The sequence below is a fragment of the Sinimarinibacterium arenosum genome, from assembly GCF_005047655.1.
Classification (GTDB): Bacteria; Pseudomonadota; Gammaproteobacteria; order Nevskiales; family Nevskiaceae; genus Solimonas.
Genome location: NZ_SUKF01000010.1, coordinates 172,224 through 229,894, shown reverse-complemented (window position 1 = coordinate 229,894; position 57,671 = coordinate 172,224). Strand labels below are relative to the sequence as shown.

The 57,671-nt window shown below is 62.5% G+C and carries 49 protein-coding genes and 1 tRNA gene (2 of these 50 cut by a window edge); 37 read left to right on the top strand and 13 right to left on the bottom strand.

Annotated features, from left to right (window positions below; all coding sequences use genetic code 11):
- The 8 genes from E4T66_RS19650 to lnt all read left to right on the top strand — a co-directional run.
- Positions 1–849, top strand: the 3' portion of a protein-coding gene (locus tag E4T66_RS19650; protein ID WP_136851499.1) for an MFS transporter. 327 nt of this gene lie to the left of the window's left edge; only the last 849 of its 1,176 coding nucleotides appear in the window; the start codon falls outside the window, past its left edge; the stop codon is at positions 847–849.
- Positions 850–864: 15 nt separating this feature from the next.
- Positions 865–1,344, top strand: coding sequence for a single-stranded DNA-binding protein (gene ssb, locus E4T66_RS19645; RefSeq protein ID WP_136851497.1), 480 nt, complete (start codon positions 865–867; stop codon positions 1,342–1,344).
- A 103-nt stretch (positions 1,345–1,447) separates the two neighbouring features.
- The gene (locus E4T66_RS19640) at positions 1,448–1,882 is read left to right on the top strand and encodes a low molecular weight protein-tyrosine-phosphatase (protein WP_136851495.1); all 435 of its coding nucleotides are present in this window, start codon (positions 1,448–1,450) and stop codon (positions 1,880–1,882) included.
- Positions 1,883–1,986: 104 nt separating this feature from the next.
- Positions 1,987–3,330, top strand: a complete 1,344-nt coding sequence (gene miaB, locus E4T66_RS19635; RefSeq protein ID WP_136851493.1) for a tRNA (N6-isopentenyl adenosine(37)-C2)-methylthiotransferase MiaB — start codon at positions 1,987–1,989, stop codon at positions 3,328–3,330.
- A complete protein-coding gene (locus E4T66_RS19630) occupies positions 3,327–4,331 on the top strand; it encodes a PhoH family protein (protein ID WP_136851491.1) in 1,005 nt (334 codons plus the stop codon). Before miaB ends, E4T66_RS19630 begins: the two co-directional genes overlap by 4 nt.
- Positions 4,328–4,762, top strand: a complete 435-nt coding sequence (ybeY, locus tag E4T66_RS19625; RefSeq protein WP_136851489.1) for an rRNA maturation RNase YbeY — start codon at positions 4,328–4,330, stop codon at positions 4,760–4,762. The genes E4T66_RS19630 and ybeY overlap by 4 nt, the downstream gene beginning before the upstream one ends.
- Positions 4,759–5,622 (top strand): HlyC/CorC family transporter, encoded by an 864-nt coding sequence (locus E4T66_RS19620; protein WP_136851487.1) that lies wholly within the window; start codon positions 4,759–4,761, stop codon positions 5,620–5,622. The genes ybeY and E4T66_RS19620 overlap by 4 nt, the downstream gene beginning before the upstream one ends.
- Positions 5,623–5,715: 93 nt before the next feature.
- Positions 5,716–7,230, top strand: coding sequence for an apolipoprotein N-acyltransferase (gene lnt / locus E4T66_RS19615; protein ID WP_136851485.1), 1,515 nt, complete (start codon positions 5,716–5,718; stop codon positions 7,228–7,230).
- Here the strand turns inward: lnt and E4T66_RS19610 are convergent.
- Positions 7,218–7,982, bottom strand: coding sequence for a class II aldolase/adducin family protein (locus E4T66_RS19610; RefSeq protein WP_136851483.1), 765 nt, complete (start codon positions 7,980–7,982; stop codon positions 7,218–7,220). The two genes, lnt and E4T66_RS19610, sit on opposite strands and share 13 nt — an antisense overlap.
- A gap of 95 nt (positions 7,983–8,077) precedes the next feature.
- Between E4T66_RS19610 and E4T66_RS19605 the strand changes: the two genes are divergently transcribed.
- From E4T66_RS19605 to E4T66_RS19545, 13 genes are all read left to right on the top strand, one after another.
- Positions 8,078–8,704 carry a Maf family protein gene (locus E4T66_RS19605; protein ID WP_248679812.1) on the top strand — a complete coding sequence of 209 codons (627 nt, stop codon included), beginning with the start codon at positions 8,078–8,080 and terminating at the stop codon, positions 8,702–8,704.
- A gap of 66 nt (positions 8,705–8,770) precedes the next feature.
- Positions 8,771–10,225: a ribonuclease G gene (gene rng, locus E4T66_RS19600; RefSeq protein ID WP_136851481.1), complete on the top strand. Its 1,455-nt coding sequence runs from the start codon at positions 8,771–8,773 to the stop codon at positions 10,223–10,225.
- Positions 10,226–10,350: 125 nt separating this feature from the next.
- Entirely contained in the window at positions 10,351–14,157 is a 3,807-nt protein-coding gene (locus tag E4T66_RS19595; protein WP_136851479.1) for a YhdP family protein, read from the top strand.
- A gap of 20 nt (positions 14,158–14,177) precedes the next feature.
- A complete protein-coding gene (locus E4T66_RS19590) occupies positions 14,178–15,005 on the top strand; it encodes a carbon-nitrogen hydrolase family protein (protein ID WP_136851477.1) in 828 nt (275 codons plus the stop codon).
- Between the two features lie 34 nt (positions 15,006–15,039).
- Positions 15,040–16,485 (top strand): metalloprotease TldD, encoded by a 1,446-nt coding sequence (gene tldD / locus E4T66_RS19585; protein ID WP_136851475.1) that lies wholly within the window; start codon positions 15,040–15,042, stop codon positions 16,483–16,485.
- 116 nt (positions 16,486–16,601) lie between these two features.
- Positions 16,602–17,183, top strand: a complete 582-nt coding sequence (gene rsmD, locus E4T66_RS19580) for a 16S rRNA (guanine(966)-N(2))-methyltransferase RsmD (RefSeq protein ID WP_136851473.1) — start codon at positions 16,602–16,604, stop codon at positions 17,181–17,183.
- Positions 17,184–17,219: 36 nt separating this feature from the next.
- Entirely contained in the window at positions 17,220–17,702 is a 483-nt protein-coding gene (gene coaD / locus E4T66_RS19575; RefSeq protein WP_136851471.1) for a pantetheine-phosphate adenylyltransferase, read from the top strand.
- Positions 17,703–17,721: 19 nt separating this feature from the next.
- Positions 17,722–17,976 (top strand): YfhL family 4Fe-4S dicluster ferredoxin, encoded by a 255-nt coding sequence (locus tag E4T66_RS19570; RefSeq protein WP_136851469.1) that lies wholly within the window; start codon positions 17,722–17,724, stop codon positions 17,974–17,976.
- Complete coding sequence (gene ggt, locus E4T66_RS19565; protein WP_248679810.1) at positions 17,976–19,670, top strand: gamma-glutamyltransferase; 1,695 nt, start codon at positions 17,976–17,978, stop codon at positions 19,668–19,670. Before E4T66_RS19570 ends, ggt begins: the two co-directional genes overlap by 1 nt.
- Before the next feature lie 2 nt (positions 19,671–19,672).
- Positions 19,673–20,305 (top strand): MotA/TolQ/ExbB proton channel family protein, encoded by a 633-nt coding sequence (locus E4T66_RS19560; protein WP_136851467.1) that lies wholly within the window; start codon positions 19,673–19,675, stop codon positions 20,303–20,305.
- A 25-nt stretch (positions 20,306–20,330) separates the two neighbouring features.
- Positions 20,331–20,684, top strand: a complete 354-nt coding sequence (locus E4T66_RS19555; protein ID WP_169577734.1) for an ExbD/TolR family protein — start codon at positions 20,331–20,333, stop codon at positions 20,682–20,684.
- Entirely contained in the window at positions 20,681–21,085 is a 405-nt protein-coding gene (locus E4T66_RS19550) for an ExbD/TolR family protein (RefSeq protein WP_136851463.1), read from the top strand. The genes E4T66_RS19555 and E4T66_RS19550 overlap by 4 nt, the downstream gene beginning before the upstream one ends.
- On the top strand, positions 21,082–21,666 hold the full coding sequence (locus tag E4T66_RS19545; protein ID WP_136851461.1) for a TonB family protein: 585 nt from the start codon (positions 21,082–21,084) through the stop codon (positions 21,664–21,666). The genes E4T66_RS19550 and E4T66_RS19545 overlap by 4 nt, the downstream gene beginning before the upstream one ends.
- Positions 21,667–21,676: 10 nt before the next feature.
- Here E4T66_RS19545 and xth read toward each other — a convergent pair whose 3' ends face one another.
- Positions 21,677–22,453: an exodeoxyribonuclease III gene (gene xth / locus E4T66_RS19540; protein ID WP_136851459.1), complete on the bottom strand. Its 777-nt coding sequence runs from the start codon at positions 22,451–22,453 to the stop codon at positions 21,677–21,679.
- Between the two features lie 312 nt (positions 22,454–22,765).
- On the opposite strand from xth, the gene E4T66_RS19535 reads away from it, so the two are divergent.
- The 3 genes from E4T66_RS19535 to E4T66_RS19525 are packed head-to-tail and all read left to right on the top strand — an operon-like array spanning position 22,766 to position 27,463.
- Entirely contained in the window at positions 22,766–24,688 is a 1,923-nt protein-coding gene (locus E4T66_RS19535) for a PrkA family serine protein kinase (protein ID WP_136851457.1), read from the top strand.
- Between the two features lie 34 nt (positions 24,689–24,722).
- Positions 24,723–25,952 (top strand): YeaH/YhbH family protein, encoded by a 1,230-nt coding sequence (locus E4T66_RS19530; protein WP_136851455.1) that lies wholly within the window; start codon positions 24,723–24,725, stop codon positions 25,950–25,952.
- On the top strand, positions 25,949–27,463 hold the full coding sequence (locus E4T66_RS19525; RefSeq protein ID WP_136851453.1) for a SpoVR family protein: 1,515 nt from the start codon (positions 25,949–25,951) through the stop codon (positions 27,461–27,463). The genes E4T66_RS19530 and E4T66_RS19525 overlap by 4 nt, the downstream gene beginning before the upstream one ends.
- Before the next feature lie 66 nt (positions 27,464–27,529).
- Here E4T66_RS19525 and E4T66_RS19520 read toward each other — a convergent pair whose 3' ends face one another.
- From E4T66_RS19520 to E4T66_RS19510, 3 genes are all read right to left on the bottom strand, one after another.
- A complete protein-coding gene (locus tag E4T66_RS19520; protein ID WP_136851451.1) occupies positions 27,530–29,584 on the bottom strand; it encodes a M3 family metallopeptidase in 2,055 nt (684 codons plus the stop codon).
- A 175-nt stretch (positions 29,585–29,759) separates the two neighbouring features.
- Positions 29,760–30,710, bottom strand: a complete 951-nt coding sequence (locus E4T66_RS19515; protein WP_136851449.1) for a GIDE domain-containing protein — start codon at positions 30,708–30,710, stop codon at positions 29,760–29,762.
- Between the two features lie 27 nt (positions 30,711–30,737).
- Positions 30,738–31,310 (bottom strand): LemA family protein, encoded by a 573-nt coding sequence (locus tag E4T66_RS19510; protein WP_136851447.1) that lies wholly within the window; start codon positions 31,308–31,310, stop codon positions 30,738–30,740.
- Between the two features lie 96 nt (positions 31,311–31,406).
- On the opposite strand from E4T66_RS19510, the gene E4T66_RS19505 reads away from it, so the two are divergent.
- The 7 genes from E4T66_RS19505 to E4T66_RS19475 all read left to right on the top strand — a co-directional run bounded on the left by E4T66_RS19505 (position 31,407) and on the right by E4T66_RS19475 (position 41,135).
- Positions 31,407–32,720 carry an alpha/beta hydrolase gene (locus E4T66_RS19505; protein WP_136851445.1) on the top strand — a complete coding sequence of 438 codons (1,314 nt, stop codon included), beginning with the start codon at positions 31,407–31,409 and terminating at the stop codon, positions 32,718–32,720.
- Entirely contained in the window at positions 32,717–33,253 is a 537-nt protein-coding gene (locus E4T66_RS19500) for a gamma carbonic anhydrase family protein (RefSeq protein WP_136851443.1), read from the top strand. Before E4T66_RS19505 ends, E4T66_RS19500 begins: the two co-directional genes overlap by 4 nt.
- Complete coding sequence (locus E4T66_RS19495) at positions 33,246–34,178, top strand: hydroxymethylglutaryl-CoA lyase (RefSeq protein ID WP_282707015.1); 933 nt, start codon at positions 33,246–33,248, stop codon at positions 34,176–34,178. The genes E4T66_RS19500 and E4T66_RS19495 overlap by 8 nt, the downstream gene beginning before the upstream one ends.
- Positions 34,175–36,133, top strand: a complete 1,959-nt coding sequence (locus tag E4T66_RS19490; protein ID WP_136851441.1) for an acetoacetate--CoA ligase — start codon at positions 34,175–34,177, stop codon at positions 36,131–36,133. Before E4T66_RS19495 ends, E4T66_RS19490 begins: the two co-directional genes overlap by 4 nt.
- A 36-nt stretch (positions 36,134–36,169) precedes the next feature.
- Positions 36,170–36,922: a 2,3-diphosphoglycerate-dependent phosphoglycerate mutase gene (gene gpmA / locus E4T66_RS19485; RefSeq protein ID WP_136851439.1), complete on the top strand. Its 753-nt coding sequence runs from the start codon at positions 36,170–36,172 to the stop codon at positions 36,920–36,922.
- A 174-nt stretch (positions 36,923–37,096) separates the two neighbouring features.
- On the top strand, positions 37,097–39,430 hold the full coding sequence (locus tag E4T66_RS19480; RefSeq protein ID WP_169577733.1) for an efflux RND transporter permease subunit: 2,334 nt from the start codon (positions 37,097–37,099) through the stop codon (positions 39,428–39,430).
- 58 nt (positions 39,431–39,488) lie between these two features.
- Positions 39,489–41,135: an isovaleryl-CoA dehydrogenase gene (locus E4T66_RS19475; protein ID WP_136851435.1), complete on the top strand. Its 1,647-nt coding sequence runs from the start codon at positions 39,489–39,491 to the stop codon at positions 41,133–41,135.
- Between the two features lie 221 nt (positions 41,136–41,356).
- Here the strand turns inward: E4T66_RS19475 and E4T66_RS19470 are convergent.
- The 8 genes from E4T66_RS19470 to infC all read right to left on the bottom strand — a co-directional run bounded on the left by E4T66_RS19470 (position 41,357) and on the right by infC (position 46,995).
- A tRNA-Pro gene (locus E4T66_RS19470) sits at positions 41,357–41,433 on the bottom strand.
- Between the two features lie 82 nt (positions 41,434–41,515).
- Positions 41,516–41,914 carry a MerR family transcriptional regulator gene (locus E4T66_RS19465; RefSeq protein ID WP_136851433.1) on the bottom strand — a complete coding sequence of 133 codons (399 nt, stop codon included), beginning with the start codon at positions 41,912–41,914 and terminating at the stop codon, positions 41,516–41,518.
- Positions 41,898–42,194 (bottom strand): integration host factor subunit alpha, encoded by a 297-nt coding sequence (locus E4T66_RS19460; protein WP_136851431.1) that lies wholly within the window; start codon positions 42,192–42,194, stop codon positions 41,898–41,900. Before E4T66_RS19460 ends, E4T66_RS19465 begins: the two co-directional genes overlap by 17 nt.
- Before the next feature lie 19 nt (positions 42,195–42,213).
- Positions 42,214–44,583 (bottom strand): phenylalanine--tRNA ligase subunit beta, encoded by a 2,370-nt coding sequence (gene pheT, locus E4T66_RS19455; RefSeq protein WP_136851429.1) that lies wholly within the window; start codon positions 44,581–44,583, stop codon positions 42,214–42,216.
- Positions 44,584–44,630: 47 nt separating this feature from the next.
- A complete protein-coding gene (gene pheS, locus E4T66_RS19450; RefSeq protein ID WP_136851427.1) occupies positions 44,631–45,620 on the bottom strand; it encodes a phenylalanine--tRNA ligase subunit alpha in 990 nt (329 codons plus the stop codon).
- Between the two features lie 83 nt (positions 45,621–45,703).
- Positions 45,704–46,066: a 50S ribosomal protein L20 gene (rplT, locus tag E4T66_RS19445; protein ID WP_136851425.1), complete on the bottom strand. Its 363-nt coding sequence runs from the start codon at positions 46,064–46,066 to the stop codon at positions 45,704–45,706.
- A 19-nt stretch (positions 46,067–46,085) separates the two neighbouring features.
- The gene (gene rpmI / locus E4T66_RS19440) at positions 46,086–46,283 is read right to left on the bottom strand and encodes a 50S ribosomal protein L35 (RefSeq protein WP_136851423.1); all 198 of its coding nucleotides are present in this window, start codon (positions 46,281–46,283) and stop codon (positions 46,086–46,088) included.
- Positions 46,284–46,476: 193 nt separating this feature from the next.
- Entirely contained in the window at positions 46,477–46,995 is a 519-nt protein-coding gene (gene infC / locus E4T66_RS19435; RefSeq protein ID WP_136851421.1) for a translation initiation factor IF-3, read from the bottom strand.
- Between the two features lie 447 nt (positions 46,996–47,442).
- Between infC and E4T66_RS19430 the strand changes: the two genes are divergently transcribed.
- The 6 genes from E4T66_RS19430 to E4T66_RS19405 all read left to right on the top strand — a co-directional run.
- Positions 47,443–49,788 (top strand): DUF1302 domain-containing protein, encoded by a 2,346-nt coding sequence (locus E4T66_RS19430; RefSeq protein ID WP_136851419.1) that lies wholly within the window; start codon positions 47,443–47,445, stop codon positions 49,786–49,788.
- Between the two features lie 32 nt (positions 49,789–49,820).
- Positions 49,821–51,176, top strand: coding sequence for a DUF1329 domain-containing protein (locus tag E4T66_RS19425; protein ID WP_169577731.1), 1,356 nt, complete (start codon positions 49,821–49,823; stop codon positions 51,174–51,176).
- 106 nt (positions 51,177–51,282) lie between these two features.
- The gene (locus tag E4T66_RS19420) at positions 51,283–52,287 is read left to right on the top strand and encodes a YCF48-related protein (RefSeq protein ID WP_136851415.1); all 1,005 of its coding nucleotides are present in this window, start codon (positions 51,283–51,285) and stop codon (positions 52,285–52,287) included.
- A 43-nt stretch (positions 52,288–52,330) separates the two neighbouring features.
- The gene (locus E4T66_RS19415) at positions 52,331–54,904 is read left to right on the top strand and encodes an efflux RND transporter permease subunit (RefSeq protein ID WP_136851413.1); all 2,574 of its coding nucleotides are present in this window, start codon (positions 52,331–52,333) and stop codon (positions 54,902–54,904) included.
- Positions 54,905–55,104: 200 nt separating this feature from the next.
- On the top strand, positions 55,105–56,478 hold the full coding sequence (locus E4T66_RS19410) for a TolC family outer membrane protein (RefSeq protein WP_136851411.1): 1,374 nt from the start codon (positions 55,105–55,107) through the stop codon (positions 56,476–56,478).
- A 19-nt stretch (positions 56,479–56,497) separates the two neighbouring features.
- On the top strand, positions 56,498–57,671 hold the 5' portion of the coding sequence (locus tag E4T66_RS19405; protein WP_136851409.1) for an HlyD family secretion protein. It continues 1,157 nt past the right edge of the window; 1,174 of the gene's 2,331 nt are visible here — the first part of the coding sequence; its start codon is at positions 56,498–56,500; its stop codon lies off the right edge, out of view.

Sequence of the window (57,671 nt, the reverse complement as noted above, 5' to 3'; positions counted from 1 at the left end):
GGAGCAGTGTCCTCCGCGGTCGCCGCGTTGCTTGCCGATGTCACCCGCGACGTGGTCCGCACCACGGCCATGGCGATACTCGGTGCCGGCATGGGGCTGGCCTTCGTGCTGGCGCTGGTGATGGGGCCGCTGGTTTCGGGCTGGATCGGCGTTGACGGCATCTTCCAGCTGACCGGGGCACTGGCGCTGCTGACCTTGCCGGTACTGTTGTTTGCCGTCCCAACGCCAACCGAGCAACGCAGCAGTGCCGGGCGTCTGCGCGAAGTTCTGGCCAACGGCCAGCTGCTGCGGCTGGATGCGGGAATTTTCCTGCTGCATGCCTGCATGACCACGGTATTTACGGTCGCTCCGCTGGCGATTGTGGAAACCCTGGGGCTGCCCAGCGCGCAACATTGGAAGCTGTACCTGCCGGTGCTGCTGCTGAGCCTGATTCCGGTGTTCCCGCTGATTCGCATGGCCGAGCAGCGCGGGCGCTTCAAGCCCGCGTTCATCGGCGCGATCTGTGTGCTGGCGATGGCGCTGGCGCTGGCCGCCGCGGAGCATTCGTCGGCCATGTTGCTGGTGCTGGCGCTGTTCCTGTACTTCGTCGGCTTCAATTTCCTTGAAGGTGCGCTGCCGTCGCTGATTTCGCGCAAGGCGCCGCCGGAGCAGAAGGGCGCTGCGCTGGGGATCTATTCCAGTGCGCAGTTCCTGGGCGCATTCGCCGGAGGTACCCTTGGCGGGCTGGCCATGCAGCGCGGCGGAATCGGCGCAGCTTTCGCGCTGGCGGCAACCTTGCCCATAATCTGGCTTGGCGTCGCTGCCAAGCTCGCACCGCCCGCTGCGGTAGAACATTCACATTCCAATTAAGCAGGAGAGACGACCATGGCACGTGGCGTGAACAAGGTCATTCTGATCGGCAACCTCGGCAAAGATCCGGAGGTGCGTTACTTCCCCAATGGAGACGCGGTCTGCAACGTTACCGTGGCGACCTCCGACAGCTGGACCGACAAGCAGTCCGGGGAGAAAAAGGAGCGCACGGAATGGCATAACGTCGTATTCACGCGCAAGCTTGCCGAGATCGCTGGCCAGTACCTGAAGAAGGGTGCCAAGGTCTACGTTGAGGGCTCGCTGCGGACCCGCAAATGGGAGAAGGACGGGGTCGAGCGCTACACCACCGAAATCATGGTCAACGACATGCAGATGCTCGACGGTCGCAGCGGCGGCTCGGCGCCGATGTCCGGCGGCGGTGGCTACGAGTCGCAGTCCTCCTCGCGTCCGGCGCCATCGCGCGCGCCCGCCGCTGCGCCAGCGGCGTCGGCGGCTATGGATGCGCCGTTCGAGGACGACGATATTCCGTTCTAGTCCGGCTTTTGTCTGCCCCGGCTGCGCTCAGTGCGATATCTGAATGGGGCGGAGCTTGGGGCTGGCTGTCTCGCTGGGCCGGATCAACTTCGGACGGTTTGTGATGCTGAGTCGAATTCTCATCGTATGCACGGGCAACATCTGCCGCAGCCCGATGGCCGAGGCGCTGATGCGCGCGCGGGTCAAGGATCGGGCTGAGCAGGTGCAGTCGGCCGGGACCGGCGCCCTGGTTGGGCATCCGGCCGATCCGGATGCGGTGGCGGTGGCTGCCGAACACGGTCTGGATCTGTCCGCACACCGTGCGCAGCAGGCCAGCGCGCCGCTGCTGGCGGCGATGGATCTGATCCTGACGCTGGACCAAAGCCACAGCGACTGGCTCAACCGGCAGTATCCGCAGCTGCGTGGTCGAGTCCATAAGCTTTTGAAATGGCAGAATAATGCGGACATCATGGATCCGTACCGTCAGCCTCGCGCGGCATTTGTCAGGGCCTTCGAGGAAATCGAGCTCGGCGTCGAGGACTGGCTGGCGCGGTTGTAGCCGACCCGGTTGTACTTAAATCCACAGCAGAATCGGGAGCTTGGCGGTCCCGTCGTCTATAATGGTCCGCCATTACACGCGACGGCCGCTGTCGGCCGCACTCGATGTCCAAGAAGTTGTACCTGATTACCTACGGCTGCCAGATGAACGAGTACGACTCGTCCAAGATGGCCGATGTGTTGGCCGCGTCGCACGGCTATGAGCGCACGCAAAATCCCGACGAAGCCGATCTGCTGCTGCTGAATACCTGTTCGGTGCGCGAAAAAGCGCAGGAAAAGGTCTTTTCAGAGCTGGGCCGCTGGAAGGAATGGAAAAGCGCCGATCCTGATCGCATCATTGGCGTCGGCGGTTGCGTGGCGTCGCAGGAAGGTCAGGCGATCATCGAGCGTGCGCCCTATGTCGATCTGGTGTTTGGCCCGCAGACCCTGCATCGCCTGCCCGAGCTGCTGACATCCACCCGGCAGACCCGCAAGCACGCGGTCGACATCAGCTTCCCGGAAATCGAGAAATTCGACCGCCTTCCAGAGCCACGCGCGGAGGGTTGCACTGCATTTGTCAGCATCATGGAAGGCTGCTCCAAGTACTGCACCTTTTGTGTTGTGCCGTATACGCGCGGCGAGGAAGTCTCACGTCCGCTGGACGACGTCTTGACCGAAGTGGCCCAGCTGGCGGCGCAGGGCGTGCGGGAAATCACCTTGCTGGGCCAGAACGTCAACGCCTATCGCGGGCGCATGGGCGAAACCGCGGAGCGCTGTGATCTGGCGCTGCTGATCACCTATATCGCGCGCATTCCCGGTATCGATCGCATTCGTTACACGACCTCGCATCCGGCCGAATTCACTGACGCGCTGATCGACGCCTTCGCCGACGAGCCGAAGCTGGCGAGTTACTTGCACCTTCCGGTGCAGGCAGGGTCGGATCGTATCCTCGGCATGATGAAACGCGGCTATACGCGCGCGCAGTACCTGGACAAGATCCGCCGGATTCGCGCCGCGCGGCCGGATCTTTCATTGTCGACGGATTTCATCATCGGATTTCCGACCGAGTCCGAGGACGATTTCATCCAGACCATGGATCTGATCGCTGAGGCCGGCATCGATGGGGCTTATAGCTTCATCTACAGTCCGCGACCGGGTACCCCGGCGTCGAATCTGCGTGATGGGGTCCCCCTCGAGGAGAAACAGCGCCGTCTGAGCATACTGCAGGATCGCATTCGTGCGCAGGACGAAGCATTCAAGCGGGGCATGCTTGGTACCCGGCAGCGCGTGCTGGTTGAGCGCGCCGCGCGCAAGGGCGAGGGCTTCATCGCCGGGCGCACCTCGACCAATCGCATGGTCAATTTCGAAGGGCCGCAGTCGCTGATCGGGCGCTTCGTCGATGTCACCGTGACCGAGGCAACGCCGAACGCGCTGCGCGGACGCCTGCTTGATGCAGGTGCTGTGGCATGAGTGCGCGGCCATCTCAGGTCAGTGCCGAACTGCTGTTCGACGCCGATGAGTCACAGCGCTTGGTCAATATGAATGGCCCGTTCGACGCGCATCTGCGCCAGATCGAGCTGCGCTTGGGCATCGAGATTCGCAATCGCGGCAATCGCTATCAACTGCTGGGCAGCCGTCAAGATGTTCGGGTCGGCGAGGCGGTCTTGAATCAGCTGTTCAATCAGACGCTGGATGACGTCATCACCACCGAGCATGTGCATCTGGCGCTGACCGAGCACAGTGCCGACCTCTCGGGCGCTCCAGACAGCGCCGCCTCCGGTGGAGGTCACGACGAAGTGGTCGTTCGCACCAAGCGCGGGGTCGTGCGCGGTCGAGGGATGCAGCAGAAGGCCTATCTCAAGGCTATCGCAACCTATGATCTGAACTTCGGGGTTGGCCCGGCCGGCACGGGCAAGACCTATCTGGCGGTCGCCAGCGCCGTACAGGCACTGGAGCGTGACCGGGTCCGCCGCATCGTGCTGGTGCGGCCGGCGGTTGAAGCCGGCGAGAAGCTTGGGTTCCTGCCCGGCGACATGGCGGACAAGGTCAGCCCGTACTTGCGCCCTCTGTACGACGCCTTGTACGAGATGCTTGGCTTTGAGCGCGTCGAGCGGCTGGTGGAGAAGAGCGTGATCGAAGTAGCGCCGCTGGCGTTCATGCGCGGGCGTACTTTGAACGAGTCGTTCATCATTCTCGACGAAGCGCAGAACACTTCAGTTGAGCAGATGAAGATGTTTCTGACGCGCATCGGATTCGGCAGCGTCGCGGTCGTCACGGGTGACATGACCCAGATCGATCTGCCCAAGCATCAGGCTTCAGGCCTCAAACATGCCCTGTCGGTACTGGCCGGCGTCCCCGGAATCAGTACGACCCTGTTCCGCAAGGAGGACGTGGTGCGACACCCGCTGGTGCAGGCGATTGTGCAGGCCTACGAGGAACACGAGCTTGCTGATCAGGCGTCGCGGGCATGAGCGCCGAAGCAGGTCAGATCGTGATTCAACGTTGCGTATCGCCGGCGGGCATTCCGTCCGCAAGCAGCTTGCGGGCGTTCGCTCAGGCCGCGCTGCCGCGCCGCCACGGCGAGCTGACCATCCGCATTGTCGATGCTGACGAGAGCCGCACATTCAACCGTGAGTATCGGGGCAAGGACAAACCCACCAATGTCCTGTCCTTTGACGGTGATGGCGAGGTGCTGGGCGATCTGGTGATCTGCGCGCCTGTCGTTGCGCAGGAAGCGCTTGAACAGGGCAAGCCCGCGCGTGCGCACTGGGCACACATGGTCGTGCACGGCTGCCTGCATCTGCAAGGCTACGATCATGAGCACGACGCCGACGCGACGCGCATGGAAGCGCGCGAAATCCGTATTCTGAAAACTTTGGGCTTTAAAGACCCGTACCAATGAGCGACGACGAAAATCATAAACCGGGGGGCGACAACGCCCTGACTCAGTGGTGGCGGCGGGTCACCCACAGCCTCGCCGGTGGGCCACGCACGCGCGAAGACTTGATGAGCCTGCTGGGTGAGGCGCGCAGCGCCGAATTGATGGACGCCGATGCGCTGTCGATGTTCGAAGGTATCCTGGAAACGGCCGAAACCCAGGTCCGCGACGTCATGGTGCCGCGCGCGCAGATGGTCGTCGTCGAGCATGACTGGGCGCTGGATCAGGTAATCGGCGTGGTGGTGGAGTCCGGGCATTCGCGTTTTCCGGTGATCGGGGAATCCAAGGACGAGGTTGTCGGCATACTGCTGGCCAAAGACTTGCTGAAATTCAGCGCTACCGGCGATGGCGTCGCTGCATCAACTTTCGATCTGGAGCAGCTGATGCGGCCGGCCGTGTTCGTGCCGGAATCCAAGCGGCTGAATGTCTTGCTGAAGGATTTCAGGCGTGGGCGCAATCACATGGCGCTGGTCGTCGACGAGTACGGTGGCGTGGCCGGTCTGGTCACCATCGAGGACGTGCTGGAGCAGATCGTCGGCGATATCGATGACGAATACGACGAGGCCGAGAGCGCACCCATCCTCAAACAGGATGAACGCCGCTATCTGGTCAACGCACTGACGCCGATCGAGGACTTCAACGAATATTTCCGCACCACGTTTTCCGACGAAGAGTTCGATACCGTCGGCGGCATGGTCACGCACCGCTTCGGCCACATGCCGAAGCGTGGCGAAAGCGTGCGTATCGAGCGTTTCAACTTCAACGTGCAGCGCGCCGACAGCCGCCGCGTCTATCTGTTCCAGGTCACTGTTTCGCCGGCTTGAGCTGGGTCTCTCGAAGCCAGAGGTGACGATCACGTTGCTGCAAGCCAGGATCGCTAGACTGCACGTCGCCCGCGTCGAGAGTTCGAGCCGAACATGCTGAAGTCATTGCTGTCTGCTGTCGCCGCCAGCGTGCTTGGCGCAGTCATGACTTTGGCGTTCGCCCCGATGGCTTATCTGCCACTGATCCCGCTGTGCCTGGCCGCGTTGTTTCTGTTGGTGCGGTCCTGTTCTGCGCGCCGCGCCTGGCTGCTGGGCTGGCTGTTCGGGGTCGGCCATTTTCTCGGCGGTGTCTACTGGGTTTTCATCAGCACGCATACCTATGGCGGGGCGCCGGCCTGGGTCAGCGTTCTGATGCTGATGGCTCTGGTCGCCTATCTGGGGCTGTTTCCGGCATTCGTGTTGTATGCCGCCGCACGTCTGCGCTTGTGGCAGTCGTCGTGGGGCTGGGGGGGGCTGGCCGCGTTATGGCTGCTGTCTGAGCTGGCGCGCGGCTGGTTGCTGACCGGATTTCCCTGGCTCAGTCTGGGCTACGCCGCCACCGATGCGCCTCTGGCGCGGCTGGCGCCGCTGCTGGGTGTGCACGGGATCTCAGTGCTGCTGGTGTTATCGGCGGCGTTGATCGAGCGTGCGATGCCGCGCGTGATGCCGTTGTCACCCCCACGGCGTGCAGTGCTGCTGGTGTTGGCGGCGCTGCCGTGGTGGCTGCCGCCGTTGCTGCCGACGGCGTCGGCGTGGACCCGACCGAATGGCGCCGCGCTGAGTGTTGCAGTGGTTCAGGGCAACATTTCACAGGATCAGAAATGGGATCGAGACCTGGTGGGGCCGATCCTCGATCGCTACCTGCGCATGACCGAGTCGGCGCTGGGAGCCGATCTGGTGGTCTGGCCCGAGGTTGCCGTGACGCAGCCGTATCAGGCAATCCGTCTGCCCTATCTGGAGGCGTTGTCGGCACAGGCGCGACAGGCCGGTTCGGCGGTGTTGGCCGGAATGATCATTCACGCCGATGACGGCCGTGGATACTACAACGGCGTCGAAGTGCTGGGCCGTGGCAGTGGGCGTTACACCAAGCGCCACCTGGTGCCGTTCGGGGAATACTTTCCAATCCCGGATTTTCTGCGTCCGGTGATGGCCTGGATCGGCACCCCATATGACGACCTTTTGTCGGGCGGTGACGAGCAAGCCCCGATTGCGGTGCATGGCGAACGGTTGGGGCTGTCGATCTGCTTCGAAGATGCGTTTGGTCGCGAATTGCGGCATGGCGTCGGTTCGCAAAGTCTGCTGGTCAATCTGACCAACGATGCCTGGTTCGAGGGTTCGTCAGCGCCGGCGCAGCACCTGCAGATCGCGCGCATGCGTGCATTGGAGACCGGGCGCATGCTGGTGCGTGCGGCCAATACCGGCATCAGTGCGCTGATCGATGCCGACGGACGTGTGCTGGACAGCGCCGGCTGGAACCGCACTGAAATCCTCAAAGGCCAGATCCAACCGCGCGCCGGCCTGACGCCTTACGCGCGCTGGGGTGACTGGCCGCTGGCCGTCCTGGCACTGGGCTTGCTGGCGGCACTCGTCGTCGGCGCGCGCCGAAGACCCGACGCTCAGTCGCGGTAGCCCGGATCGAGCCGGTCCAGTCGGCGCAGCAGACCTGGCCAGGCCAGTGCGCCGCCGAGTCCGCGCGTGACCTGTTGTGCCTGTGCCTGGATGCCGTCGACCAGTGCTTGCGCAATCGGAATCGTCGGACCGCCGCCGCTCTGTGCGCGGACCTGGATCGTGCAGGCGGCTTCGAAGATGTACATCGCCAGAAATGCATCGGCCGCGGAGGCGCCGACCGTCAGCAGGCCGTGATTGCGCAGCATCAGGAAGCTGCGCTCCCCTAGATCGGCGACCAGCCGCGGTTTCTCGGCCTCGTTCAGTGCCACGCCTTCATAGGTGTGATAGCCCAGCGACGCCAGCACGAACAGCGACTGCTGTGACAGCGGCAGCAATCCGCCTTGCTGCGCCGAGACTGCGACGCCGTTGAGCGAGTGCGTGTGCATCACGCATTGCACGTCCGGTCGCGCGGCATGCACGGCGCTGTGAATCGTGAATCCCGCTGGATTGATCATGTGGGGCGAGTCCATGACCTTGTTGCCGTGGAGGTCGATCTTGACCAGCGAACTGGCGGTGATTTCCTCGAACAGGAAGCCGTAAGGATTGATCAGGAAGTGGTGGTCGCTGCCCGGCACGCGTGCCGAGATGTGCGTAAACACCAGATCGTCCCAGCCAAAGTCTGCGACCAGGCGATATGCGGCGGCAAGATCAACGCGTGCCTGCCATTCTTCGGGCGAAACCTGTTCACGTACGTTCACGTTAGTATCCGTCATGTCCGTCTCCTCGCGCGGATCTTGTCTGAAGGTGCACCCTAGCGCATTTTCGACAGCCAGCCGGGGACTTTGAGCAGAATTTATCCGGAGGATGTGTGGGGGAGAGTGCACGGAACGACGGCGCGCTGTTGCCGGCGCAGCTGGTGCTGGCGTCGCGCTCGCCGCGGCGGCGCGAGCTGTTGACGCAGTGCGGACTGCGCTTTGCCGTTGTCGACGTTGACGTTGAGGAATATCCGGGATCCGCTGAGTCGGCGGCTGACTACGCCTGCCGCGTGGCGCTGGACAAGGCGCGTGCCGGCGCCAGGCGGGTCGGTCGTGCGCTTCCGGTGCTGGGCGCGGATACCGATGTCGTACTCGACGGCGAGATTCTCGGCAAGCCGCGTGATCGGGAGCATGCGCTGGAGCTGCTGTCTCGGTTGTCCGGTCGCAGTCATCAAGTCTATTCCGCCGTTGCGGTGGCGTGCTCCGGACGCGAGGCAGTACGGCTGTCGGTGACCGATGTGTGCTTTGGACCCATTTCACCGCAGCGGGCTGTGGCCTACTGGGACAGCGGCGAACCGGCGGGTAAGGCCGGCGCTTATGCGATCCAGGGTTTTGGCGCGGTGTTTGTACGCGAGATTCGCGGCAGTTACAGCGGCGTCGTCGGATTGCCACTGTTCGAGACAGCCGAACTGCTGGCCGAATGCGGTATCGAAATACTGACTCCGCCTGCGCTGCGATGAAGCTGCTGCCAGGACGTCATACGAATTGCTGTTCATATTTTCTGCATCCAGGCGCGTCATTCCATCATGAGCACAGAGATACTGGTCAATATCGGTCCGCAGGAGACTCGCGTCGCGCTGGTCGAAGGGGGGGCGGCGCAGGAGGTCCACGTTCAGCGCGCTTCGCGCCATGGTCTCACCGGCAACATCTACAAGGGTTCGATTCAAAGGGTGCTGCCTGGCATGCAGGCGGCGTTCGTCGAAATCGGTCTGGAGCGCACCGCATTCCTGCATGTGGCAGACATGTTGCCGCTCAATGGCGATGCCGAGACACCAAGCATCACGCAGTTGTTGCACGAGGGTCAGCACGTGCTGGTGCAGGTGTTGAAAGATCCGATGGGGTCCAAAGGCGCACGTCTGTCATCGCTGTTGTCGGTACCGTCGCGTTATCTGGTGCTGCTGCCGCACGAGCGCCATGTTGGCGTGTCGGCGCGGATTGAGGACGAGGCGGAGCGTGAGCGGTTACGCGCGATCCTGGAAGGCGCGCATTCACTGCAGGCCCCGCAGTTCGGCCTGATTGCCCGCACCGCCGCTGAAGGCGTGGAAGCCGAGGCGCTGGAGGCCGATCTGACCTTTCTGCTGCGCCTGTGGAACTCGATCAGCAAACAGGCCGGTGAGGCCAAGCCGGGAACGCTGGTTCATGGCGATCTGCCGCTGTCGATGCGCATCCTGCGGGATCTGCTGGGCACCGACGTGGAGCGGGTACGCATTGACAGCGCGGAGGAGGCCCGCCGGGTCAAACAGTTCGCGCAGTTGTTCGTGCCGCGAGCGGCACCGCTGATCGAGGTCTACCAGGGTGCGGCACCGATCTTCGATCTGTACGGCGTCGAGGACGACATCAATCGTGCGCTGGATCGCCGGGTCGATCTGAAGTCCGGCGGACATCTGGTGATCGATCAGACCGAGGCGATGACCACGATCGACGTCAATACCGGTGGCTATACCGGGCACCGGAATCTCGAAGAAACCGTGCTCAAGACCAATCTGGAGGCCGCGCAGGCGATCGCGCGACAGCTCCGGCTGCGCAATCTTGGGGGCATCATCATTCTCGATTTCATCGACATGAAGTCCGAAGATCATCGTGCTCAGGTCCTGCGCGCACTGGAACGCGCGCTGGCAAGCGATCATGCGCGCACGCAGATTCATCCGTTCTCGCCACTGGGATTGATCGAGATGACGCGCAAGCGCACGCGCGAATCGCTCGGCCACATCCTGTGCGAGCCGTGCCCCACCTGTCAGGGGCGGGCGACCATCAAGACTGTGGAAACCGTGTGTCATGAGGTCACGCGTGAAGTCCAGCGTGCCGCGCGCCAGTTCGAAGCCAAGGGCTTCCTGGTGCTGGCCGCACCCAACGTGATTCAGCGCCTGGTTGAAGAGGAATCGATGGGCTTGGCCGATCTTGAGGCCAATCTGCGACGCCCGATCCGGCTGCAATCCGAGAGTGCCTATTCTCAGGAAAGCTACGACGTGGTGCCGCTGTAGTGTCGTGCAGGCGGTCTCAGCAACCGATACTGGACGCGGTATGCGCCGGCATCAGTGGCCGAGCGTCCGGTGTGGCGCGACAATAACCCTTCATCCTTACTGAACCTAGCCGTCTCCGATCATTCATGGAACGCGTCAAACGCCGCTGGTGGACCTGGGCGATTTCGCTGATCACCACCACGGTGCTGACCGGGGCGGTGTTGAGCGGGTTGTTCCAGCTCGCGGTGCTGGCCATTCCAAGCTACCGCGAGGAGCTCGCGAACTGGGTCAGTGACGCCACCGGCCGGCCGGTGCAGATCGGGGGCATCAGCCTGGCGTGGAGTGGATTGAGTCCGCGTTTTGATCTCACCGGCATCACGCTGTACAGCGACGACGGCGACGAACAGCTGCGCGTCGAGCGCCTGAGTATCGGCATCAGTGTGATGCGGCTGCTGACCGGCAATGTGGTGCCGACGCGACTGGTGCTTGCCGGGCTGCGCGTTTCTGCCGAAGTGGACGAGCAGCGGCGCATCCGCATCGCCGGTTTCGAGCCGGGCGATGGTGATCTGCCGCTCAGCGCGCGGCGTGAGCAATGGCTGCGCGACCTGGAGCGCTTCAAGCAGGTGCGACTGGAGGATTGCGAGCTGCGCGTGCTGCATCCCGCCTTTGCGGACAGCCCGCTGACGTTTGCCATCGAACATGCCGAACTGGCGGCGCGTGCCGGCGGGTTCGAACTGGATGCAGCGCTGCTGTTGCCGCCGGATCGTGGTGGCAAGGTGCAGCTTGAAGCCGAAATCGACGGCAGCGTCGCGCAGTTGCGCAGCTGGCAGGGGCGTTTCGATCTGGAGGTCGATGGCCTGGTTCCGCAGGGGTGGTTGCGTCCCTGGCTGCTGGCCGGTACCCAGATCGGTGTCGCGGATCTGCAGGGCGAGATCAGTGGTGATATCACCGAGGGGCGTATCACGCGTGCACGCATGGCGTTCGACTCCGGTCCGATGGTGCTGGCGCGCGCCGGGGTGCTGTCCAGCGCGCAGCAGACGCGGGCGGTCGTCGACTATCTGCGCGATCCGCGCGGTTGGCGCGTCGATGTGACCGACTTGAGTTTTGACGACGCGCTGCTGCTGCACGGCAGTCTGCGCCGCAGTGATCTGGACGGGGTCGCCGCCTATGACCTGGATGCCGATCGCCTGAATCTGACGCAGCTGTCGCCCTGGTTGGGGATCTGGCGCGACGCGCCGGCCTGGACCCAGACGGCCGGGCGCAGCAGCGGTCTGATCGAAGGTTTGGTCGCGCGTGTGCGGGTGCCGCCGAGCGCCGACCCGATGCAGCCCACCACGCCGCGCTACTCGGTACGGGCGCAACTGAATGATGCCGGCCTTCGCGCGGATCGGAATTTCGGCGTTGCGGGCATTGCTGGCGAACTGACCGCAGACGAAAACGGTGGGCAGGTGCAGTTGTCGCGGGCTCCGATGCTGCTGAAGTTGCCGCAGATCATGGAGTCGGATCTGTCGTTCGATGCGTTCTCCGCGGTCCTGCGATGGACCCGCACCAGCGACAGCTGGCGGATCTCGGCGGACTCGTTTGACTGGCAACTTGCCGGCACCCAGGGCCAGGGGCAGCTCTCGCTGGATCTACCGGCGGACGCCAATGCGTCACCGGTGCTGACGTTGCAGGCCGAGTTTTCCGGTGAAGATGCCACCGCAGCCAAAGGCCTGATGCCGCGGCATTGGCCGGACAGCCTGAAGCGCTGGCTCAGCGATGCCATCGTGGCTGGGCGCGTGCCACATGGCGCGCTCAAGATTGAGGGCCCGCTGCATGACTTTCCTTTCGTCAATCATCCGACCGGCGCCTGGAATCTGGATCTGGACGTGACCGATGGCGCGCTGGAGTTCTTGCCGGACTGGCCGCGGATCGAGGGTCTGGCCGCGCAACTGCATTTCACCGGCAGCAGTCTGGGAATCTTTGTCGACCATGGCTCCTCAATGGGCAACGCGGTCAAGCGTGCCGAGGTGCGCTTTGACGATTTCGCTGAGCAACGCTTCAGCGTGAGCGCAAGTCTGGACGGCGAGCTGTCGCAATTCTACGCCTACCTGCGTGCTTCACCTCTGCGCAAAGTCCTGCGGGGCTTGCTTGACCACACTGAAGCCAGCGGCGCTGCCGCTGTTGCCTTGCAGCTCGATATTCCGCTGCAGGAGCATCAGATGCCGGTGGTTCACGGCACGGTTGATCTGAATGACGCCCAGCTGAAGTACACGACGCTCGATCCGGCCATCACAGGACTGAACGGTCAGCTGGCTTTCGACAATGAAGGTGTGCGTGCGACAGCGCTCAAGGCGCGCTATGCCGATGTTCCACTGCGGTTGCGGATCGATCCGCAGGACGGAACCCGCGGGGTCGTGCGCGGCAGCTTTGCGTTTACGCCGAAAGCTGATGGCAGTGGTGCATCGAAATACATTCCCGAGATCCTGCGCCCCCGATTGCATGGCGCCAGCGGCTGGAACCTGGAGCTGCCGCTGAAGGATACCGACAGCGAGTTGCTCCTGAGTTCCGATCTGAGTGGGACCGTTGTCGATCTGCCGCAACCCCTCGGCAAGCCAGGGGACGTGACGGAGGCGCTGACTGTTCGGGTGCATGAAGGCCGGTTTGCGCCGGTCGCGGTCGATCTGGCCTATGGCGATCGGTTCGGAGTCGCGCTGGAAATTGGCCCGACGCGGACCGACGGTCGTGACGGCGATGCGCTGGCGGGTCTGTCCGCGCGCGTGGGGACGAAGCTTGCGCCGCCGGTGCAAGCGGGGCGATTCCTGCTGGACGGGCGAGTGGCGCAATTGGATGTGGAGTCATGGATTGCCGTGATCACAGCCGGTGATCATGGCGGCGTGGGACTGGACAGCGCCGAGATCGAGACCGATCAACTGATATGGGGGGCACAATCGACGCTGGCAACGAGGTTGCGCTACCAGCCGTTGAGCGATGGCTGGCGCACCGATTTCAGCGGCGAGGGTGTCGGTGGCTCGGTGGTCTGGACTCACGCAGGCGGAGATCGCGTGGTCGCGCGGCTGGATCATCTGGGACTGAAGCTGGCCATGCCGGCGGCGTCGGCGTCACCGGCTGCTGCGACGCCGACCGTGACCGACCCGGCAAGCCTGCCGGTACTGGATATTCAGTGTCAGGCGCTGCGTGTCGGCACCGCGGATCTGGGGCGTTTGAACCTGCGTTCCGAACGCGTTCCGGGTGGTCAGCGTCTGATCCAGGCTCGGCTGGCGGAGGGCATTGTTGACCTGAGCGCGGGCGGGCAGTGGCGGCGTACCGAAGGGCAGTCGACCGCCAACCTCAAGTTCGACCTCAACACCACCGACATCGACGCACTGCTGCAGGCATTCGACTATGCGCCGAGCTTACAGGCCGAGCGCACGCAGTTTCTGGGGGACCTGAACTGGCACAACACCGGGACCGGGCTGGACTGGCGCATGGCGTCGGGGCGCATTGATGTCGACGCAAACAAGGGTCAGTTGCGGGCAGTGCAGCCGGGCGCCAGCCGCGTGCTGGGACTGATCAATTTCTACGCCTTGCCGCGACGCTTAACCCTGAATTTCGATGACGTTGTGGGTGACGGTCTCGCGTTCGATACGATCAAGGGGCACTTCGAACTGGCCAACGGAGTTGCCCACACAGACGATCTGCACATGGAAGCGCCGTCGCTGCGAATGGACGTCCGTGGTGCTGTCGGCATCGCCGCGCGTGACTACGACCAACGAGTGACCGTGTATCCGGATGTGTCGGCCGGCGTCACGCTGGGTGCGGTGCTGCTCGGCGGTCCGGTCGTCGGTGGTCTGGTGCTGCTGGCGCAGGAGTTGCTGGACAAGCCGCTGGATCAAGTGACCCAGCTCAGTTACCGAATCACCGGCAGCTGGGACAATCCCAAAGTGGAAAAGCTGGATTCGAATAGCCCGTAGGGCATGAGTGAGATGAGTTGATGACGACAACACAGCAGGCGGCGGTGATCCAGATGAGCAGTGGCCCGGATCGTGATGCCAATCTGGCGTCTGCGGCGTCGCTGCTGCAGAGCGCGGCGGCCAGTGGCGCGGCGCTCGCCGTGTTGCCGGAGAATTTTGCGTTGATGGGGGCCCGCGACACCGACAAGCTGGCGATTGCCGAGGTCGAAGGGGCTGGCCCGATCCAGGAGTTCCTGTCCCGTACGGCGCGGGAGCTCAATCTGTGGATTGTCGGGGGCACCATCCCGCTGACGTCGTCGGACCCGGGGCATGTGTATGCCGCCTGCTGCGTCTACAACGCGCGCGGCGAGCGCGTCGCGCGCTACGACAAGATCCACTTGTTCGATGTTGATCTGCCGGACGGACGGGGCGAGCGCTATCGCGAGTCGTCGACCATTGCAGCCGGAGCACCGAAGCCGGTCGTGGTCGATACGCCGCTGGGGCGACTCGGCTTGTCGGTCTGCTACGACCTGCGCTTTGCCGAGTTGTACCGTGCACTGGTTGCGCAGGGCGCCGAGCTGTTGTGTGTGCCTTCGGCATTCACCGAGGCGACAGGACGCGCGCACTGGGAGGTATTGCTGCGCGCGCGCGCGATCGAAAATCTGTGTCATGTGCTGGCGTCCGGTCAATGCGGCAGCCACTCCGGCAGCCGGCATACCTGGGGCCACAGCTGCATCATCGATCCCTGGGGCGGCGTGCTGGCCGACTGCGGTGATCGTCCGGGTGCCGCGCTGGCGACCATCGACGCCGAGCGGCGCGCGCGCCTGCGTCACGAGTTTCCCGTGCTGGGCCATCGTCGGCTAAGCTGATCAACCCTTCGCTGACGGACGCCCAACCCTCACCATGACTCAGGCGCTGACGCTTGCCCGCAAGACGCTGCTCGAACCCACCGGTCTGGATCAGGCTGCTGTTGAACAGGTGCTATCGCGCCTGATGAAACCCGGCGTCGATGCCGCCGATCTGTATTTCCAGCAGGCTTACACCGAGACCTGGTCACTGGAAGACGGATTGGTCAAATCCGGAGCGCATCATGTGGAGCAGGGCGTGGGCGTACGGGCCTGCGCCGGCGACAAGCAGGGTCTCGCCTATTCGGATGCGATCGAGCTGAGTGCGTTGACCGATGCGGCGCAGGCCGCCGGTGCGATTGTGCGCCATGGCGAGCAGGGCAGTGTGCGCCGCCAGAGCGAGCTTGCACTGAAACCGCTGTATCCGGCGATCAATCCGCTGCCGGGTTTGGAGACCGATGCCAAGCTGGCCCTGATGCACCGTGCCGACGCGGCAGCGCGAGCGGCCGACCCGCGTGTGGTGCAGGTCATGGTCAATCTCGCGGCCAATGCCGAGACCGTACTGATCGCCGCCACCGACGGCACCTTTTGCGCCGATGTGCGCCCGCTGGTGCGGATGGATGTCAGCGTGATCATCGAACATCAGGGGCGCCGCGAGCAGGGCCACGCCGGCGGCGGCGGCCGCGGCGGCTATCTGGACTTTCTCGGTGGCGATGCGCCGGAGCGATTTGCGCGTGAAGCGGTGCGTCTGGCCGATGTCGCGCTGGAAGCCGTTCCGGCGCCTGCCGGGACCCTCACCGTAGTGCTTGGTCCGGGCTGGCCGGGCGTGCTGCTGCACGAAGCGATCGGCCACGGTCTCGAAGGTGATTTCAACCGCAAGGGTTCGTCAGCGTTCACCGGCCGTATCGGCCAGAAGGTCGCATCGGATCTGTGTACCGTGGTTGACGACGGCACGCTGCCGGGTCGGCGCGGTTCGCTTACGGTCGACGACGAGGGTACGCCGAGCCAGTGCACCACCTTGATCGAAAATGGCGTACTCAAGGGCTACCTGCAGGACAAGCTGAACGCCCGTCTGATGGGGATGGCGCCCACCGGCAATGGTCGTCGCGAATCGTACGCGGCGCTGCCGATGCCGCGCATGACCAACACCTACATGCTGGCCGGTCCGCACGATCCGAAGGAAATCATCGCTTCGGTCGAACGAGGGATCTACGCCGCCAATTTCGGCGGGGGGCAGGTCGACATCACCAGCGGCAATTTCGTGTTCTCGGCGTCCGAGGCCTACATGATCGAAAATGGCAAGCTGGGGCGCCCGCTCAAAGGCGCCACGCTGATCGGCAATGGTCCCGAGGTGCTGACACGCGTATCGATGGTCGGCACTGATCTGGCGCTCGACGCGGGTGTCGGGGTCTGTGGCAAGGACGGACAGAGTGTGCCGGTTGGCGTCGGTCAGCCGACCCTGAAGATCGACGGCCTGACGGTCGGCGGTACGCAGGGCGGGTGAGTCGGTCGATTCCGACGAATATGCCGCGGGGCGGTTGACGCCCGCGACAAGCTCGATAAAGTCGCAGCCATGGCGCAGGCGGAATGCATGGTTCGTGACAGGCGGAGCAAAGACCGATGACGAATCGCGGTTCAGGAAAGCGTGATCTTGGAAAGTTGCGGGTCATCGGCGGGCAATGGCGCTCGCGGGTGATCGAATTTGATGCGGCCGACGGTGTGCGTGCGACGCCGGATCGGGTACGCCAGACCGTTTTCGACTGGTTGACGCCACTGATTGCAGGCTCGCGCTGCCTTGATCTATTCGCCGGCAGCGGCGCGATGGGCATTGAGGCACTGTCGCGTGGGGCCGCGCACTGCACGTTTGTAGATCAGGGTGGCCCACAGTGCCAGCGGATCAAGTCGACGCTGGAAACCTTCAAAGCGACGGGTGCGGAAGTCACGCGCATGGATGCGATCTATTTCATCCAGCAGACCTGGCATCGCTACAACATTGTCTTTCTCGATCCGCCCTACGAATCCGATCTGCTGGCGCAGGCCTTGCCCGAGCTTGCGAAAATTCTCAATCCGGTCAGCAATCGCGTTTACATGGAATGGACGGGTGCCAAGGCGCCGACCTTGCCCCCAGGATTCGAATTTGTGCGGGAGAAACGGGCCGGTCAGGTATGCTTCGGCCTGGCAACATTTCATTCTGCTGCATAACCGCCTGATACAGAGCAGGCCGATTGGGGGCAAGCCATGGTGACCGCGGCCTACAGCGGGACGTTTGATCCGATCACGCTGGGACACTACGACATCATCGAGCGTGCATCGAGGATGTACGAGCGCCTGATCGTAGCGGTGGGTCTGAATCCGGCAAAGAACCCCAGGTTCACCTTGGACGAGCGCGTCGCGCTGATCCGGGAAGTGGTCAAGGACCTCGACAACGTCGAGGTGATCGGGTTCTCGGGACTGGTCGTCGACTTTGCGCGCGACAACCATGTCACGGTCCTGGTCCGTGGTGTGCGCACCGTCGGTGACTTCGACTATGAAAAACAGATGGCGGTGATGAATCGTGATCTGTATCCACAACTCGATACGGTGATGTTTACGCCGTCTCCGGAATATGCACACCTGTCGTCGTCGCTGGTGCGTGAGCTGGCGAGCCTGGGAGCCCCGGTGGAGAAGCTGGTTCCGGCCGCGGTGATGCCGGCACTGCAGAAGCGCGTCGGCAGCAAGTAGCGGATCAACAGGCAGCACGATGGCGCTGAAGATCACCGACGAATGCATCAACTGCGATGTCTGCGAGCCGGTGTGCCCGAACCACGCGATTTCTCAGGGCATCGAGTTCTATGAGATCGAGCCGCAGTTGTGCACCGAATGTGTCGGCCATTTCGATCAGCCGCAGTGCCGAACGGTGTGCCCGGTGGATTGCATTCCGCTGGATCCCGCGCACGTTGAGACGCCTGAGCAGCTGATGGAAAAATACCAGCGTCTGGTTGCGGTCGAATCGTGATGAACCCGATTCGAGTGTGGATGCACCGGCTGGCCTGCACTGCTGTGGGCGTGCTGTTTGGCGGTGCTGCCGTGGCCGCACAGCCGCCGGGCTACGCCTGCGCTACTGCGCATCCGTTGGCAACGCAGGCTTGCATGGAGATCCTGGCAGGTGGCGGCAACGCCTTTGATGCCGCGGTCGCTGCCAGCGCCGCGATCGCCGTGGTCGAGCCGACAGGCTCGGGACTGGGCGGGGGCGGTTTCTGGTTGCTGCATCGGCAGGCGGACGCGCTGGATGTGTTCATTGATGGTCGCGAGACTGCGCCCGCCGCTGCCTCGCGCGACATGTATCTCGACGCTGACGGTCAGGCCGATTCAAAGCGTTCGCGTTTCGGTCCGCTGGCCGCCGGCATTCCGGGCGAACCTGCGGCGCTTGAGCACATTGCTGAGCACTACGGCAGCCTGCCGCTGTCCACCGTGCTGGCGCCGGCGATCCGTTATGCCGCGGATGGCTTTGCGGTGGATGCCAAGCTGGCGGGTGCGATCGAGCGCTTCGCCGGCACGATGTCGCCCGCCGCGCGCGCGGTCTTTCTGAAGAACGAACATCCGCTCGGTGTGGGTGAACTGCTGCAGCAGCCCGATCTGGCCTGGACCTTGCGGCGTCTGGCTTCTGAAGGCGCCGAAGACTTCTACCGCGGACAGATCGCGCAGCGCCTGCTGGCCGCGGTGCATGAGGCCGGTGGCGGCTGGAGTGCGGAGGATCTGGCGCGCTACGCGATCGTCGAGCGCGCGCCGATCGTGAGCTGGTTTCTTGGTAACCGCATCGTCAGCAGTCCGCCGCCTTCAGCGGGCGGATTGGCACTGGCCCAAGTGTTGCAGCAGCTGGAGGTGCTGGGCTGGCGTGACGACGGTACGCCGGCTTCGCGGCATCTGCTGATCGAGACCTTGCGTCGCGCGTATCGCGACCGCGCCGCATGGCTCGGCGATCCGGATTTCGTACATATCCCGCTGATGCATCTGGCTTCGCGCAGCTATGCCCGCGAACTGGCGCGAAGCATCGATCCGGCGCGCGCCACGCCCAGCTCGGCCTTGCCGCCGGCGGTGCCATCGAGCGAGGGCTACAACACCACGCATCTTTCGGTGCTCGACGCCGCCGGCAATCGTGTCGCCGCGACCCTGTCGATCAATCTGCCGTTCGGCTCCGGCTTGATGGCCGCCGGAACCGGTGTGTTGCTGAACGACGAGATGGACGATTTTTCCAGCGCTCCAGGTGTAGCCAATGCTTACGGGTTGGTCGGCTCGGAGCCGAATTCGATTGCGCCGCTCAAGCGGCCGTTGTCATCGATGACGCCCACTTTCGTCGAAGGTCCGCGCGGGCTGCTGATTGTCGGCACGCCTGGAGGCAGCCGTATCGTGACCATGGTGATCCAGGCGGTATTGGCCTGGATCGGTGGCGCCGAACTTCGGGATGTCGTGGAGGCACCGCGCCTGCATCAGCAATATCTGCCTGATGTGGTGGAACTCGAGCCGGACTACGCCGACGCCAGCGCACAGGCGGCGTTGAGCGCAATGGGGTATACGTTAAAGCTGTCAGAACGGCCGTGGGGCAATATGCAGGCCGTGGCCTGGTACCCCGCGCGCGGGGAGATTGACGCCGCCAGTGACCCGCGTGCGGTTGGTCAGGCGGCGGTGGCCGCGGTGCGGAAGCAGGACTAGCCATGTTGCTGGAAAGTTTGCGCCTGGGCGGCACACCGATGGTGTTGCTGTTGCTGTTGTCGCTGGCTGCCGCGACGCTAGTCATCGTCAAGCTCTGGGAGTTCTGGGAGTGCCGTATTGCCCGGCGGGCGTTTGTCGCTCCGCTGCTGGATGCCTGGCGCAGCGGTCGGGACGACCGCTGTCGCGCGATCCTGGCACAGGAGCGCTCGCCGCTGGCGGCCGTGCTGGCGGACGCTCTGGCGGCGCTGGGCGATGCACGACTCGACGATGCGCAAGTGCGCGAGCACGTCGAGATCAGTGCGAGGCACCGACTGGATGCTGCACGCAGCTTCTTTCGCGCGCTGGAGCTGATCGTGCAGCTCGCGCCCTTGCTCGGTCTGTTCGGCACCGTGCTGGGCATGATCGATGCGTTTCGCCAGTTGCAGCTGGCCGGTGGCGCGGTCGAGCCGGCTGCGCTGGCCGGCGGTATATGGCAGGCCTTGTTGACGACGGCTGCCGGTCTGGCGGTGGCAATGCCGGTGATGGCTGCGCTGCAGGGATTCGAGCGCCTGGTCGACGCTTTGCGGCTGGCGATGGAGGCAGCGCTGACCGAGCTGCTGGCGGTGCCGCGTCGCGTGGCAGTCCATGCAGCTTGAGTCCGCCCCTGCCTCGCGCAGGCGCATGCTGGGGCTGACCTCGCTGGTCGATGTGGTGTTCATTCTGCTGTTCTTCTTCATGCTCGCCGCACGCGAGTCGGCCCCGCAGGCGCTGTCGCTGACGGTCAGTGACGCCACGGAAACCTCTGCAGCTGCCAGTACGTCGCAGGGCCTGTTGCGCGTACTTGGCAGCGGACGCATCGAACTCGATGGTCGGGTGCTCGAACTGAGCGCGCTGATGCCTGTGTTACGCGCGGGGGCACGCGATCAGGTGAAGGTGGCGGTTGCGCCAGCGGCACAGTTGCAGGATCTGATCGATGTCCTGGAGCCGCTGCGTGCCGCCGGCATCGGTGTCCATCTGCTGGCGCCGGCGGCATGAGATTGCCCCGCGCTGCGGTGCCGCGAACCGGTTTGGACCTGCTGCCGCTGCTCAACGTGGTGCTGTTGCTGTTGGGCTTCTTTCTACTGCTCGCGCGGATCGATCGAGGTGCGCCGGAGGTCGGCCTGCCAATTGCCGGGGCTGCACAGGCGATCCAGTCGCCGGCCAGCCTGAGCCTGCGACTCGACGCCAGCGGTGATTTGTTCATGGGCGACCGCCCCCTGGGTGAGCGGCTGGATGCCGCTGCCCTGAGCGCGCTTCAGGCCGCGGCCGCGACAGCAGGTCCGGTTGAACTGCACGCGGATGCCGCGGTTCCGGCGGCGCGGGTACTGATGCTGTTGCAGACCCTGCAGCGCATCGGAGTTCGCGATTTGCGCATCCTGACGCGCCCCCGGGAATGAGTGCAGCCATCGTCCGCGGGACTGTCGGTGCGCGGCCGCAGCGGCGCTGGTGGGCGGCGTTGCTGTTGGCCTCGTTGCTGCACGCGCTGTTGCTGCTGCGACTGCCGGTGATGGATTCGCGCAGTGTCGGCGAGGGGCCGTCACCGATCGGGCAGGGTAGCGATCCGCAGCTGCAACAGCGCGTGCTGGACCTGCGCCTGTCGAAGCCGCTCGCGGTGTCGGGTGCAGGCGCAGCGTCGCCAGCCGCTGCGCCGATATCCACGCAGCCGGTCGCTGGCGTCGATGCCGACGGCGCGACGGCGGATTCTTCCGCGGCGCGCGCGCACTACTACGCCCAACTGCGTGCCCATCTTCAACGCTTTCGGCGTGTGCCGGAGGGAGGTGCGCAGCTGAGGGGGCGCGCGCTGGTGAGTTTCAGCGTCGCGGCGGATGGCTCGGTTTCGGTATTACGCCTGGTACACAGCGCGGGGGATGCGCTCCTGGATGACGAAGCGCTGGCGCTGATCTGTCGTGCCGCGCCGGTGCCGACGCCGCCTCTGGGCGGCGAGCTGCGACTCAGCGTGCCGATCGTCTTCGAGTAGCGGGCGGCGCTCAGGTGGCTGTGGCTGCGAGCTCTGCAACCAGCGGTGCATGATCGGATGGCCGTTCGAGCCGACGCGGTGCCAGATCGATCGCGCAGCCGGTGCAGCGGGCCGCCAGCGGGGCGGAGAGCAGGATGTGGTCGATGCGCAGGCCCAGGTTGCGACGAAAACCGGCCTGGCGATAGTCCCACCATGTGAAGCTTTTATCAGGTTGATCGAACAGCCGGAAGCTGTCCTGCAGGCCGAGTGCCAGCAGTCGCTGCAATGCTTCGCGCTCGGGGTCGGAGCACAGGATCTGGCCTTCCCAGACCGCGGGATCGTGAGTGTCTTCCGGTGCCGGCGCGATATTGAAATCGCCGGTAACCGCCAGCAGCGGGTAGCGCTTGATCTCCTCAGCAAGATAGTCGTGTAGCGCCGCCAGCCAGCGCAGCTTGTAGGCGTATTTCTCGCTGCCGACGGCCTGGCCGTTGACGACATACACGTTGACCACACGGACGTCGCCGACAGTGGCGGCGATCACGCGTTTCTGCTCGTCATTGAATCCCGGAATGTCGCGACTGACGTCCTGCAGCGGCTGGCGCGCGACCAGTGCCACGCCGTTATAGGTCTTCTGGCCGTTATGAACGGCGTGCAGACCGGCTGCTTCCAGTTCAGCAAACGGAAAGGCGTCTTCGGTCAGTTTGGTCTCCTGAATGCCGACAACGTCAACTGGCTGCTGGTCGAGCCAGTCGAGCAGGTGAGGGAGTCGGACACGCAGGGAATTGACGTTCCAGGTCGCGATTTTCATGGCGAGGTGTGCAGGGCGTGGGCGGCAAGGATAGCGGTAGCTTGTCAGGACCGGTAGGCGTGCATGACCGCCCGTTGATCTGCTTTCAACCGTTGGGCCGGCTTCCGCAGATGAACCCGTCCGTATCTTGCATGGTCTCTACCGTGGTCGGCGTTGGCGTCAAAGAGGTCGCGAAGGTCGGAAGCGCGTCAGTACATGAACTGGCACGATTCCTGAGTGTCAATCTAGGCAGGACAGGTAAATCATGGTGAGCCGCGTTATTCTGTAGGCCACTCGCGGAAGGTCACGCAGCTATCGAGATGGAGGTTGCTGATGAGCATTCTGGAAAGCTTTCGAAGTCACTATCTGAAGGCACGCGAAGAAGAGATGTCGCTGTTGGACTATCTCGAATTGTGTCGCACCGACCCGATGGCCTATGCGACCCCTGCCGAGCGCATGCTCGCGTCGATTGGCGAGCCTGAAATCATCGATACCCGCGAAGACGCACGTCTGTCGCGCATCTTCTCCAATCGCGTGATCCGGCGGTATCCGGCCTTTGCCGAGTTCTACGGCATGGAGGATGTGATCGCGCAGATCGTTGCGTACTTCAAGCACGCGGCGCAGGGTCTGGAGGAACGCAAGCAGATCCTGTATCTGCTTGGTCCGGTTGGCGGCGGAAAGTCGTCGATCGCCGAGCGACTCAAGGCCTTGATGGAAACGTATCCGATCTACGCGCTGAAAGGTTCGCCGATCAACGAATCCCCACTGGGTCTGTTTGCGGCCGATCGCGATGGTCCGATGTTGGAGAAGGAATACGGCATTCCGCAGCGCTATCTGAGCACCATTGCATCGCCGTGGGCGATCAAGCGACTGGCCGAGTACGAAGGCGATCTGACGCAGTTCAAGGTCGTGCGCATCCAGCCGTCGGTGCTCAAGCAGATTGCCGTGACCAAGACCGAGCCGGGCGACGAGAACAATCAGGATATTTCCTCGCTGGTCGGCAAGGTGGATATCCGCAAGCTGGAGATGTTCTCGCAGGACGATCCGGATGCGTATTCGTATTCCGGCGGTCTGTGTCTGGCCAATCAGGGCATGCTCGAGTTCGTCGAGATGTTCAAGGCGCCGATCAAGATGCTGCACCCGCTGCTGACGGCCACGCAGGAAGGCAACTTCAAGGGCACCGAGGGCTTTTCGGCAATTCCGTTCAACGGCATCATCCTGGCGCACTCCAACGAATCCGAGTGGCAGAGCTTCCGCAACAACAAGCACAACGAGGCCTTCCTCGATCGCGTTTACATCGTCAAGGTGCCGTACTGCCTGCAGGTCACTGAAGAGCAGCAGATCTATGAGAAGCTGCTGCGACACAGTTCGCTGGCTGAAGCGCCATGCGCGCCCGGCACCCTGGAGATGATGGCGCAGTGGTCGGTGCTGACCCGGCTCAAGGAGCCGGAGAACTCCAGCATCTATTCAAAGATGCGGGTCTACGACGGCGAGAATCTGAAGGACACCGATCCGGCAGCGAAGTCATTGCAGGAATATCGCGATTACGCCGGTGTTGACGAAGGCATGGACGGAATGTCCACGCGCTTTGCCTACAAGGTGCTATCCGCGGTATTCAACTATGACCAAGTGGAGGTTGCAGCCAATCCGGTGCACCTGATGTATGTGCTGGAACAGCGCGTGCTACGCGAGCATCTGCCGGACGACAAGCAGCGCCACTATCTCGAATTCATCAAAGCCTGGCTGGCGCCGCGCTATGCCGAGTTCATCGGCAAGGAAATCCAGACGGCCTATCTCGAGTCCTACGGCGAATACGGGCAGAACATCTTTGATCGTTATGTCACCTTTGCCGACTACTGGATTCAGGACGAGGACTACCGCGATCAGGAAACCGGTGAGTCGTTCGATCGCGCGGCCCTGAATACCGAGCTGGAAAAGATCGAAAAGCCTGCCGGGATTGCCAATCCCAAGGACTTCCGCAACGAGATCGTGAACTTCGTGCTGCGCGCGCGCGCGCAGAGCGGCGGCAAGAAGCCCAACTGGACCAGCTACGAGAAGTTGCGCGAGGTAATCGAGAAGAAGATGTTCTCGTCGACCGAGGAACTGCTGCCGGTGATCTCGTTCAATGCCAAGGCTTCCGCTGAGGATCAGAAGAAGCACGAGAACTTCGTCGGTCGGATGGTGGCGAAGGGCTACACCGAGAAGCAGGTTCGGTTGCTGTCGGAGTGGTATCTGCGAGTACGCAAGTCGCAGTAGCCGCATGGACACTACAGCGCGGTAGGGGGTCGTCATGTCGATCATCATCGATCGCAGACTCAATGACCGGAACAAGAACGCGGTCAACCGGTCGCGTTTCCTGCGACGCTACAAGGAACAGATCCAGCACTCGGTCGACGAGATGGTGACGAAGCGCTCCATTACCGATATGGAGCGCGGAGGCACGGTCAATATTCCGCTGAAGGACATCTCGGAGCCGAGCTTCCGGCACGGACCAGGTGGCGACAACGAGAGCGTGCATCCGGGCAACCGCAGTTTTTCCGAGGGAGATCGTCTGCCGCGTCCTCCCAGCGGGGGTGGAGGTCAGGGCGGGCAGGGGCAGGGCGACGGCGAAGACGACTTCACGTTCAGCCTGTCGCGCGAAGAATTCATGAATCTGTTCTTCGACGATCTCGAACTGCCGCGACTGGCGCGTACCGTGTTGGGCGACGTGCGAGAGTTCAAGTGGCGCCGTGCGGGTTACACGCCCAGCGGCGTGCCGTCGAACCTGTCCGTGCTGCGCTCGTTGCGCAACGCCTCGGCGCGGCGCATTGCGGTCAGCGCCGCCGTTCGGCGTGAACTGGCGGAGGTCGAGCAGCAACTTGTGCGCGCACCGGATCCCGAGCTGGAGCTGCGGGCGACTGAGCTACGCAAGCGTCTCGACGCCGTGCCGTTTCTGGACGATATCGATCTGCGCTTCCGCAATCGTGTGCGTGAACCGCAGCCGATGGCGCGTGCGGCGATGTTCTGCCTGATGGACGTGTCGGCCTCGATGACGGAGGACAAGAAGGATCTGGCCAAGCGCTTCTTCACCCTGCTGTATCTGTTCCTGTCACGCAAATACGAACGGGTCGATCTGATCTTCGTGCGACATACCGACAATGCACAGGAAGTCGATGAGGAAACCTTCTTCTACGGCACACAAAGCGGTGGCACCATCGTGCTGTCCGCACTGAAACTGACCGACGAGATCATCGAGGCGCGATACAGTCCAAGTACTTGGAATCTGTACTGCGCGCAGGTTTCGGATGGCGACGCCTTTGGCGCCGACCCGGAAAAGAGCCGCGCCTTTCTGCAGGATCGGCTGCTGCCGCAGCTGCGCTATTTTGCCTACGTTGAAATTCCGGACGAACCGGAGCATCTGGGCTCATTGGCCCATGCCTATGCCCGGATTGACGATCAGCGCTTTGCAATGAAGAGCGTAACGGAGCGCGGCGAAATCTTCCCGGTGTTGCGCGAGTTGTTCAGCAAGGAGACCGCATGAGCGCTGTGCCCGCGGTACACACGCTGTCCACCGGCGCTGAGTGGAGTTTCGATCTGCTCGACACCTATGACCGTGCGATACGCGAGATCGCCGTCGGTGAGTTCAAACTGGACTGCTATCCGAATCAGATCGAGGTCATCGCGTCTGAGCAGATGCTGGATGCCTATGCGTCGCTGGGACTGCCGATCGGCTATGCGCACTGGAGCTTCGGCAAGGAGTTCATTCGCAATGAACATCTGTACCGGAAGGGGCACCAGGGGCTTGCCTACGAAATCGTGATCAATTCGAACCCCTGTATCGCCTATCTGATGGAAGAGAACACCATGGCGATGCAGGCGTTGGTCATTGCGCACGCATGCTATGGCCACAATTCGTTTTTCAAGGGCAATTACCTGTTCCGGCAATGGACCGATGCCGACGCCATCATCGACTACATGGTGTTCGCCAAGAAGTACGTGATGCAGTGCGAGCAGCGTTTTGGTGAAGAGGCGGTCGAGGAGGTGCTTGATTCGTGTCATGCGCTGATGAGCCACGGCGTTGACCGCTATCACCATCCGGCGCCGCTATCGGTTGAAGACGAGCAGCGTCGCCACATCGAGCGGGAGAAGCACGCCTGGAAACAGTTCGACGACATCTGGCGCACTTTGCCGAAAAAAGATGCAGGTCCCGATCAGCGTCGACGCGAGCGTCAATTCCCGCCGGAGCCGCAGGAGAACCTGCTGTACTTCGTCGAGAAGCATTCTCCCAAGCTCGAGCCATGGCAGGCGGAAATCGTCCGCATCGTGCGCAAGATGGCGCAGTACTTCTATCCGCAGGGCCAGACCAAGGTCATGAACGAGGGCTGGGCCACCTTCTGGCACTACACCCTGTTGCACCGTCTCTTCGATAAAGGCCTGGTCGATTCAGGCTTCATGCTTGAAGTGCTCAGTGCACACACCAATGTGATCGCGCAGCGCGGGTATGACCAGCGCGGTTACGGTGGCCTGAATCCGTATGCGTTGGGCTTTGCGATGTTTACGGATCTGCGCCGGATCTGTGAGCACCCGACGGCCGAAGATCGCCAGTGGTTTCCGGAGTTCGCTGGCGGTGACTGGCAGAAAGTGCTCGATTTCGCGATGCGCAACTACAAGGACGAATCGTTCATCGGGCAGTACCTGAGCCCGAAATTGATACGCGATTTTCACCTGTTCGCCGTGGCTGACCACGAGTCCGACGACAAGCTGGTGATCGACGCGATCCACAACGAACATGGCTACCGCAAGCTGCGGCGCCTGCTGGCCGCACAATACAACCGCGACAACCAGATCCCGGACATCCAGATCGTCAACTACAACCGGCGTGGCGACCGGTCGCTGACCTTGCGACACCGCCAGCATCGGGGGCGTCCGTTGAACGAGGCGACCGAGGAGGTGCTGAAGCATCTGCATCGGCTGTGGGGATTCAACGTACGTCTGGTCACTGTCGACGACGCGGACAAGGAGTTGGGCGTACGCGAGGTGCGCGCCGCTTGAGGTCGCAGCTTTCGGCCGCGACCTCAAAGGGCTGCGCGAGGCAAATCTGATGCGCCGCGGATGGCCTTAGGCGTGCGCTTCGCTCAGGCCGCTGTGACGCAGCAGGGCGTCAACGGTGGGTTTGCGACCGCGGAATTCGATGAACAGCTCCATGGCTTCCTTGGAGCCGCCCTGCGCCAGGACCGTGTCGCGGAAGCGGATGCCGGTTTCTGGTGCGAACCCGGTTTCCTCGAATGCTGCGAAGGCATCGGCAGACAGCACTTCGGCCCACTTGTAGCTGTAGTAGCCCGCTGCGTAGCCACCCGCAAAAATATGGCTGAAGCTCCACGGCATGCGGTTGAACGCCGGCGGGTGCATGACGGCGACTTCGTCGCGAACGGCCTGAATGGTATCGAGTACGCGGGCGCCGATTGACGGATCGTAGTCGCGGTGCAAACGCAGGTCGAACAGGCCGAACTCCAGCTGCCGCAGGGTCGCCAGGCCGGACTGGAAGCTGCGCGACGCGCGCAGCTTTTCGATTTGGTCGTCCGGCAGGGCGGCACCGCTTTCCCAATGACGCGCGAATCCGCGCAGGGTGGCAGGGTCATAGCACCAGTTCTCCATGAACTGGCTGGGCAACTCGACCGCATCCCAGGCCACGCCGCGGATCCCGGATACGGAACCTTCCTCGACGGCGGTCAGCAGGTGATGCAGACCGTGCCCGAATTCGTGGAACAGGGTCAGCACTTCGTCGTGCGTCAGCAGTGCGGGTTTTCCAGCCGGCGGTGGCGTGAAGTTGCAGACCAGATACGCCGAAGGATGTTGCAGGCCATCGGGGGTGCGACGGCGGCTGATGCATTCGTCCATCCATGCGCCGCTGCGTTTTTCCGGGCGTGCGTAGGGATCAAGATAGAACAGGCCGAACTCGATGCCTTCGGCATTCTTGAGGGCCCAGGTCGTGACGTCGGCATGCCAGGTCGCAATCCCGGGGGCTTCCTCGATACGGATGCCGTACAGGCGTTCGACCAGTGCGAACATGCCTCGCAACACCCCGGGAATCGGGAAGTAGGGGCGCAGCGCTTCCTCGCTCAGCCCCAGTTTTTCGGTCTTGAGCTTTTCGGAGTAATACGCGATATCCCAGGGCTGCAGGGTATCGATCCCGTCGAGACGCAGCGCAAATGCGCGCAGCTCATCGAGTTCGGCCTGGGCCCGCGGTTTGGCGCGATGCGCCAGATCCGCCAGGAAGCTGTCTACTTCCGTCGGCGACTCGGCCATCTTGGTCGTCAGCGAAAGCTCTGCGTAGTTGGCGAAGCCTAGCAGCTGCGCCAGCGTGTGGCGCAGCGACAGGATTTCGTCCATCAGCGGGCCATTGTCGAACTGTCCGGCCTGGGGGCCCTGGTCGGATGCGCGCGTGGCGTAGGCGGTATACAGCTCTTCACGCAGCGCCCGGTTGTCGGCGTAGGTAATGACGGCATCGAAGCTCGGAAAGTCGAGCGTCAGCAACCAGCCCTGCAGATCCTTGGACTTGGCCTTTTCGGCGGCGGCCTGCCGTGCTGCCTCGCTCATGCCGGCAAGCAGAGACTCATCGGTGACGAGTTTGCTCCAGGCCTGGATGGCATCGATCAGGTGTTCCTCGAACTTGGTCTGCAGTTCGGACAGCTTCAACGATACGGTCTTGTAGCGTTCCTTGTCGGCGTCGGGCAGTCCGATGCCGGACAGTTTGAAGTCGCGCAGCGCGTCGGTAATGACCTTGCGCCGTGGTGTGGAGTAGTCGGCGAATTCGGCACTGTTCGAAAGTGCCAGATAGGCCTGGTACAGCGCTTCCGACTGCGACACTTCGATGCTGTACTCGGTGAGCTTCGGCAGGCAGACGTTGTAGACCTCGCGCCAGGCCGGTGTGTTGTTGACACTGAACAGATGCGAAACCGGTCCCCAGGCACGCTGTATGCGATCACTCATCGTCTCCAGCGGCTCGATCAGGGTGTTCCAGGTGGGCGTTTGCCCGGCGGCAAGCAAGGCGGCGAGCTGCGCGCGATTCTGTTCCAGCACGGCGTCCAGAGCCGGTTCGGCGTGTTCGGGTTGCAGCTGATCAAATGCGGGCAGTGGTTGTGTGATGGGGTCGTTGAGCAGGGGATTGGGCATGATGAGGCAGGTCAATCGATCAGAGCGCCGAGTGCCGGCGGAAGCATCATGGTGGGGCCGGACCGTCGGCTTTTCCAGTGAATTTTCGCTAATGAGCTGATTTAAAAAAGCTTGCTCGAGCTGGCAGCGCCGGCGCCGCGGACAAGGTCCGCAGCCTGTGAAGGTTTCCGGAGCGCTAGAGCAGCCCGCGAGCAATCAGGCTGAGCGTGCCTGTGGCGCCGAGCGCGATCGAACCCAGCAGGGCGGTGATCGCGGAGATGCGCCAGCGCCGAGTCAGCTGCTCCTGGGTCAGCGTGGACAGCAGAAACGGTCGTCGGTCCGGCGGGCGCGACAGCACGTGCAGGTCGGGGTCCAGCGCGTGCTCCAGGTGGGCGGCCTGAATCTGGTCCAGTGCCGCGCGGCGCACCGCTTCCCATTCCTGCAGGTCGATCTGGCCATCCTGATTGGCATCGAAGCGTTCCAGCAGCGCGCGCTGGTCTGCCTTCCACTCGCGCAGCAGCTCGGAAACCTCGGCGGCTTCGTCCTGCTGGCGGTGCGCGGTCTGGCTGCGAAACCAGCCGATCGCGTACAAGGGGTCGCCGATGTTGACCAGGGCCTCCTCGTAACGGTATTCGCCGAACTGCAGCCATGGGGTTTTCGCCGGAACCCGGTCGGGCCGGCGGCCGTTGCCGCGCCAGTTCCGGCGCAGACTTGGGTATACGGTGCCGCCTTCGGGATCAATCACGCAGTCGCCGGTGTCATCGGCGAGCAGAAACAGCTCGTCGCTGGTTCCGGACTCGATCGTGCGCCACTGCGTCGTGCGTTTGCCGTTTTGCCAGGAGCTTTCCTGGCGTTGCACCCGATAGCGCCACCAGCAGCAACGCGCGTTCGACAGCGGGGAGCGGATTTCGGGCCCGGGCATCAGTCGGGCGTAGCCGCGCAGTTCGACATAACCCTGGGCGGCGGAACGGACGCGTGAAGTGGGCGTGTTCTCGATCAGGCGCGCCTTGTGCAGCGCGAGGAAGCCGCCGACAAAACAGGCGATCGAGGCGGCCAGGCTGAGCCCGGTCCACAGCCAGAATTCTCCGGGCTCCAGTTCGGCAATGCTGGCGGCGTACTGTTGCAGCCACAGGGGGGCGCCGGACACCGCGTGATGACTCCAGCAGGGCGAAGCTTACGAGCGGAACAGGCTGCGCAGATCGACGTCGGTCTTTTCTTCCTCGCCGAACACCAGCAGTTCGGCGGGACGGAACGCGAACAGGCGCGCAACGATGACGTCCGGGAACTGCTCGATGCGGACGTTATTGATGTTGACTGTCTCGTTGTAGAACTCGCGACGGTCGGCGATGGCGTTCTCCAGGCCCGTGATGCGGCCAAGTAGCTGTTGAATCGACTGATTGGCCTTCAGTTCGGGATACGCCTCGACGGTGGCAACAATGTTGCCGAGGCCCAGGCGCATGGCGCCCTCGGCCTGGCCGACGCCTTTGACGTCGCCGGATTGGCGCGCATTGTTGGCCGCAGAGCGCGCGGACATGACCTTTTCCAGGGTTTCACGTTCGAACTGCATGTACTGCTTGCAGGTCTCGACCAGTTTCGGCAACTCGTCATGGCGCTGCTTGAGCAGCACGTCGATATTGCTCCACGCCTTGGAGACGCCGTGTTTGAGCGACACCAAGCCGTTGTAAAGAATAATCAGGTACACCGCCAGCGCTGCGGCGATGGCGAGCCAGATAAACATCGTGATCATGACCAGCCCCCGATACCGGTCCAACAAGTCGGCGAAAGGATGCGGGAATTCATCGCCGCGCGCTACCATTGCGCTTGAACGAACCGACGCAAGACGATGATTTCACGCTTAGTGGCCTATTTCGCGCTGTTGGCCGCAGCGCTGGTTGGCGGTTGCGCCTCGCAGCAGGTACTGAATTCGCTGTCGAGCGATGAAGGGTTTCAGCGGGCCGAGAACGTGCCTTATGACGCCGCGACCGGTCTGACGCTCGATGTCTATCGCCCAACCGGTCCCGGACCTGCGCCGGTGGTCGTGTTTTTCTATGGCGGGCGGTGGAGCTCGGGCGACAAGAGCGAGTACAAATTCGTCGGGCAGGCGCTGGCATCGCGCGGATTCGTTGCAGTGGTGCCGAATCTGCGCGAATACCCCACGGTACGCTTTCCCGAGTTCGTCAACGACGGGGCCCGCGCTGTACGCTGGACCCGCGACAACATTGCCAACTATGGGGGCAATCCGCAGACACTGTTCATCATGGGACACTCGTCCGGTGCGCATGTCGCGGCGATGCTGGCGCTCAACGGCGAATACCTGAAAAAGGCTGGCATGCAGCGTTCGGACCTCAAGGGCATGATCGGTCTGGCTGGGCCCTACGATTTCCTGCCAATTACCGCGCCGGACCTGCGTGACATCTTTGGCCCGCCCGAAAAATTCCAGTATTCGCAGCCGATCTTCTTTGTCGATGGAAAGAACCCGCCACTATTGCTGGTCCATGGGCGCAATGATGACGTCATCTTCGCCGACAACACCTTGAACCTGGCGCGTGCCGTGTCCAAGGCGGGCGGGGCGGTGGAAACGGTGCTGTACGACAATCTGTCGCACAGCATGATCATCGGCTCGCTGGCGTCGTACCTGCGCGGTCGTGCCGATGTACTGGATCAGATCGAGGACTTCATCAAGCGCACGATTGCCGCGCCGCCGCGCGCGGCTGAGCCGGAAATTCGTGGCACGCCGCTGGACGTCGCCAATCCGCCGGCAGGTGGAGGCGTTGCCGCGCAGCCCCTGGAGTTTGGTGCGCAGCCGCCGGCCCAGGCATTGGACGTCTCGCCGCTGCAGATCGAGCCGGACCCGGTTCCGCTGGCTGCGCCAGGTGTTGGAAGCGATGGGGTTTCGCCGTACGGCACTGGTGGGGTGCAGCAGTCTCCCGAGGTGATGCCGACGGCGCCGCCAGGTGCAACGCCGCTGACGCCGATTCCCCTGCCGGGCAGCCAGCAGGTGCCAGAGGCCTGGTCGGCTGCGCCGCAGCCGACCCCGCAGATGCCCGAAGGCTATCCGACGACCGTCAATGGGGCACCGGTTGTAGCGCCGACACCGTTCCCGACGCCGGCGGCGAATCTGCCGTTGACGGTGCCGCCGCTGCCGCCTGGACAATGATCCGCGCGTTTCGCGGGGTGCGCCCGCGGCTGGGTGCGCGCGTCTTCGTCGATCCCAGTGCACAACTGGTGGGCGACATCGACATCGGCGATGACGCGTCGATTTGGCCGCTGGTGGCCGCTCGCGGTGACGTCAACCGCATTCTGATCGGCGCGCGCAGCAATGTGCAGGACAACAGCGTGTTGCATGTCACGCATGATGGACCCTATTCACCCGGCGGAGTCATGCTCAAGATTGGCGAGGACGTTACAGTTGGCCATGGGGTGATTCTGCACGCCTGCACCATCGGCAACCGTTGCCTGATCGGCATGGGCGCGATCGTCATGGATGAGGTGGTGGTCGAGGACGAGTGCTATATCGCCGCAGGCAGTCTGGTGCCGCCACGCAAGCATCTGAAAAGTGGCTGGCTGTATCGGGGTTCACCTGCAGTCGCTGCGCGCGAATTGAGCCCGCGGGAACGCGAGCAGCTGCTTTATTCGGCGCAGCACTATGTCCGTTTGAAGGACGCCTATCTGGAGGGCGGGGATGACTGAGCCTGCCGAAACAATGGTTTCTGGCGCTGCCGTGCGCATCGTCGAAGTCGGCCCGCGGGACGGTTTGCAGAATGAGGCGCAACAGGTCGCGACGTCGGTCAAGATTGAATTGATCGAGCGTCTGTCCGACTGCGGATTGCGCACGATCGAGGCGACCAGCTTCGTCTCGCCCAAATGGGTGCCGCAGATGGCCGATGCCGACGCGGTGCTGGCCGGCCTGCAGCGACGCGACGGCGTGCGCTATCCGGTACTGGTGCCGAATCAGCAGGGACTGCAGCGCGCACTGGCTGCTGGTGTCGACGAGATCGCCATCTTCACTGCGGCCAGCGATGCGTTCAATCGCAAGAACATCAATGCCAGTATCGACGAGTCGCTGCAACGCCTGGCGCCGGTGGTCGAGGCGGCACGCGCGCAGGGACTGGCGGTGCGCGCTTATGTGTCGACAGTGCTCGGCTGCCCCTACCAGGGCGCCGTGCCGCTGACCGATGTCGTGCGCGTGGTCGAGGCCGTCGCCGCGATGGGCTGCTACGAAATCTCGCTGGGCGACACCATCGGCGTCGGCACTGCGCATCAGGCCCGCACGATGCTGCAGGCCTGTGCGGCGGCAGTCGGCATGCAGCGGCTCGCGGTTCACTTTCACGACACCTACGGCCAGGCGCTGGCCAATACGCTGGCCTGCCTCGAGGCCGGCGTGCGCGTCGTTGATGCCAGTGTCGGCGGCCTGGGCGGCTGTCCGTACGCACGGGGTGCCTCCGGCAATCTGGCGACTGAGGATCTGCTGTACATGCTCAACGGACTGGGCGTCGACACCGGCGTTGACCTGCCGCGCCTGGTGGAGGCGGCGCGCTGGATCAGCGAAGTACTCGGTCGCGCGACGGCCAGCCGTCTGGGTCGAATTGGGATGAACACGGGAGCCTGTACATGAATACCGACGTCGAGCCGATCTGGGCGCCCTCACCGCAGCGCATCGAGGCGTCGTTGCTGACGGCGTTTGCCGAGCCGCTGGGATTTGCCGCGCCGGACTACGCCAGCCTGCATCGCTGGTCGGTCGAGCAGCCGGCGGCCTTCTGGCGTGCGGTCTGGAACGACGGCGGTGTGGTGGCACAGACGCCGGCCGAGATCGAACTGGAGCATCCGCAGGCGATGCCGGGTGCGCGCTGGTTTCCCGGCAGCCGCCTGAACTTCGCCGAGAACCTGCTGCGGCATCGTGGCGGGCAGGAAGCGGTGGTTGCGCTGGATGAACGCGGTCGCCGCCGCGTGCTGAGCCGTGATCAACTGCGCGAGCGCGTTGCACAGGTGGCGGCCGCGTTGAAGGCGGACGGCGTGGTTGCCGGCGACCGCGTGGCGGCGTTCATGCCCAACACCCTAGAAACCGTGGTCGGCATGCTGGCGGCGACCTCGCTGGGTGCGGTGTGGTCGTCGTGCTCGCCGGATTTCGGGGAGGCCGGCGTGCTCGAACGCTTTGGCCAGATCGAGCCCAAGGTGTTGTTCGCCTGCGACGGCTATCTGTACGCGGGCAAGCGCATCGATACGCGGGAGCGTGTGGCGCGGATCTGCGCGGCGCTGCCGAGCCTGCAGCGCCTGGTCGTGGTGCCGTTCATGGACGACACGCCGGACCTCGGCGCGCTGTCGCGGGCGGTGGCCATGCCGGATTACGGCGTTGTCGGTGCCGCATCTGAATTCGTCGCGGTGGCGTTCGACGCGCCGCTGTACGTGATGTACTCCTCTGGAACCACAGGCAAGCCCAAGTGCATCGTGCACGGCGTTGGCGGCACCCTGCTGCAGCATCTGAAGGAGCACCGGCTGCAGTCCGACGTGCGCCCGGGTGACCGGCTGTTCTTCTTCACCACCTGTGGCTGGATGATGTGGAACTGGCTGGTGTCGGGGCTCGCGGCCGGCGCGACGCTGGTGCTGTACGACGGCTCGCCGTTTCACGTCGATGGCGTATCTGCGCCGCAGGCGCTGTGGCAGATCGCGCAGCAGGAGCGTCTGAGCCAGTTCGGCACCAGTCCGAAATACCTGTCGGCGCTGGAGAAGGAAGGCTATCGGCCGGCGCAGCATCACGATTTGAGCGCGCTGCGCACGATCTTCTCGACCGGCTCGCCGCTGGCGCCGGAGCAGTACGACTTTGTACGCGACGCGATCAAGGCCGACCTGCAGCTGGCATCGATCTCCGGCGGTACCGACATCATCTCCTGCTTTGCGCTGGGCAATCCGTGGTCGCCGGTCTATCGCGGCGAGCTGCAGGGGCCGGGACTGGGCATGGCGCTGGATGTGTTTGACGCCGACGGTCGACCGCTGCGTGGCGAAGCGGGCGAGCTGGTCTGCACCCAGCCGTTTCCGTCGATGCCGGTCGGGTTCTGGAATGATCCCGACGGCAGCCGTTATCGCGCGGCGTACTTCGAGCGCTTTCCCGGCGTCTGGCATCACGGCGACTTCGCCGAACTGACCCCGCACGGCGGGGTCATCATCAGCGGGCGCTCGGACGCGACGCTGAATCCCGGCGGGGTGCGTATCGGCACGGCCGAGATCTATCGCATTGTCGATGCGCAGCCGGAAGTCCTCGAGTCGGTCGTCGTCGGCTACCAGCACGACAACGACGAGCAGGTGATCCTGTTCGTGCGGATGCGCGAAGGCGTGGTGCTCGACGACACCCTGGTGCAGCGGATCAAGCGCGCCGTGCGCGGTGAGCTGACGCCGCGGCACGTGCCGGCGCGGATTCTGGCCTGTCCCGAGGTGCCGCGGACGATCAGCGGTAAAATCACCGAACTGGCCGTGCGGCACCTGCTGCATGGCCGCACGGTGCAGAACTCCGAGGCGCTGGCCAATCCGCAGGCGCTGGACTATTTCCGCACGCTTCCGCCCAGCGCGCTGCGCTGAGCATTCAACTCACGATCAGAACGGCAGACACACGACATGACGCACAAGCTCGTCCTCCTGCGCCACGGCCAGAGCCAGTGGAATCTCGACAACCGTTTCACCGGCTGGGTCGACGTCGACATCACCGAGCAGGGTCGCAACGAGGCGATCAAGGCCGGCGAGCTGATGCGCAACGAGGGCCTGAAGTTCGATGTTGCGCATACCTCGGTGCTGAAGCGTGCAATCCGCACGATGTACGCGGCTCTGGAGGTGATGGATCAGCTGTGGTTGCCGGTGACCAAGACCTGGCGTCTGAACGAGCGCCACTATGGCGCACTGCAGGGGTTGGACAAGGCGGAAACCACCGCGCGCCATGGCGAGGATCAGGTCAAGGTCTGGCGCCGCTCGTACGACATTCCGCCGCCGCCGATGCCGTCGGACGATCCGGGGCACCCGCGCTTCGACCGCCGCTACGCCGGTCTGGACGCCAAAGTGCTGCCGGCGACTGAGTCACTCGCGACGACGCTGGAGCGCGTGCTGCCGTACTGGCACGACGCGATTGCGCCGCAGCTGAAGGAAGGGCAGACCGTCCTGGTCACCGCACACGGCAATTCGTTGCGCGCGCTGTACAAGTACCTGAACGGCGTGCCGGACGATGAGATCGTCGCGCTGAACATCCCGACCGGCATACCGTTGCTGTTCGAGCTCGACGATGCACTGAACGTGCAGAGCTATCGCTACCTCGGGGATCCGGAGGCCGCACGCAAGGCGGCCGAGGCCGTGGCCAACCAGGCTAAAGCCAAGACCTGAATCGTCGCGCAGTGGCCGTGTCCGGGCGAGGTCCGGGCACGGCCTTGTCGTTTCTGGCGCTCCATGAATCAGCATTTGGTCCGCCGGTGCGGGCCGTGCAGCGGTGTGCGAAACTACATACCAAACGGTACGTAATGGATCGACTCGCCACTGTGCGGGCCGCGGGGGACGATGATGGAAGCAGGGATCGCTGCATTTCTGGTGCGGTATCGATTGGGTCTGATGCTGGCGGCACTGGTTGCCTTGCTGGCGATCCTGTTCGGTGCGCGTGATCTGTGGTTCGAGAGCAGCTACCGCATCTTCTTTGCGGCCGACGATCCGTATCTGGTGGCTTATGACGACGTCGAGAACGCCTACACCAAGGCGGACAATGTTGTTTTCATTGTCGCGCCGCATGACGGCGAGATATTCAAGCGCGAAACTCTGCGCGCGCTGCGCGAGCTGACCGATGCGGGCTGGACCATTCCGCGCTCGATCCGGGTCGATTCGATTACCAACTTCCAGCATTCGGTGGCCGACGGTGACGATCTGATCGTCAACGATCTGGTGCCAGATCCCGATACGCTCAGCGACACACAGATCCAGGCATTGCAACGCACCGCGCTGGGTGAACCGGCGCTGGTGCGCAGTTTGCTATCGGACCGAGCGCATGTGGCTTCGGTCAATGTGCGCCTGGAGATGCCCGGTGCGAGCCGCGAGACCACCAATGCCAACAAGGAGGTCATGACGGCAGCGCGCGTCATCCGCGACCAGTTTGAACAACGCTATCCGGATCTCAGAATCCATCTGTCCGGCCAGGTTGCGGTCAATCAGGCGTTCAACGAGCTGTCCGAGCACGATGCGGTCACCCTGGTGCCGGCGATGTTCATTGCCGTGATCCTGCTGGTTGGATTGTTCCTGCGCTCGGCGGCGGCGACGGTGACGACCGCGGTGGTGATCGTGTTCAGCATCCTGGCGACCGTCGGCGTGCTGGGTTGGCTCGGCATGCAGATCAATCAGATCAATGTCTCGGCGCCGGTGATCATCCTGACCCTGGCGGTATCCGACTGCGTGCATCTGCTGGTTTTTTACCTCAACGAGCTGCGCAGCGGCAGCCAGAAGCTGGAGGCGATGCGCCACACGATCGAGGTCAATGTCGTGCCCGTATTCCTGACCAGTCTGACCACGGCTATCGGTTTCTTCTCGCTCAACACCAGCGATTCGCCGCCGTTTCGCGAGCTCGGAACCGTGGTTGGGATTGGTGTGTTTGGCGCGATGCTGTTCACCCTCGCGGTGTTGCCGGGTCTGATGCTGCTGCTGCCGGCACGTGCGCGAACCCAGTCGCGATTCCAGCAGTTCAATCTTGCAGGTCTGGCGGACATCGTGTTGCGCCATCACCGTGGCTACGCGCTCGGTGCGCTCGGCATGGCAGCGATCCTGATCGCATTCGCTCCGCGCAATCAGTTGAACGACGATACGGTGGAATACTTCAATCCGGCCCTTGAGATCCGCCAGAGCATCGATTTCATCCAGGCGAACCTGACCGGTGTTGATTCGATTACCTATTCACTGAGCGCAGGCGAGTCCGGCGGAATCAACGAGCCGACGTATCTGAAGAAAGTCGAGGCATTCAAGCAATGGCTGGAGCAGCAGCCCGGCGTGACGCATGTTTCGAGCTTTGTCGATGTGGTGCGTCGCCTCAATCGCAATCTGCATGCTGACGATCCGGCATTTGATCGTATCCCTGACGATCGCGAAACGATCGCGCAGTACGTGTTGCTGTACGAGCTGTCGCTGCCGCAGGGGCTCGACCTGAACGACTCGATCAACTTCGACAAGTCGGCGACACGGCTGTCTGTCAATATTGCCAACATGGCGTCGCGTGAACTGATCGCTTTCGAGCGCAGCGCCGCGCAGTGGCTGGAGCAGAATGCACCCGAGTTCGAGGCGCATGGCTCCAGCGTCAGCGTGATGTTTGCGCATATCGGTCAGAACAACATCGTCAGCATGCTCAAGGGGTCTGCATTGGCGCTGCTGCTGATCGCGGTCACGCTGATCGTGGCGCTACGTTCGTTCAAGTTCGGCCTGCTGTCGCTGCTGCCCAATGCGTTCCCGGCCGGCATGGCCTACGGTGTCTGGGCGGTGCTCAACGGGCAGGTCAATCTGGCGGCGGCTGCCGTGTTTTCGATCACCTTGGGCATCGTCGTCGACAACACCATCCATTTCCTCAGCAAGTATCTGTACGCACGGCGTTCACGCGGCTTTGCTCCGACCGACGCGATTCGGTATGCCTTCTCGACCGTCGGTGCTGCGTTGCTGGTGACAACAGCGGCGCTGTCGCTGGGCTTTCTGATCCTGGCGACGTCCAATTTCGACGTCAATGCGACCATGGGGCTGTTGACTGCCATGGTGATCGGCATCGCGCTGGTCTTCGATCTGCTGTTCCTGCCGGGGTTGCTGATGCACTTCGATCGCGATCCGTCAGCGCCAGCCGGTTCATCGTCGACCGCATCGACGACGGATATGTAAAGATTTCGGCTGTTCGAGGTCGCATTGTCACACGGCGCCCTCGCCGAGGAGACGTCGGATGACTATTGCAGAGAGTTTCGTCACGCACGCGGTCGAGAATCAGCCCGAGCCGCTGTCCAACTACAACGCTTTCCTGAGCGACATTGCGCTGCGCGAAGCCGTGCAGCGCGAGGGCGGGAGCTGGGCAGACGCGCATCTGAGCACATTCGGGGCAGTCGCAGGCGGCGAGCTGATGACGCTGGGTTATACGGCCAATGAACATCGGCCCCAACTCAAGGCTTTCGACCGCTACGGCCGGCGTATCGACGAGGTCGAGTTCCACCCGGCGTATCACCGCGTCATGAGTCTGGCGATGCAGCATGGTGTGCATGCTTACGCTTGGCGCAATGCCGACAGGACCGGCGCGCACGTTGCGCGTGCGGCGCTGTCGTATATGCACACGCAGGCAGAGGCCGGCAGCGGTTGTCCGCTCACCATGACCCATTCGGCGGTACCGGCCCTGCAGCATGAGCCTGAGCTGGCCGCGGTGTGGGTGCCGCGAATTACCAGCTACGATTACGATTCGCGCGTGCTGCCTGCGGCGCAGAAAACCGGCTGCACGATCGGAATGGGGATGACCGAGAAGCAGGGGGGCTCGGACGTTCGCAGCAATACCACGCGGGCGCATCGCCAGCTCGACGGCAGCTACGAGATCGTCGGGCACAAATGGTTTTTCTCCGCGCCAATGTGTGATGCCTGGCTGGTGCTGGCGCAGACAGAAGGCGGGATCACCTGTTTCCTGATGCCGAAGCTGCGTCCGGACGGGTCGCGTAATGCGATTCGCATTCAGCGCCTGAAGGACAAGCTGGGGGACTGGAGCAATGCGTCGTCTGAAGTCGAATTCTTCGGCGCTTGGGCGCAGCGTGTCGGCGCTGAGGGGCGTGGAATCGCCACGATCCTGGAAATGGTTTCGCTGACGCGACTGGACTGCATGATCGGCTCCAGCGGACTGATGCGTCAGGCGGTGGTGCAGGCGCTGCATCACGCGGGCAGGCGCAAGGCGTTTGGCAAGCTGCTGATCGAGCAGCCGCTGATGCGCAATGTGCTGGCCGATCTGGCCCTGGAGTCAGAGGCGTCGATGGCGTTGACGATGCGTGTTGCGCGGGCGGTCGATGCATCGTCACGCGACGCGTCGGAGGCGGCATTCGCGCGCATCGCCACCGCGATCGGCAAGTACTGGGTGTGCAAGCGTTGTCCGCCGCTGGTGAACGAGGCACAGGAGTGCCTGGGCGGCATCGGGTATGTCGAAGAGACCAGCCTGCCGCGGCTGTACCGACAGGCGCCGCTGAACTCGATCTGGGAAGGCAGCGGCAATATCCAATGTCTGGATGTCTTGCGTGCACTGTCCCGCGAACCGGAGACACGCGAAGCGTTTTTTGCCGAGCTGTTCGCGGTGCGCGGCGAGCACGCCGATCTGGATCGCGAAATCGGCTGGCTGTCGCAGGCATTTGATGATCGCGAGACCCTCGAGCTGCGTTCGCGCAATGTTGTCGAGCGAATGGCGCTGGCGTTGCAGGCGTCCGTGTTGCTGCGTGGCGGGAATGCTGAAATCGCCGGAGTCTGGTGCAGCTCCCGCCTCGGCGGTGAGCATGGCGTCAACTACGGAACCTTGTCGTCGACTGCCCCAATGGGCGCCTTGATTCGGCGCGCAACTGTCGAAATCTGAACGGTGCAGGATGTGCCGGACAAAAAGGTCCGGTCGCCGCCCAGCGCTCGGGAATCCGAACGCGTCACGCCATTTGGCTGAAAGGTTGGTCGGTGCGTTAGAGTGAATGCCGGTTCCCGACGGGGGAGGCGAAGCCACAGTGTGGCTTCGGCGGCGATGAACGCCCGAAGCTGTGCGAAGGGCCGGGAATCCGAGCGTCTCACGCAACGTGTCTGAAAATTTGGTCGGGGCGAGAGGATTTGAACCTCCGACCACTTCCACCCCAAGGAAGTGCGCTACCAGGCTGCGCTACGCCCCGAACATTGAAACTTACTACGAAAGGGCGCGCAGTGTAGCCGAGCTCCGCCGGCAATTAAAGCCGACCGATAAAACAGACGGTTTCAGTCCGGCAGCAGCCGCAGTAACGATTCCAGCTCGTCACGCAGCGCCTTGATCTCGTGCTGGCGCTCGGCCGCCTGTGCTTGTGCGCTGGCGATTTGCGGCGCGTCATTGGCCGCTCCGGAACGCGCCATATCGCGCAGGCGTTGACGCGCGCCGCCGATCGTGAAGCCCTGCTCGTACAACAGGCTCCGGATGCGGCGGACCATCAACACATCATCCTGCTGGTAGTACCGACGGTTGCCGCGACGCTTGACCGGCTTGAGCTGCGGGAATTCTTGCTCCCAGTAGCGCAGCACATGCGGCTTGACGTCACACAGCTCACTGACTTCGCCGATGGCGAAGTAGCGCTTGCGCGGAATTTCCGGCAGCGGAGCCAGAGCCTTATCGGCGGGCGACATCGGTTTCTACCCTCAGACGAAGTTTCTGGCCGGGACGGAACGTGACCACGCGACGTGCCGAAATCGGAATCTCTTCGCCGGTTTTTGGATTACGTCCGGGGCGTTGATTTTTCGAGCGCAACTCGAAATTTCCGAATCCGGACAGCTTGACCTCTTCGCCAGTTTCCAAGCGCCTGCGAATCTCCTCGAAGAAGAGATCGACAAACTCCTTGGCCTCGCGCTTGTTCAGACCCAACTCATCGAACAGCGCTTCGGCCAGCTCGGCCTTGGTCAATGCCACTCAACGTCCCCAGGAGCGATTATTGTCTGATGACAGCGCGCAACTGCTGAGTCAAAGACTCAACGACATCTGCCGTTGCTGCATCAATGTCCTCGACTGTAAGCGTGCGCGAATAGTCATTGAAAATCAAGCCCAAAGCTACGCTTTTGCAGGCATTTCCTACAGCTTCGCCGCGGTAAATGTCGAATACGAACGCGCGCCGGAGCAGGGCTCCGCCGGCAGCGCGGACACAGTCCAGCAGCTGATCTGCCGTAATGGCTTCGTCGACCACGACCGCAAGGTCGCGGCGCGATGACGGAAATTCGGAGAGTGCCTGTGCGACCGGCACACGGGTTGTGGCGACCGCTGCCCAGTCGATTTCAAACAGGACCGGAACCTGCGGTACGTCCAGCTGCTGGACGACACGAGGGTGCAGTTCGCCGAGCCAGCCGACGACCTGCTCGCCACGCAGGATGCGCGCGCAGCGTCCCGGATGCAGTGCAGGGTTGGAAGCGGCCTCGAAGCGGAATTCGGCGTCATCCGGCGCAAAGAGGGCGGTCAGCTCTGCCTTGACGTCGTAGAAGTCGACAGGGCGTTCCGGTGCACCCCACTGTTCGGGTACGGCGGTGCCGACGGCGAGGCCGCTGATGCGGCTGGTTTCGTGGACAGTGCCATTCTGGTCAGCGAAGCACACGCCGGTTTCAAACAGGCGCATGCGGCCGATCTGTCGCTGGCGATTGTGCAGCCAAGACTGGATAAGGCCGGGCCACAGGGTTGTGCGCATTGCCGACAAGTTTTCGGCAATCGGGTTGTCCAGTTTGACCGACGCGGTGTCGGGGGCGAGCAGGGTCTGCATCGACGGATCAACGAATGCCAGTGAGATCGTCTCCTGCCAGCCACGAGCGCACAGCGTCGCGCGGGCATTGTCCAGTGTGCGTCGTGCTTCGGGCGGGCGTGATGGCGCCAAGGCCGCTGCATAAGGACGTGCAGGAATGTCGTCATAGCCGTACAGGCGAGCCACTTCCTCGATCAGATCGACTTCGATGCGCAGGTCGTAGCGATAGCTGGGGATGCGTGCCAGCCAGACGCCGCCGACTTCGTTGCGGGTAACGATGTTCAGGCGTGCAAGCAGTGCTTCGACGGTCTTGGCGGGAATCTCGTGTCCCAGCAGCTCGTTCAGGCGTGAATGGCGCAGGCGAATGCTGATCGGGTCGGGTTGCGTGCGGCCGGCTTGAGCGATCGGATGGACTTCGCCGCCGCAGATGTCGGCGATCAACTGCGATGCGCGGTCGATCGCCGTGCGATGGAGAGCTGGGTCGACGCCGCGCTCGTAGCGGTAAGCTGCATCTGAGGTCAGTTTGTGACGTCGAGCGGTACCAGTGATCGCGGTTGGTGCGAAGCAGGCGGACTCGAGGAAGATTGTTGTCGTGACTTCGGTTACGCCGGAATCCATGCCGCCCATGACGCCCGCCAGCGCGATCGGTCCGCTGTCGTCGGTAATGAGCAGTTCGCCGTGATTCAGGGTCAGCGCCTCGCCGGTCAACACGGTGATCTGCTCGCCGGCGCGCGCACGGCGGACGCTGATGCTGCCGCGCAGTTTGTCACGGTCGAAAGCATGCAGCGGCTGACCCAGTTCCAGCATCACGTAGTTGGTGGTGTCGACCACCGGGTTGATGCAGCGCAGGCCGGAGCGGCGCAAGCGCTCGCGCATCCAGTCCGGCGTACGCGCTGTTGTTTTGATCTTCGAGATGATGCGACCCGAGTAGGTTGGGCAGGTTTCGACATCTTCGACCTCAACACGCAGGCGTTGGTCGCCGACGACCACCGCAGCCGGCAGATTCGGGCGCTTGAGGTTGACGTCGAACAATGCGGCGACGTCCCGTGCCAGGCCCAGGACCGACAGGCAATCGCCGCGATTGGGCGTGATTTCCAGGTTCAGTACGTTGTCCTGGAGGTTCAGGTAGTCAGTGATCGGCTGACCTGGCTTGGCATTGAGGTCCAGTTCGAGCAGTCCGTCGGATTTGTCTGACAGCGACAGTTCCTTGGCCGAGCACAGCATCCCGGCGCTGTCGACTCCGCGCAGCTTGGCTTGGGTGATCTCCAATCCGCCTGGCAGGCGCGCGCCGACGCGCGCGCAAGGCACCTTGATGCCGGGGCGGGCGTTGGGCGCGCCGCAGACGATCTGCAGGGTTTCACCGGTTCCGACGTCAACGCCGCAAACCTGCAGCCGGTCCGCTTGGGGATGCTTTTCGGTGCTGACGATGCAGCCGACGACCACGCCTTCGGGCAGCGTGTCGATCGCGGGTTCGATTTCCAGTTCCAGACCGCCCATGATCAGGCGGTCGGCAATTTCATGGATCGTTGCGTTCGGGCTGGCCCACTCGCGCAACCAGTTTTCGCTGAGTTTCATGTTGTGAGATTCCTGTGTTCTTCGGTTTTATGTGCGCAGCGAACGGTTCACTTGAACTGTTCGAGGAAGCGCAGGTCGTTGTTGAAGAACAATCTGAGATCGTCGACGCCGTAGCGCAGCATCGCGAGACGTTCGACGCCCATGCCAAAGGCGTAGCCGGTGTAGCGTTCCGGGTCGATGCCGACCGCTTCGAACACCTTCGGATGCACCATGCCGCAGCCGCCAACCTCCAGCCAGCGGCCTTTCTCGTCCTTGATATCCATCTCGGCCGACGGTTCGGTGAAGGGGAAGAATGACGGCCGCAAACGCACCTCGACTTCGCGCTCGAAGAAGCGTGAATGAAACATCTGCAGGTCGTACTTCATGTCGGCGAATGTGACTTTTTCAGCCACGTAGAGGCCTTCGACCTGATGGAACATCGGGCTGTGGGTGCGATCCGAGTCGCAGCGGTAGACGCGTCCCGGGCAGATGATTCGGATCGGTGGCTGGCGCTGCTGCATCGTGCGGATCTGCACCGGGGAGGTGTGCGTGCGCAGAACGCGCGCGGCATCCATCACGTAGAACGTGTCCTGCATAGCGCGTGCGGGATGCAGCTCAGGAATGTTCAGCGCTGTGAAATTGTGGAAGTCGTCCTCGATTTCCGGACCCTCGACGGTTTCGAAGCCGAGCTCGCCAAACAGATGGCGCATGCGATTGATTGTTCGCGTGATCGGATGCAGCCCTCCACTGCCGTCGCCCCGTCCGGGCAGGGTCACGTCGATACGCTCCGCAGCGAGTTTGGCCTGCAGGTCGGCATCGGCCAGTGTTTTGGCGCGCGCTTCGATCAGGTCGCTAACGGCCGACTTGACCTTGTTGATGCGTTCGCCAAAGGCCTTGCGCTCGTAGCCCTGCAGGGTGCCGAGCTGCTTCATCTGTTCGGTAATGCTGCCCTTCTTGCCGAGCAGGTCCACGCGTAGCTGTTCCAGTACGCGGCTATCGGTGGCAGCGCTGACGGCAGTCTGCGCGGACTGCAGCAGTTGTTCGAGTTGGTCGGTCATTGATCGAGTTTCGCAAAAAAGCAAAAGGGGAGCGGCTGCTCGCCGCTCCCCTCGAATGCAACATCAATACGACAGGGTGACGCTTAGGCGATGCCGAGCTGGGCCTTGGCCTGGGCCACCAGGGCGCTGAACGCTGCCTTGTCGTGAACCGCGAGATCCGCGAGAACCTTGCGATCGAGGGCAACGCCGGCCTTGGCGAGCCCGTTGATAAATCGGCTGTACGACAGGCCGAGTTCGTTGCTCGCGGCGCCGATGCGGATGATCCACAGCGCGCGGAATTCGCGCTTCTTGACCCGGCGATCGCGATAAGCGTACTGGCCGGACTTCATCACCTGCTGCTTGGCCACGCGGAACACGCGTGACTTGGCGCCGTAATAACCCTTGGCCTTCTTCAGAACCTTCTTGTGCTTGGCGTGCGCGGTGACGCCTCTCTTGACACGTGCCATCTATAGTCTCCTGATCTGATTAGGCGTAGGGCAGCATGTGCCGCACTTCGCGCACGTCGGAGCCGTTAACCTGGGCTTCGCCGCGCAGCTGGCGGATACGCTTGCCAGACATCTTGGTCAGGATGTGGCGCTTGTGAGAGTGTCCGCGCTTGAAGCCGCCTTTGCCAGTCTTGGCAAAGCGCTTCGCTGCGCCTTTTACCGTCTTCATCTTTGGCATTTCTATACTCCTAAGTTAGGTCCAGTGCCGGCTGCGCATCCTTGCCACGGAGCTGACCGGGCCCCTCATGCAGCAGAGGGGGCTTCCATTGCGGGGATGCGATTCTGGAATCGCTTCACCGCTTCCGCAGGGACAAAAAAGGTGTCCCTGCGGAGATGCGATCTGGCCTCAAATCGAAGCCAAGCCGCGAATTCTACTTGCGTTTCGGCGAAATCACCATCACCGACTGGCGGCCTTCCATCTTCGGCCACTGCTCGATCTGGACCGTCTCGCCCAGTTCGTTGCGCAGGCGCTCCATCACTTGCATGCCGAGTTCCTGGTGGGCCATTTCGCGGCCGCGGAAGCGGACGACGATCTTGACCTTGTCACCTTCCTCCAGGAAGCGGGTGATCGAGCGGAACTTGGTCTGGAAGTCCGCTTCCTCTGTGGAGGGGCGGAACTTGATCTCCTTGACCTGGATCTGCTTCTGCTTCTTCTTAGCGGCGTGGGCGGCTTTGTCCTTCTGGTAAAGGTACTTGCCGTAATCCATGACCTTGCAGACGGGCGGTTCGGCGTTGGGCGATACCTCGACCAAATCCATCCCTTCTTCTTCCGCGCGCGCCAAAGCATCGCGCGTCAGCATGATCCCCATCTGGGTGCCGTCGTCCAAGATGACACGTACGCGCGGCGCCGAGATCTGATGATTGCGCCGGTCTTCACGTTCTAAAGCGATGCGAAATCTCCTGAGTCAAACCCGATCTCCGGTCCAGAACCTGGTCCGGTTCACCCCATGCCGCGTGCAGCGCATATTGCCAACATGTCGCATAAGAGGGATGTCCCGCGCGACCGGGCAGTCGGGCAGGGCCGCGCATTGTACGGGGGGGGCGATGGCTTCACAAGAGTCTGGCTGACGTGAATCTCCGGGTTTGGGAGGGGTGCAGCGCAATGTTGGCTATTGGTAGCGGTTCGGTTGCGTCGGGATAAACCGTCTGCGTACACTTTCAACTCGACAGCGCGGTGTAAGCGCTTCATACAAAAAGCAAAGTAGGAAGTCCACAAGTCGGCTTCTAGTGTGAACGGAGGAGTGTCCGGTGCAGGGGCCTGTGCCGGTGAGCGCTCCTTCCTGTTCGATGCGGGCCGTTGCGGGTCAGTGCAGACAACGAAAGCAGGGGGAGCGGGGATGAAATCGGTCAGCGGTGTTGGACGTCTGGGGTATTGCGCTCGTTACTTAGCTGCAGCGACGTTGTTGGTTTCCGGAGCCGCAGCAGCGATGGAACTGACCATCGCCGATACCACGGTTCGGATCGAAAACCTGGTGTCGATCGGCGCGTCGATGCGCATGCAGGAGCGGGATTCCGGGCTCGTCGGCAAGTCCAATTTGAATCCGGGGCTTTGCGTCGCGCGCGTTACACCTGCCGGAGATTCGCCAGATCCAGGCGGGAACAATACGTTCTCCGGCGATACCTGCTCCGGAACGGTTGACGATGCGGAATATGGCAATCGCAACAACTACTTTGTTGCTCAGCCCGGCAGTTACCAGCCGAACGGCGATAACGGCAACCTCAATTTCGATCAGTACGACATCGTTCACGCGACGGCCAAGCTGACCACGGATCTGACGATTGATCTGTTCGGCTTCAACGTCTTTGCGCGCGGGCTGTATTTCTACGACGGGCGGTATTCCGATTTCGAGGAACGCCATCCGGACACGACGATGCAACCCTCACGCACCGACTACCCGAATTCGGCGGTGGGCACCAACGGTAACGGGTTCGAGATGCTGGACTATTTCGTCAGTCGGACCTTCGAGGTTGGCGACCGTCTGGCGAGCTTCAAACTCGGCAATCACGTGCTCAACTGGGGCGAGAGCGGCTTCCTGGCGCTGAACAGCCTCAATACCGTGAATCCCTTGAATCAGGCGTTATTGCGCCTGCCCGGATTCGATATCAAGGAGCTGTTCCAGCCGGTCGGCATGGTTTCGCTGAACGCCGAAATCATGGATGGACTCAATGCCGAAGTGTTCTATCAGTACGACTGGCAGCCGTTCGTGGTCGACCCGGCGGGCAGCTACTTCTCGTCTGCGGATCTGCTCGGGGCTGGAGCAAGTTACGCGATGCTGTCGTTCGGAAAGGCGCCGGAAGATCCGCTGGAGTTGTATCAGCCGTGGCGTAATCCGGATGATCCAGCCTCATTGCTGGGCTCGGTGTCCGATCGAACGATGACCCGTGCCTTCGATGAGGAGCATAAGCGCCGACCGGATGATGGCGGTCAGTACGGCGCATCGCTGAAGATGTATTTCGACCAGATCAACAACGGCACCGAGATCGGTCTGTACTTTGCCAATTACCATTCGCGGATTCCGTCGATCTCGATCATCGCTGCGGAGGCGACGTGCATTCCGGACGGCAGCATCGTCAGCCAGGTTCCGGTATTCGGCAATGCGCTGGATGGGTTGCTCTCTGCGCTGCCAACCGGAACGGCGTTGAATGTCGTGAGCCTGCTGACGCCGCAGGCCGCTGGAGGTTGCGGCCTGCCGGTCGGCAATTTGCTGGCGGCGGCGGGGGTGCCAGGCGCGAGTCTGTCACCAACGGGTTCTTTTGACGACCCTGCCTATAAGGACCCGCTGCCGGTCGGTACGATCCAGTACTTCGCTGAGTATCCGGAAGACATCCACGTCTATGGGTTGTCGTTCAACACGACGCTGGGTGACGTTGCGTGGTCCGGCGAATACGCGTTTCGTGACAACTTGCCGGTACAGATCCACATCACCGATCTGGTATTCGCAGGGTTGCAGCCGGCATTTCCGGCGCAGGACTTCAGTCTCGAGCCGCTGGCAACCTTGCCTGGCCGGCGCACTGCAGTGCCGGACTTCACTTCGGTGTATCGAGGCGTCGAATACGGCCCCGGAGACTATATTGCCGGCTATGAGCGCATGAAGGTCGGTCAGCTCGGGACAACTTTTCTGAAGACTTTCGGCGGCACCAATCCAATCGGCGCAACGCAGATTGTCGCCTTGCTGGAAATGGGCATGACCCAGGTGTTTGGCATGCCTTCGATCGACAAGCTTCAGTTTCAGGGCGCTGGCGTCAATACACATGTGTCCAGCGGAGCCGATGGCAGCGCGGGCATCAATCCGATCGATGTCCGTACCGACCCGAACGACCCAAGCACCAACCGATCGGATCCGAATCTTCGGCAGAACCCGACGGCACATCCGGATCTGGCTGGATTCGGCACGGCCATCTCCTATGGTTATCGATTCGTCACGCTGACGCGCTATGACGACGCGTTCTTCGGCGTCAACCTGGAACTGCTGAACGCGTTTTTCCACGACGTCGAGGGTGTGGCGCCGGGCCTGGGGCAGAACTTTGTTGAGGGACGCAAGCAGATTTTGTCGGGCATTCGCTGGGACTACCTGTCAAAATACAACGGCGAGATCCGGTATACCTGGTACACCGGTAATCACCGGCGCGACTCATTGCATGATCGCGATTATCTGCTGCTCTACCTAGGTTATCAGTTCTGATGCACAAGCCTGTTGTTCGGGGACTCCGCGGAATGCGTTACCCCCGTTGGGCCGCGGTCGCGGTCTTGGCCATCATATCGTCGGCCGCCGTAGCGAAAGTGCCTGAGGATCAGGCGGCGCGACTGGGGGTGGAATTGACTCCGGTCGGGGCTGAAGCCGGGCCCAGTGCAGATGGCGTGATTCCAGCCTGGAATGGAGGCGTGACGCGGCCACCGGCGTGCTTCACCGGGACCGGAGGGCGGTACTGCGATCCGTATCCGGACGATCTCCCTCTGTTCGTCATCACCGCGAAGAATGCTGAGCAATACCGTGAGCATCTGAGTGCCGGGCAGTTGGCGCTGCTTCAGCGCAATCCAGACACCTACCGGATGCCGGTCTATTCGACGCGGCGCAGTTTTGCCAATCCTCCGGCGGAGTATGCGGCGAGCCGGACCAATGCGCTGAACGCGGAGTTGCTGGCCAATGGCGAAGCGATAGCCGGTGCGTCACTGGGGGTGCCGTTTCCGATCCCATCAAACGGCCACGAGGTGATCTGGAATCACAAGACTCGATTCCGCGATGTCTCGGTTCAGCGCTGGCGCAACCAGTTTGCTGTTGCGGCATCGGGAGACTACAACCGGACGCGCCTGCGTGAGGATGTGTTGTTCAACTATAGCCGTAGCGACATCGAGCCGGCCGATCGGGGCGATGTTCTGCTGTACTTGCTTCAGGTCGTGACCGACCCCGAACGTCTTGCGGGATCGGTGGTCCTGATCCATGAAACCATGAATCCTCTCGATCAGGAGCGGCGCGCGTGGCAGTACAGCCCGGGCCAGCGACGTCTGCGGCGTGCGCCGAATCTCGCCTACGACAATCCCTTGGTGGGGGCCGACGGATTGGGCACCACCGATCAGAACGACATGTTCAATGGCGCGATGGATCGCTATGAATGGAAATTGATCGGAAAACAGACTCTGTATGTGCCGGCCAACAGCTACCGCCTGCATGACGATCGCCGACGGTACCCCGACATCGTCCAGCGTAATCATCTGGCGCAGGATCTGACGCGCTACGAACTGCGTCGGGTCTGGGTGGTCGAAGCCACGCTGCGACCTAATACGATTCATCAGTACCGCAAGCGTCGCTTCTATGTCGATGAAGACGGTTGGCAGATCAGGGTAGTCGACGTCTTTGATGGGCGCGATCACCTTTGGCGCGTGCAGGAGGCACATACCGTGATCGCTTACGATGTGCCTTACGAGCTCCCGATTTGTGAAACAGTGTACGATCTCCAGAGCAATCGTTATCTTGTGCAAGCGCTCAACAACGAAGATCCGGAGACGGTCGCGATGCCATTCGATGTGGACCATTTCGCGCCCGGTAGTGTTTCAAGGTTGGCGAAAAACTGAGCAGAAAAGCAGTCGGGCCGACGCGGTGGCGGGCCAGCCTCGATCGGGTGGAGAGAAATCACTGTTGTTGTTTTCGCGCTGATCGCGCGAACGTTGAGGGGATCTTATGAGCATCTATCGGAGAACGTGGCTTGCTGTTGCCGGAGCTGCGGTGCTCGCTCTGAGCAGCTGGGCCAGTGCACAGGACGAAGCACAGGACACGCCACCTGATTCGAGCGAGCCTGTACAGGAAATCGTCAAGTCCCTGCCGTCTGAAGTCATGCCATTGACTTCCGGCAGTCTGCTGCTCGACATCGTCAACACCGGGGAGCATCTGGTTGCAGTGGGTGATCGCGGTGCCGTCATCGTTTCAAACGACGGACGAAATTGGGCGCAGGTCCAGGTTCCAACGCGTTCGCCGCTGACCTCGGTGACATTTGTTGACGCCGACAATGGCTGGGCAGTCGGGCATGATGCAGTGATCCTGCATACCACTGATGGCGGGCAGAGCTGGACTCTGCAGAATTTCGCTCCGGAACTGGAGAAGCCGTTCCTGGATGTCCTTTTCCTCGACGATCAGCGCGGCTTTGCTGTTGGTGCTTACTCGCTGTTCTATGAGACCACGGACGGCGGACAGAACTGGACCGAGGTTGAGTCTCCAATCCGTGAGGACGAGTGGCATTTCAATGCCATCACCGCGCTTGGTAACGGCACGCTGATGATTGTCGGCGAGTCCGGCACTTTGGCGCTTTCGACCGATCAGGGACAAACCTGGAGCAAGCTCGAGTCGCCCTATGACAGCTCGTTGTTCGGCGCAGTTCCGCTGGGCGAAAAGGGCGCATTGATTTATGGCCTGCGCGGCAACATGTTTGTGGCGGATGACGTCGCTGCCGGAAATTGGACCGAGGTGACGACCGAGTCAGTGGCCTCGATGTTCGGGTCTGCGCGTACCGATGACGGCAAGATTGTGCTGGTCGGACTCAATGGAAATGTGCTGGACATGGACGGAACTGCGCAGGACGTGCGCGTGGTCAAATCCAAGGCGGGAACGCCGCTTTCGTCGGCGATCGTGTTCGGAGGGGAACTGCTCGCTGTGGGTGAATCCGGCGTGCAGCACATCGGCTTGCAGTAAGCCGCGGCACTTTTTCTCGCATTCGATTTAGGGGGCACAGCTTATGGCTGGCAAAGCAATGTTTTCGCAGGAAAGGATCCTCGCAGTCGTCGAACCTGTGGTTTACGGCAAGCGCGTGCTGATGCTGGTGCTGCTCGGGCTGCTGACCATGGTTTTTGCATGGTTCGCGGCGGGCACGCATGTCGACGCCGGTTTCGATAAGTCGATTCCGCTGGATCATCCGTACATGCAAGTGCTCAAGCAGTACGAAGATGATTTTGGCGGTGCCAATACAGTGCTGGTGGCCTTGATCCAGAAGGACAAGTCCCATGACATGTACAACGAGCACTTCCTGAGCAAGCTCAAGCAGGTCACGGACGAGATTTTCTTCCTGCCGGGCATTGACCGTTCACGTGTGTCATCGCTGTTCACCCCGGATGTGCGCTACATCGAGGTGGTCGAAGGCGGCTTCGCTGGCGGCAACGTGATTCCCGCCGAATACCAGCCCACCGACTACTACTTCAACCTGGTCCGCGGCAATGTCGGCAAGGGCGGCCATGTCGGGCGCTACACGACCAAGGATCAGCGCGGCGCAATGGTGTTCGCCGAGCTGCTCGAAGTCGATCCGATCACGGGCAAGAAGCTCGACTACCGGGATGTGGCCAAGCAGCTGGAAGAAAAAATCCGGCAGAAGTATCAGGATGACCAGATTGATATTCACATTCTGGGATTCGCCAAGGTCATCGGTGACGTGACCGATGCGGCCAACGAAGTGGTGATGTATTTCTTCGTTGCACTGGCGATGACTTTTGTCCTGCTGGTGCTGTATCTCGGCAGCCTCAAGCTCGCGATCATGCCATTGGTATGTTCGTTCATCGCAGTGATCTGGGAATTCGGCCTGCTCACGGCATCAGGCTACGGACTTGATCCGTTTGCGATCCTGGTGCCATTCCTGATCCTGTCGGTGTCCGTGTCGCACGGCGTGCAGTACACCAGTTCGTGGGTGCACGAGCTGGCGGCCGGAAAGAACAGCTACGACGCCTCGCTTGAAACTTTCCGGCGACTGGCCATTCCAGGCACTACCGCGCTGATCACCGACTTGGCCGGCTTTCTGACGATCCTGCTGATTCCGATCGACATCATTCGGGAGATGGCGATCAATGCCTCGTTCGGCATGGCTGCGATCATCATCACCAACAAGATCCTGATGCCGATCTGGTTGACCTATACCAAGGTCAAGAACGTCGAGGAGTTCGTCAAGAAGCAGGAGCGGCGCGAAGCGGCGCTCAATCCGGTGTTCCGTGCAATGACGATCGTGACCAAGCCGATTCCTGCGGCGGTGATCATTGTGGCGACGGCGGTGGTGTACGGATGGGCGACCTGGAAGAGCGAAGGCATGCTGTACGGCGATTCACAGGCCGGTGTGCCGGAGCTGCGTCCGGATTCGCGCTACAACAAGGACACCGAGGCGGTGGTCAACAACTTTGCGATCGGGACCGATATTCTCAAGGTGATCGCCGAGACCGATCCGGAGTCGTGCATCAAGTACGACGTGATGGAGCAGATTGATCGCTTTACCTGGCACATGGAAAACGAACCGGGCATTCAGTCGACGTTGTCGCTGCCCGGCATCGCCAAGCAGGTCAACTCGGCATTTTCTGAGGCGGTGCCCAAGTTTCGCGTGCTGCCGCGCAATCAGTATGTGATGGTGCAGGCGATCACGCCGGTGCCGACCTCCTCCGGCTTGCTCAATCCGAACTGTTCGGCCATGGCGCTGTTCCTGTTCACCGAGGACCATAAGGCGGTGACGATTGACCACCTGACCGACAAGGTCAAGGAGTTCAATGCGACCAATGCCGAGACCTGGTTCTCAACCCACCCGGGTGTGGACGCCGCGTACTGCGCCGACAAGCTGGCAGCTCGGCGTGAATGGGGTGACGCGCGGGTCGCAATGAAGACGCGACAGACTTCTTTGAAGGCGCAGAACTTCACTGATCTTGAGGTGGATGCGGATCCTTCTGTGCTCGATATCCGCAAGCGGATCGACGAGGCCAAGGTCAAGCTCGACGGTTTCAGCAAGCCCTGTCCGGTCAATTTCGCCTTGGCGTCGGCCAATGTTGGCGTAATGGCGGCGTCCAACGAGGTTGTGCACGCCAAGGACAAGCCGATTGTCTACTACGTCTACGCGGTCATCATCATTTTCCTGTGGCTGTCGTTCCGCAACGCGGCCGGCGTGTTTTCGATTCTGCTGCCCTTGTATACGGTGTCCTCGCTGATTCTGGCGATGATGACGATCAAAGGCATCGGCATGAAGGTGGCCACCTTGCCGGTCGCGGCGCTCGCTGTGGGTATCGGCGTCGACTACGGGATTTACATCTACTCAACGATCGAGGAGTTCGTGAAGAAGGGCATGAGTCTGACGGATGCCTACTTCGAGACTTTGCGCATGACCGGAAAACCGGTGATGTTCACCGGGCTGGTGCTGTCGGGGTCGGTTGCGACGTGGCTGTGGTCCGGCCTGCAGTTCCAGGCGGATATGGGTCTGCTGCTGACCTTCGCGTTCTTCGCCAACATGATCGGTGCGGTGGTGATCTGCCCGGCGATTTGCCGTTACCTGATGAAACTCCCGCATGGCTGATGTGCCCTGCGATGAAAAAACCCCGCGGCAACGCGGGGTTTTTTCTGGCGCTCCCCCGCATCATCGGCATGGCGGGGGAATGGCCGACACGACACTGCAGGATGATTTATCCATAATGTGCCCGTGATGCAGGGGAACGCCTGCAGTGGGGTTCAAGGGGACGGTGCGCGTTACGCGCGAAGAATCAACGAGGAACACCGATGTCAATGATGGGAGTCCGAATTCTCGGATTCTGTACTGCAGCGCTCGCATCCGTTTGCGTCACTACGGCCGCTGTCGCCGCGTCGCCAACTGCGAACGATCTGGCTGACTTGCTGACGGCCAGTAATGACGCGTTGCAGTACAACCCCGAGTACGTCGCTGCCCGGGCCGAGTTCGTCGCAGCGCGTGAACTGGTGCCGCAGGCCAAGGGCAAGCTTCTGCCCCAGCTGGGATTGAAATCCCAATATGACTTCGTACACGAGTCGGTTTCCGGGGACTACTACGGCGTCGTCGATATTGATCGTGACGACGATTACCATCGCTGGACCTATGGTGCGCAACTGCAGCAGGCGTTGTATCACCCTGAATTGACGATCGGCCTTGATCAGGCTGACCTCAAGCTGCAGCAGGCAGGGTACAAGCTGCAGGCGGCGCAGGACGCGCTGCTGATTGGTGTCTCGGATGCCTATTTCGGTTTGCTCGCTGCGGATGATGCAGTGCGTTTTGCCGATGCCGAATTGCGGGCGGTGGGGGAGCAGCTGGATCAGGTACGGGTGCGTGCGAGCTCGGGGCTGGCCACCGACGCTGACGTCAAGGACGCCCTGGCCCAGTTCGAGCTGGCCAATGCCAGCCAGACTGACGCCCAGAATGCGCAGGCCAATGCGATTGCGCGCCTTGAGGCGCTGACCGGGCGCAGCTACGCGCACGTCAAACGTCTTCCGGCAACATTGAAGCTGGTGCCGCCGCAGCCTCTGGATGAAACCGTGTGGACCGCGCGCGCCGAGCAGGTCAGTGTTGCGGTGCTGTTGCAGAAAGTCACACTGCAGATCGCGGACCTCGACCATGAAAAGGCTCGCAAGATGGCTTGGCCGAAAGTTGATCTGGTCGGTGCCGCATTCGGGCTTGATTCCTCCGGCGGCATCTCAGGGGAGCGCGACGAGGATCAGGAACGGATCGGCGTCATGATGAATATGCCGCTGTATACCGGCGGGCAGATCAGTGCGACCAAACGCCAGACGCTTGCGATGCAGGAACGCGCGCAGGCGCTGTACGACAACGCTGTCGTTTCAGCGGTGCGCGATACGCGGATTGCCTATCGCAACAGCGCTTCGGGGCTGCAGCGAGTGGAAGCTCTGAAGCGTGCGGTTGACGCCACCATTGCGTCAGAGGATGCCATGCGTGCCGGGTTCGATGCTGGAACACGGACCACAGCCGATGTGCTGGCGGCAGTGGAGCGGCGCTATGCGGCCGAGCGTGACTACGCTGCCGCGCGCTACAAGTTTCTGGTCAACTCTCTGCGGTTGAAACAGGTGTCCGGCAATCTGCTGGTGGCCGACCTTGCGCAGATCAATCGCCTGCTGCAAGCCCCCTGAGCCGTAGCATCAATCAGTCATGTTCGGCAGCCGTTACCGACGCTTTGTCCCGATCAGCCAGACACCGTTGACGCACGGTGTCGAGCTCTTGGCGGAGGGTGAAACCGAGCCGGTGCGGCTGGACGCTGACGATCTGGCACTGGCGCAACTGTTTGACGGTCAGCGGAATGCCACCACGATCAGGCAGATTGCACGCGAGCAACTGGGACGTGTGCTGAGCGCGGAGGAACTTGAAGGCTTCGCTGCCGAGCTGTGCCGTTATCGTCTGCTCGCCGCCGGCACGCACGATCCGCTGCCCATTCCGGTGCACACGCTGGAGCAGGCCCACGCCTTGGGCTGGACCGGGCGCGAGCCGGCCTTTGCGGCAACCACCGTGCAGCCACCGTCGACGGTTCCGGGCTCGCTGGCGGCACCTGCACTGCTCGGCGGACTGACGGGGCTGCTCGGGAAACAGCGCGGTGTGGCGAATCGAATCGATATCCCACTGAATGCGTGGCCGCTGATCTTGATCGGCCGGGTTCTGATCTGGCCACTGGCATCACGCTGGGCGCTGGGTCTGTTCGTGCTGCTGCTGGTGGCGGGGGGATTCGGGCTGTATGGCAATCGGCATGAAGCAATTGGTCATGTCACTGATCTGCTGACGGGGTATCGACCGCTGCTTGGCGGCCTGCTCGGATTCATGCTGGTCAACCTGTTCGCCAGCGCAGCCCGGGCGGCAGCGATCGATCGCTACACGCCCGAGCGCGTGCAGTCCGGGGTGGTTTTCGGATTCCTGTGGATTCCTCGGCTGTTTGTCTACAGCGGCGGCGCAGCCGAGCACAGCGGGCGCATCGATCGCCTGCGCATCATTGGCGCCGGACTGGTCGGTATGGCCGCGCTGCTTGGTTTGTGCATGCTGGTCTGGTTTCTGGATGCGTCGGTACGACCGCTGGTTGCGACCGCTGCGCTCGCGGTGATGGCGGTCTGTTTGGGGGTTCTCCTCATTCAGCTCAATCCGCTGACCAAGCGAGATGGCTATTTCCTGCTGGCCCATTGGCTGAACGCACCTGACTTGCGTGAGCAGGCGTTGACCGGTGTGTTCGGTTTCGATCGGCCGTGGTTCAATCAGGCCAGGAAGTTGCCGAGACGCGTTCTGCGTACCTACGGTATTGCCATTGGGGCTTACTGGATTTTTGTCGTGAGCTGGGTGGTGG

What these genes read in the sequence shown, in the direction of transcription:
- ssb (WP_136851497.1), top strand. Translation starts at nt 865, where the DNA reads ATGGCACGTGGCGTGAACAAGGTCATTCTGATCGGCAACCTCGGCAAA.
- E4T66_RS19640 (WP_136851495.1), top strand. Translation starts at nt 1,448, where the DNA reads ATGCTGAGTCGAATTCTCATCGTATGCACGGGCAACATCTGCCGCAGC.
- miaB (WP_136851493.1), top strand. Translation starts at nt 1,987, where the DNA reads ATGTCCAAGAAGTTGTACCTGATTACCTACGGCTGCCAGATGAACGAG.
- E4T66_RS19630 (WP_136851491.1), top strand. Translation starts at nt 3,327, where the DNA reads ATGAGTGCGCGGCCATCTCAGGTCAGTGCCGAACTGCTGTTCGACGCC.
- ybeY (WP_136851489.1), top strand. Translation starts at nt 4,328, where the DNA reads ATGAGCGCCGAAGCAGGTCAGATCGTGATTCAACGTTGCGTATCGCCG.
- E4T66_RS19620 (WP_136851487.1), top strand. Translation starts at nt 4,759, where the DNA reads ATGAGCGACGACGAAAATCATAAACCGGGGGGCGACAACGCCCTGACT.
- lnt (WP_136851485.1), top strand. Translation starts at nt 5,716, where the DNA reads ATGCTGAAGTCATTGCTGTCTGCTGTCGCCGCCAGCGTGCTTGGCGCA.
- E4T66_RS19610 (WP_136851483.1), bottom strand. Translation starts at nt 7,982, where the DNA reads ATGACGGATACTAACGTGAACGTACGTGAACAGGTTTCGCCCGAAGAA.
- rng (WP_136851481.1), top strand. Translation starts at nt 8,771, where the DNA reads ATGAGCACAGAGATACTGGTCAATATCGGTCCGCAGGAGACTCGCGTC.
- E4T66_RS19595 (WP_136851479.1), top strand. Translation starts at nt 10,351, where the DNA reads ATGGAACGCGTCAAACGCCGCTGGTGGACCTGGGCGATTTCGCTGATC.
- E4T66_RS19590 (WP_136851477.1), top strand. Translation starts at nt 14,178, where the DNA reads ATGACGACAACACAGCAGGCGGCGGTGATCCAGATGAGCAGTGGCCCG.
- tldD (WP_136851475.1), top strand. Translation starts at nt 15,040, where the DNA reads ATGACTCAGGCGCTGACGCTTGCCCGCAAGACGCTGCTCGAACCCACC.
- rsmD (WP_136851473.1), top strand. Translation starts at nt 16,602, where the DNA reads ATGACGAATCGCGGTTCAGGAAAGCGTGATCTTGGAAAGTTGCGGGTC.
- coaD (WP_136851471.1), top strand. Translation starts at nt 17,220, where the DNA reads ATGGTGACCGCGGCCTACAGCGGGACGTTTGATCCGATCACGCTGGGA.
- E4T66_RS19570 (WP_136851469.1), top strand. Translation starts at nt 17,722, where the DNA reads ATGGCGCTGAAGATCACCGACGAATGCATCAACTGCGATGTCTGCGAG.
- ggt (WP_248679810.1), top strand. Translation starts at nt 17,976, where the DNA reads ATGAACCCGATTCGAGTGTGGATGCACCGGCTGGCCTGCACTGCTGTG.
- E4T66_RS19560 (WP_136851467.1), top strand. Translation starts at nt 19,673, where the DNA reads ATGTTGCTGGAAAGTTTGCGCCTGGGCGGCACACCGATGGTGTTGCTG.
- E4T66_RS19555 (WP_169577734.1), top strand. Translation starts at nt 20,331, where the DNA reads ATGCTGGGGCTGACCTCGCTGGTCGATGTGGTGTTCATTCTGCTGTTC.
- E4T66_RS19550 (WP_136851463.1), top strand. Translation starts at nt 20,681, where the DNA reads ATGAGATTGCCCCGCGCTGCGGTGCCGCGAACCGGTTTGGACCTGCTG.
- E4T66_RS19545 (WP_136851461.1), top strand. Translation starts at nt 21,082, where the DNA reads ATGAGTGCAGCCATCGTCCGCGGGACTGTCGGTGCGCGGCCGCAGCGG.
- xth (WP_136851459.1), bottom strand. Translation starts at nt 22,453, where the DNA reads ATGAAAATCGCGACCTGGAACGTCAATTCCCTGCGTGTCCGACTCCCT.
- E4T66_RS19535 (WP_136851457.1), top strand. Translation starts at nt 22,766, where the DNA reads ATGAGCATTCTGGAAAGCTTTCGAAGTCACTATCTGAAGGCACGCGAA.
- E4T66_RS19530 (WP_136851455.1), top strand. Translation starts at nt 24,723, where the DNA reads ATGTCGATCATCATCGATCGCAGACTCAATGACCGGAACAAGAACGCG.
- E4T66_RS19525 (WP_136851453.1), top strand. Translation starts at nt 25,949, where the DNA reads ATGAGCGCTGTGCCCGCGGTACACACGCTGTCCACCGGCGCTGAGTGG.
- E4T66_RS19520 (WP_136851451.1), bottom strand. Translation starts at nt 29,584, where the DNA reads ATGCCCAATCCCCTGCTCAACGACCCCATCACACAACCACTGCCCGCA.
- E4T66_RS19510 (WP_136851447.1), bottom strand. Translation starts at nt 31,310, where the DNA reads ATGATCACGATGTTTATCTGGCTCGCCATCGCCGCAGCGCTGGCGGTG.
- E4T66_RS19505 (WP_136851445.1), top strand. Translation starts at nt 31,407, where the DNA reads ATGATTTCACGCTTAGTGGCCTATTTCGCGCTGTTGGCCGCAGCGCTG.
- E4T66_RS19500 (WP_136851443.1), top strand. Translation starts at nt 32,717, where the DNA reads ATGATCCGCGCGTTTCGCGGGGTGCGCCCGCGGCTGGGTGCGCGCGTC.
- E4T66_RS19495 (WP_282707015.1), top strand. Translation starts at nt 33,246, where the DNA reads ATGACTGAGCCTGCCGAAACAATGGTTTCTGGCGCTGCCGTGCGCATC.
- E4T66_RS19490 (WP_136851441.1), top strand. Translation starts at nt 34,175, where the DNA reads ATGAATACCGACGTCGAGCCGATCTGGGCGCCCTCACCGCAGCGCATC.
- gpmA (WP_136851439.1), top strand. Translation starts at nt 36,170, where the DNA reads ATGACGCACAAGCTCGTCCTCCTGCGCCACGGCCAGAGCCAGTGGAAT.
- E4T66_RS19480 (WP_169577733.1), top strand. Translation starts at nt 37,097, where the DNA reads ATGGAAGCAGGGATCGCTGCATTTCTGGTGCGGTATCGATTGGGTCTG.
- E4T66_RS19475 (WP_136851435.1), top strand. Translation starts at nt 39,489, where the DNA reads ATGACTATTGCAGAGAGTTTCGTCACGCACGCGGTCGAGAATCAGCCC.
- E4T66_RS19465 (WP_136851433.1), bottom strand. Translation starts at nt 41,914, where the DNA reads ATGTCGCCCGCCGATAAGGCTCTGGCTCCGCTGCCGGAAATTCCGCGC.
- pheT (WP_136851429.1), bottom strand. Translation starts at nt 44,583, where the DNA reads ATGAAACTCAGCGAAAACTGGTTGCGCGAGTGGGCCAGCCCGAACGCA.
- pheS (WP_136851427.1), bottom strand. Translation starts at nt 45,620, where the DNA reads ATGACCGACCAACTCGAACAACTGCTGCAGTCCGCGCAGACTGCCGTC.
- rplT (WP_136851425.1), bottom strand. Translation starts at nt 46,066, where the DNA reads ATGGCACGTGTCAAGAGAGGCGTCACCGCGCACGCCAAGCACAAGAAG.
- rpmI (WP_136851423.1), bottom strand. Translation starts at nt 46,283, where the DNA reads ATGCCAAAGATGAAGACGGTAAAAGGCGCAGCGAAGCGCTTTGCCAAG.
- E4T66_RS19430 (WP_136851419.1), top strand. Translation starts at nt 47,443, where the DNA reads ATGAAATCGGTCAGCGGTGTTGGACGTCTGGGGTATTGCGCTCGTTAC.
- E4T66_RS19425 (WP_169577731.1), top strand. Translation starts at nt 49,821, where the DNA reads ATGCGTTACCCCCGTTGGGCCGCGGTCGCGGTCTTGGCCATCATATCG.
- E4T66_RS19420 (WP_136851415.1), top strand. Translation starts at nt 51,283, where the DNA reads ATGAGCATCTATCGGAGAACGTGGCTTGCTGTTGCCGGAGCTGCGGTG.
- E4T66_RS19415 (WP_136851413.1), top strand. Translation starts at nt 52,331, where the DNA reads ATGGCTGGCAAAGCAATGTTTTCGCAGGAAAGGATCCTCGCAGTCGTC.
- E4T66_RS19410 (WP_136851411.1), top strand. Translation starts at nt 55,105, where the DNA reads ATGTCAATGATGGGAGTCCGAATTCTCGGATTCTGTACTGCAGCGCTC.